Origin of the sequence: Planktothrix mougeotii LEGE 06226 (assembly GCF_015207485.1) — a bacterium.
Classification (GTDB): domain Bacteria; phylum Cyanobacteriota; class Cyanobacteriia; order Cyanobacteriales; family Microcoleaceae; genus Planktothrix.
Genome location: NZ_JADEWU010000054.1, coordinates 1 through 40,653, shown reverse-complemented (window position 1 = coordinate 40,653; position 40,653 = coordinate 1). Strand labels below are relative to the sequence as shown.

The 40,653-nt window shown below is 39.0% G+C and carries 39 protein-coding genes; 13 read left to right on the top strand and 26 right to left on the bottom strand.

Annotation, left to right across the window (positions count from 1 at the left end; translation table 11 throughout):
* The 6 genes from IQ236_RS19420 to IQ236_RS19395 all read right to left on the bottom strand — a co-directional run.
* Positions 1–1,779, bottom strand: a 1,779-nt coding sequence (locus IQ236_RS19420; RefSeq protein ID WP_193870821.1) for a DUF1565 domain-containing protein, incomplete at its 3' end; no start/stop codon positions are given.
* A 205-nt stretch (positions 1,780–1,984) separates the two neighbouring features.
* Entirely contained in the window at positions 1,985–3,046 is a 1,062-nt protein-coding gene (locus tag IQ236_RS19415; RefSeq protein WP_193870820.1) for a ribbon-helix-helix protein, CopG family, read from the bottom strand.
* Between the two features lie 593 nt (positions 3,047–3,639).
* Positions 3,640–4,044, bottom strand: a complete 405-nt coding sequence (locus IQ236_RS19410; RefSeq protein WP_228041747.1) for a type II toxin-antitoxin system VapC family toxin — start codon at positions 4,042–4,044, stop codon at positions 3,640–3,642.
* The gene (locus IQ236_RS19405) at positions 4,032–4,289 is read right to left on the bottom strand and encodes an AbrB/MazE/SpoVT family DNA-binding domain-containing protein (RefSeq protein ID WP_190523530.1); all 258 of its coding nucleotides are present in this window, start codon (positions 4,287–4,289) and stop codon (positions 4,032–4,034) included. Before IQ236_RS19405 ends, IQ236_RS19410 begins: the two co-directional genes overlap by 13 nt.
* A gap of 149 nt (positions 4,290–4,438) precedes the next feature.
* Positions 4,439–4,840 (bottom strand): type II toxin-antitoxin system VapC family toxin, encoded by a 402-nt coding sequence (locus tag IQ236_RS19400; protein ID WP_083624424.1) that lies wholly within the window; start codon positions 4,838–4,840, stop codon positions 4,439–4,441.
* A gap of 6 nt (positions 4,841–4,846) precedes the next feature.
* Positions 4,847–5,143, bottom strand: a complete 297-nt coding sequence (locus IQ236_RS19395; protein ID WP_193870819.1) for a hypothetical protein — start codon at positions 5,141–5,143, stop codon at positions 4,847–4,849.
* A 125-nt stretch (positions 5,144–5,268) separates the two neighbouring features.
* Here IQ236_RS19395 and IQ236_RS19390 point away from each other — a divergent pair, with 125 nt between their 5' ends.
* Both IQ236_RS19390 and IQ236_RS19385 read left to right on the top strand, forming a co-directional pair.
* Positions 5,269–5,505, top strand: a complete 237-nt coding sequence (locus tag IQ236_RS19390; RefSeq protein WP_193870818.1) for a hypothetical protein — start codon at positions 5,269–5,271, stop codon at positions 5,503–5,505.
* Positions 5,506–5,721: 216 nt separating this feature from the next.
* On the top strand, positions 5,722–6,126 hold the full coding sequence (locus IQ236_RS19385) for a hypothetical protein (protein WP_193870817.1): 405 nt from the start codon (positions 5,722–5,724) through the stop codon (positions 6,124–6,126).
* Between the two features lie 33 nt (positions 6,127–6,159).
* Here the strand turns inward: IQ236_RS19385 and IQ236_RS19380 are convergent, their stop codons facing one another.
* Both IQ236_RS19380 and IQ236_RS19375 read right to left on the bottom strand, forming a co-directional pair.
* Complete coding sequence (locus tag IQ236_RS19380; protein WP_193870816.1) at positions 6,160–7,212, bottom strand: glycosyltransferase family 2 protein; 1,053 nt, start codon at positions 7,210–7,212, stop codon at positions 6,160–6,162.
* 355 nt (positions 7,213–7,567) lie between these two features.
* Positions 7,568–9,196 (bottom strand): glycosyltransferase family 39 protein, encoded by a 1,629-nt coding sequence (locus IQ236_RS19375; RefSeq protein WP_193870815.1) that lies wholly within the window; start codon positions 9,194–9,196, stop codon positions 7,568–7,570.
* Positions 9,197–9,636: 440 nt separating this feature from the next.
* Here IQ236_RS19375 and IQ236_RS19370 point away from each other — a divergent pair, with 440 nt between their 5' ends.
* Together IQ236_RS19370 and IQ236_RS19365 are read left to right on the top strand one after the other, a co-directional pair.
* Positions 9,637–11,718 (top strand): GDSL-type esterase/lipase family protein, encoded by a 2,082-nt coding sequence (locus IQ236_RS19370; protein ID WP_193870814.1) that lies wholly within the window; start codon positions 9,637–9,639, stop codon positions 11,716–11,718.
* Positions 11,719–11,910: 192 nt separating this feature from the next.
* A complete protein-coding gene (locus IQ236_RS19365) occupies positions 11,911–12,501 on the top strand; it encodes a PRC-barrel domain-containing protein (protein ID WP_193870813.1) in 591 nt (196 codons plus the stop codon).
* An 83-nt stretch (positions 12,502–12,584) separates the two neighbouring features.
* Here IQ236_RS19365 and IQ236_RS19360 read toward each other — a convergent pair whose 3' ends face one another.
* From IQ236_RS19360 to mtnA, 5 genes are all read right to left on the bottom strand, one after another.
* Positions 12,585–13,484, bottom strand: coding sequence for a S66 peptidase family protein (locus tag IQ236_RS19360; RefSeq protein ID WP_193870812.1), 900 nt, complete (start codon positions 13,482–13,484; stop codon positions 12,585–12,587).
* Positions 13,485–13,523: 39 nt separating this feature from the next.
* Positions 13,524–14,594 carry a glycosyltransferase family 4 protein gene (locus tag IQ236_RS19355; protein ID WP_193870811.1) on the bottom strand — a complete coding sequence of 357 codons (1,071 nt, stop codon included), beginning with the start codon at positions 14,592–14,594 and terminating at the stop codon, positions 13,524–13,526.
* A 65-nt stretch (positions 14,595–14,659) separates the two neighbouring features.
* Positions 14,660–15,004 (bottom strand): carbon dioxide-concentrating mechanism protein CcmK, encoded by a 345-nt coding sequence (locus tag IQ236_RS19350; protein WP_193870810.1) that lies wholly within the window; start codon positions 15,002–15,004, stop codon positions 14,660–14,662.
* A gap of 72 nt (positions 15,005–15,076) precedes the next feature.
* Complete coding sequence (locus tag IQ236_RS19345) at positions 15,077–15,385, bottom strand: BMC domain-containing protein (protein WP_072720429.1); 309 nt, start codon at positions 15,383–15,385, stop codon at positions 15,077–15,079.
* Between the two features lie 193 nt (positions 15,386–15,578).
* Positions 15,579–16,634, bottom strand: coding sequence for an S-methyl-5-thioribose-1-phosphate isomerase (gene mtnA / locus IQ236_RS19340; RefSeq protein WP_193870809.1), 1,056 nt, complete (start codon positions 16,632–16,634; stop codon positions 15,579–15,581).
* A 230-nt stretch (positions 16,635–16,864) separates the two neighbouring features.
* On the opposite strand from mtnA, the gene IQ236_RS28075 reads away from it, so the two are divergent.
* A complete protein-coding gene (locus tag IQ236_RS28075; protein ID WP_255528407.1) occupies positions 16,865–16,990 on the top strand; it encodes a hypothetical protein in 126 nt (41 codons plus the stop codon).
* Between the two features lie 499 nt (positions 16,991–17,489).
* Positions 17,490–17,714 carry a hypothetical protein gene (locus IQ236_RS19335; RefSeq protein WP_193870808.1) on the top strand — a complete coding sequence of 75 codons (225 nt, stop codon included), beginning with the start codon at positions 17,490–17,492 and terminating at the stop codon, positions 17,712–17,714.
* 171 nt (positions 17,715–17,885) lie between these two features.
* Here IQ236_RS19335 and IQ236_RS19330 read toward each other — a convergent pair whose 3' ends face one another.
* From IQ236_RS19330 to IQ236_RS19295, 8 genes are all read right to left on the bottom strand, one after another.
* Complete coding sequence (locus IQ236_RS19330; RefSeq protein ID WP_193870807.1) at positions 17,886–18,608, bottom strand: hypothetical protein; 723 nt, start codon at positions 18,606–18,608, stop codon at positions 17,886–17,888.
* Positions 18,609–18,646: 38 nt separating this feature from the next.
* Positions 18,647–19,909: an AAA family ATPase gene (locus IQ236_RS19325; RefSeq protein WP_193870806.1), complete on the bottom strand. Its 1,263-nt coding sequence runs from the start codon at positions 19,907–19,909 to the stop codon at positions 18,647–18,649.
* An 84-nt stretch (positions 19,910–19,993) separates the two neighbouring features.
* Positions 19,994–20,179: a chlorophyll a/b-binding protein gene (locus IQ236_RS19320; protein ID WP_193870805.1), complete on the bottom strand. Its 186-nt coding sequence runs from the start codon at positions 20,177–20,179 to the stop codon at positions 19,994–19,996.
* Positions 20,176–21,189, bottom strand: a complete 1,014-nt coding sequence (locus tag IQ236_RS19315; RefSeq protein ID WP_193870804.1) for a succinate dehydrogenase/fumarate reductase iron-sulfur subunit — start codon at positions 21,187–21,189, stop codon at positions 20,176–20,178. Before IQ236_RS19315 ends, IQ236_RS19320 begins: the two co-directional genes overlap by 4 nt.
* An 89-nt stretch (positions 21,190–21,278) precedes the next feature.
* Positions 21,279–21,842: a hypothetical protein gene (locus IQ236_RS19310; protein ID WP_193870803.1), complete on the bottom strand. Its 564-nt coding sequence runs from the start codon at positions 21,840–21,842 to the stop codon at positions 21,279–21,281.
* Between the two features lie 43 nt (positions 21,843–21,885).
* On the bottom strand, positions 21,886–23,409 hold the full coding sequence (locus IQ236_RS19305) for a hypothetical protein (protein WP_193870802.1): 1,524 nt from the start codon (positions 23,407–23,409) through the stop codon (positions 21,886–21,888).
* Positions 23,410–23,561: 152 nt separating this feature from the next.
* On the bottom strand, positions 23,562–24,347 hold the full coding sequence (locus IQ236_RS19300) for a TIGR03943 family putative permease subunit (RefSeq protein ID WP_193870801.1): 786 nt from the start codon (positions 24,345–24,347) through the stop codon (positions 23,562–23,564).
* Between the two features lie 24 nt (positions 24,348–24,371).
* Entirely contained in the window at positions 24,372–25,469 is a 1,098-nt protein-coding gene (locus tag IQ236_RS19295) for a permease (RefSeq protein WP_190524275.1), read from the bottom strand.
* Between the two features lie 284 nt (positions 25,470–25,753).
* Here IQ236_RS19295 and IQ236_RS19290 point away from each other — a divergent pair, with 284 nt between their 5' ends.
* Positions 25,754–27,859: a RecQ family ATP-dependent DNA helicase gene (locus tag IQ236_RS19290; RefSeq protein WP_193870800.1), complete on the top strand. Its 2,106-nt coding sequence runs from the start codon at positions 25,754–25,756 to the stop codon at positions 27,857–27,859.
* Between the two features lie 18 nt (positions 27,860–27,877).
* A complete protein-coding gene (locus IQ236_RS19285; protein ID WP_228041746.1) occupies positions 27,878–29,164 on the top strand; it encodes a DNA-processing protein DprA in 1,287 nt (428 codons plus the stop codon).
* 12 nt (positions 29,165–29,176) lie between these two features.
* Here the strand turns inward: IQ236_RS19285 and IQ236_RS19280 are convergent, their stop codons facing one another.
* Positions 29,177–30,052, bottom strand: coding sequence for an SDR family oxidoreductase (locus IQ236_RS19280; protein WP_193870799.1), 876 nt, complete (start codon positions 30,050–30,052; stop codon positions 29,177–29,179).
* A 51-nt stretch (positions 30,053–30,103) separates the two neighbouring features.
* On the bottom strand, positions 30,104–30,586 hold the full coding sequence (locus IQ236_RS19275) for a TM2 domain-containing protein (RefSeq protein WP_193870798.1): 483 nt from the start codon (positions 30,584–30,586) through the stop codon (positions 30,104–30,106).
* A 548-nt stretch (positions 30,587–31,134) separates the two neighbouring features.
* Between IQ236_RS19275 and acsF the strand changes: the two genes are divergently transcribed.
* The 3 genes from acsF to IQ236_RS19260 all read left to right on the top strand — a co-directional run bounded on the left by acsF (position 31,135) and on the right by IQ236_RS19260 (position 35,295).
* Positions 31,135–32,211: a magnesium-protoporphyrin IX monomethyl ester (oxidative) cyclase gene (gene acsF / locus IQ236_RS19270; RefSeq protein WP_190524311.1), complete on the top strand. Its 1,077-nt coding sequence runs from the start codon at positions 31,135–31,137 to the stop codon at positions 32,209–32,211.
* A 154-nt stretch (positions 32,212–32,365) separates the two neighbouring features.
* Entirely contained in the window at positions 32,366–34,198 is a 1,833-nt protein-coding gene (locus IQ236_RS19265) for a PAS domain-containing sensor histidine kinase (RefSeq protein ID WP_193870797.1), read from the top strand.
* A complete protein-coding gene (locus IQ236_RS19260; protein ID WP_193870796.1) occupies positions 34,195–35,295 on the top strand; it encodes a hybrid sensor histidine kinase/response regulator in 1,101 nt (366 codons plus the stop codon). The genes IQ236_RS19265 and IQ236_RS19260 overlap by 4 nt, the downstream gene beginning before the upstream one ends.
* Here IQ236_RS19260 and IQ236_RS19255 read toward each other — a convergent pair.
* On the bottom strand, positions 35,270–35,584 hold the full coding sequence (locus IQ236_RS19255) for a hypothetical protein (protein ID WP_193870795.1): 315 nt from the start codon (positions 35,582–35,584) through the stop codon (positions 35,270–35,272). The two genes, IQ236_RS19260 and IQ236_RS19255, sit on opposite strands and share 26 nt — an antisense overlap.
* 395 nt (positions 35,585–35,979) lie before the next feature.
* On the opposite strand from IQ236_RS19255, the gene IQ236_RS19250 reads away from it, so the two are divergent.
* Positions 35,980–37,026 (top strand): SIS domain-containing protein, encoded by a 1,047-nt coding sequence (locus tag IQ236_RS19250; protein WP_193870794.1) that lies wholly within the window; start codon positions 35,980–35,982, stop codon positions 37,024–37,026.
* 207 nt (positions 37,027–37,233) lie between these two features.
* A complete protein-coding gene (locus IQ236_RS19245) occupies positions 37,234–38,160 on the top strand; it encodes a DUF1517 domain-containing protein (protein ID WP_193870793.1) in 927 nt (308 codons plus the stop codon).
* A 252-nt stretch (positions 38,161–38,412) separates the two neighbouring features.
* Here the strand turns inward: IQ236_RS19245 and groL are convergent, their stop codons facing one another.
* Both groL and groES read right to left on the bottom strand, forming a co-directional pair.
* A complete protein-coding gene (gene groL / locus IQ236_RS19240; protein WP_193870792.1) occupies positions 38,413–40,050 on the bottom strand; it encodes a chaperonin GroEL in 1,638 nt (545 codons plus the stop codon).
* A 125-nt stretch (positions 40,051–40,175) separates the two neighbouring features.
* Positions 40,176–40,487: a co-chaperone GroES gene (gene groES, locus IQ236_RS19235; RefSeq protein ID WP_072720402.1), complete on the bottom strand. Its 312-nt coding sequence runs from the start codon at positions 40,485–40,487 to the stop codon at positions 40,176–40,178.
* Between the last annotated feature and the right edge of the window lie 166 nt (positions 40,488–40,653).

Sequence of the window (40,653 nt, the reverse complement as noted above, 5' to 3'; positions counted from 1 at the left end):
GGGTGCTGGGGTGGGAGAAGGCGTTGGACTTTGATTAGCACTAAATTCAATATTTCCTAATGTCCGAGTGGGGTTAATTTGATTTCCCACCGAAATTAAGGTGAATTTACTGGCATTTTGCACATCATATTTGCCATTATCAACAAAGACATTACCACCATTATCTTGAGGGTTGCCCAAATCTGGAGCAGAATCAGCAATCACCGTTAACCCATCTTGAAGATTTTTCTTAACTTGGTTTTTCCGTAATACGGGTTTCGATTGTCCTGATAATACCAGCCCAGAGCGGTTTTCCAGAATTTCATTTTCAATAATTAATGGGGCCGCAGAAGCTTGCACAGCGATCGCATATCCGGTATTTTGGAATTTATTCCCCCGAATTTCTCCTTTAGCATTTCCCGCTAAAGCGATCCCATTTCCCACATTTTGAATAAAATCACTATTGAGTACCGTAGGAATGGCTGTTCCCGTTGCAAATAACCCTTCTCGTTTGGATTTTGATAAAGTACAACTGGCAACGGTACAATAAACGGATTCAGCCCAGATTCCAGTTCCTCGCGTTTGCTCATTGGTGACACTGACACCCTTAACCGTCGAGTTATTTTGCATCAAAATCGTAATATTCTGAGCCGCTGCACTGGGACTGGTAAACGTACCACTCCCGACAATCACTACATCTTGGCCTTTTGTAGCTTCATTCCCCAGAATTGTGACTCCCGATGGCACAATTAAGGGAAAGACTTCCCCACTAGCAGCGTTATAGCTTCCTGGGGCGACTTGAATCACGGTTCCTGATTGGGCACGACTCAGGGCTTTAGCAATGGTTTTTAAGGGGTCAGATTGCCCACCTGTGGCAGAATCATTGCCTGTGGCAGAATTAACAAATAAGGTGGCAGATGCAGCCATCGGTACAGTTTGAGTCACGACTTGTAGAGTTCCTTTAACGCGAGTAGGACTAATAATATTTCCAAAAGAAGTTAAGCTGGCAGTTCCAGCATTTTGAACATCAAAACCGCCATTATTGCGAATGGTATTTCCCCCTGGAGTTTGCACGGTTCCCAAATCGGGTGTGGCTTGATTTAGGATAACAACGCCATCGCCACTATTGCGTTCAATTAGGTTTTGACGCAGAATCGGTTTAGCGTGATCTGCAATTAATAATCCAGAGCGATTTTCTACAATAGCATTATCTCGAATTAAGGGAGCAGCTTGATCTTTAATGGAAAGACCATATCCGGTATTTTGAAAGGTATTTCCTTGAATTTCTCCCTTGATTTCCCCTTCAATAGATACGCCATACCCTTCATTTTGAGTAAAAATACTATTGAGAATTTGAGGATTTCCTGAACCCACTGCATAAATCCCTTCCCGTTTACAGCGAGTCAAGGTACAATTGGCAATCATAGGAGATTGAGATTCAATCCAAACCCCAGTTCCACGAGTTTGAATATTGGTGACGGTTACGCCTCGCAATTGGGCGTTATTTTCCATCAAAATTGTAATATTTTGACTCGCCGCACTGGGACTGGTATAGAGTCCATTTCCTTCGATTAAAATGCCACTGCCTTTACCTGATTCATTCCCCATAACAATGACTCCAGAAGGCACAATTAGGGGGAAAGTTTCACCACTGAAACTATTATAAGTGCCAGCTTCTAGGTAAATCGTAGTTCCAGACGTGGCTTGAGACAGGGCTTTTTTTAAGGTTTTCAAGGGGGAATTGGAGTCCCCAGAACTGAAATCGTTTCCAGTGGCGGGGTTAACGTACAGAGTTACCATAATTGTGTTTTTGATTAAACCGTCTGCGCTTTATCCTAGGTTCTGTTACACCTCTGGTGTTAGGGATTCGGTCAAAAAACCGGAAAAACTTAATTTATTTTAATATTGTTCTGTTGGTTATACCTTTAGGGGGTTTCAGCCCTGATCTCAAGTTAATGCTCTGTTTTTGGGAATTCAAGATGGGCATAGCCCATCCTTCTTTTGCTTAACTGTTATAGGTGCGATAACGCCATTTAGACAGTTGAGATTCTCCAAAGCAAGCTAATCCTTGCAATTCTAAAACCCGTTTTTGCAAAGTGTCAATTAAGTTATCTTGTTCTTGCAAATAGGTTTTCAACGCATCATAATTAACTGTTGTATTCGTCGTTCCCGGCTGTTGTGTTTTACTAGAAACTAAACTCGCTAATTTTTGTTCCATTGTCGCTATTTGAGCTTTTTGGGTCGCACAAATATGCTCTAGCTGGGAATAACTTTCTGTAGAAATACTGTCAGCTAATTTTACTTCTAATTCAGTAATTTTCTCTTGTTTCATTTGCAGTTGCGCTAGAGACCCATTACTGGCATTAAGTTCTTTTTCCAGAGCTTGAATTTGCTGAGTTAATTGTGCTTCAATGGTGCGTTGTTGTTCTAATTCGTTTTGCAAGGTTTGGTGGGTTTCTGCCGAAATTTTTCCGGCCAATTCCTGTTCTAATTCAGGAATTCGATTTAATTGAGTTTGTAATTGAGCAATCGTTGATTTTTGTTGTTCTGAGGCTTTTTGTAAAGCTTGATACACTTCTACATCAACGGTTTGTGTTACTTTTTGTTCTAGTTGATGGTGTAGATTAGTAATGGTTTGTTTTTGCTGTTCTGCTTCTTGTTTTAAGGCTTCATGGGTTGCAGAATCAACGGTTTGCGCCAGTTGAGTTTCTAATTCTGATATCCTAGTTAGTTGCTGCTGTAACTGTTGAATGGTATTAGCTTGTTCTTCAACTTGCTGTTTTAAGGCTACAGTCTCAGAGGAAAGAGCAGAAGATTCTACATTAGCAGTTTCTACCGTTTCAGAGGAAGTGGAAGGTGCTGTTTCTGGAGTTTTAGGAGATAGATTTAACTCCCCTTTTCCTAGGCGTTCAAATAACTCCGATTTGGAGACTCCTAATTCTTTAGCCAAGGATTCTATCTGTTGTGCTGAATCAGCCGTTAATGAAACCGTAACTTTTACTTTGTCACTAATGGCAGAAGCAGGACGGGAAGTAGAAGGAGTGCGTTTTTTTCTATTGGTGGACATGAGACTATATTCCTTAAAAATTTCACTTAGGAGACAAGAATTTTAGATTGTGGATGTTATCACAACAATTCAACCCAAAATCTAAAAGGGTTTATCCCAAATTCATCGATTGGATGGCGGTAGACTTTCAATCGTGAGGTGTGCATCTCACTGTTGACATTTTGAATTCCTGTTCAACATTATCCTGCAATAGCCTACATTTAGAAGTATAGGGCGGTGCAGAGACAAAAAAGTGTAAATTTTGTGAAGAACAAGAGGGCGGCTCTGTGGAGCAGGCGTCCCGCCTGCTAAAGGTCTATGGAAAAAAGGAGGGTAGCTTATCTGGGAGAGCAGGAGGACAGAGGAAGTCCAACGAATTAAATTTGATCAGACTTCATTGACAACCTCCGTGCTAATAACTAGGTTTTCTTGACTGGTAATACTTGTAGCTATTTGTTGTTTTGCTCTAGCATCTGAATCATTAGGATTAACGATATTAGGTGATTATTTAACTCTTTTCTATTTTAACCTATTTTATTGTAGGAGTGTTGAGGGTGCGATCGCTTTTTGGGGTCTAAGGGAGTTAGGAGTGCGATCGCTTTAACTACACTAATTTACAAGTCAGGATGTTTTACTGTTGAAATAGATAAACTTTGAGACTTTTTAATAAATTTTTCATCAAAAGTATAAAATTCTAAACAATGATTACTTGAAGCTAAATGAAAAGCATCGGCAAAATCTACACCATTTTCATGCCATTCGATAATTTGTAAAATCAACTTTTCATTTGTTAAATAAACATTCGGTAAACCCAAAACCTTTCTAAAAGCTTGGCAAATTTCTAATGGTTTAAACTTGTAAGCAAACCGCAACACCCATTCAGTTTCTAAGATTACAGTATCAGGAATAAAAATATTTTTATTTTTGAACAATTCTAAACTTTGTTGATACTGTACTTCATCATCTCTAGTAATAAATCTAACAATAATATTAGTATCAATAGCAATTATTGATTCCATAATTCTTCTATTCCCTGAGCAATTGCTTGATCCATTTCTTCAATTGTTTTGGCTTTTCCTTGATACTTCAAACACCCAGCAACTTCATCTAATGTTGTTTCTGGGAAAGTTTTTTTAGGTTTTAATAAAATTCCATCACCCAGATTAATTATGATTAATTCTTGACCCACTTCCCAATGATACTGATCTCTTAAGATTTGAGGAATAGTAACTTGACCTTGACTTGACAATTTAGTAATTTCCATTGAACTAATAGTTATATATTTTTTCCTATTGTAATTTTAACATAGATTGCTGTTTGTAGGTAACTAATGATGATGCGATCGCTTCTTGGGGTGTAAGGGAGTTAAAAGTGCGATCGCTAATATAACACCTTCAACAAAACTTTAACTTATCACTCTACCCAATTCTCTAAACTTAAACCATCAACTCTCAATAAATCACTATCATTAGAAACCAGAATTAAACCTTTAACAATAGCAGTAGCAGCAATTAAAATATCTTCGGTTTGGATCGGTAATCCTCTTAACCTTAAATTAGCATGAATTTCGGCTGCTTTCTCTAAAATTGCTAAATCATCTAATAAAATAATTTGATAATCTTGGCAAAATTCATTAAATCTCTCTAGTTGTTTAGTGGCTTTTACTGCAAATAATCCTCTTTTAATTTCAAAATAAGTAATGCAACTGATACAGAGTAATTCTTTTTGAGATTCTAATTGTTTGAGCTTTTCCTTAACTTTAAGATTATTTTTCAGGGATAAGGAAACAATATTAGTATCTAATAAATAACTCATACTCATTTATTTTCGTTTAATTACTTCATCAAAAATAGCCATTTGTTCATGTGTTAATTCATTCAAAGTTCCCGCCACTGCTTCTGTCACCATAATCAGACTACAATGTTTCTTTAATTCCTGATCTGACATCGTGTTAAATTTTTCAAAAGGTAGGTTTTCTTGAAAGAGTTTAAATAATTCTTCAATCATTTCTGACTGATTCAGTTCTTCTTTAAATAAAGGACGTTCTTCCATTAAAATCGAAACAACTTGCTCAATTCTTTTCATCATGAACTCTTGTCTAACATCAGTTGATAACATATTGATTGCCTCCGTTCAAATACAATTATATAACCATTCTAATTTTAGCATATTACAGAAATCTTGCCCGATGATGTCCAAAGATATACTTTTGTTGGTGTAAGGGGTTTAGGAGAATTTGGGATATGGGATGTAAGGGAGTTAGGAGTGCGATCGCTTTTTATTTTAGGGCTGTTTATGATGATTATTATGAAATAATAGAAAATATGAGGAATTTAGGGTTGACTGGTGGAGTAATTTATGATAACTTAATCGCTCATGCAGCCCTAAAAGGGGAAATTGATAAAATATTAACCCTTAATCCTAAACATTTTATTCGTCTGGGCGATCGCATTGCTGAATTAGTAGAAATTGCTTCATAGTGTGATCGCTTTTTATTTTAGGGTTGTTGATGATGCGATCGCTCATTTTGCCTGTTCGGTGTTCGGTGTTCGGTGTTCCCTAACCATCAATGTGAGTAACTTATGACATTACCCCTAGGTTTGCTTATCAATTACATTAAAAATTTCAACCCATTGGATATTAATAAATGTTAAACTAAAAAGTAAAGTACATAACAGGTCAAGTAAGGACTAACCATGTTATCTCAACCTATATTTGATGATCGTGCGCTGAATGAGTCTTTGTACCAAGCGTTGATTGAACGTTTCCGTGAAACTCTACCCTCCTCAAGCCAATCTCAACTGTTAGAATGCAGCTTTGGTTTTGCTCCCAGTCCCACCGGAGTCAAAACCTTTTTTATTGTTACCCCTGCTTTGGGGGTCGCTGAACAGTTGTTATCGGATATAGAGCAGATTGTTGAACGAGTGCAAACCTTAATGGTTGGAGTTGGACAAGTGGCTCTGTGTATTCAACCTCACGACCACCCTGTAGAAACCCCTAACTCATCCTCGGTTTGTCACCCGTCCCAAACCCTTCATCCTCAATATATGATGTGTAAGATCTTCCCGGTTAATAGTGAACCGCCCAATTTAGAAGATTAAACCCGTATATCTATTGGAGGAAACCCGGAACACTTAACGGGTTATTGCGCTATTCCCGTTACCTTCGGATTCAATGACTTCACGGACTCGATAGATAGGTCGATCTTGAGACTCATGATAGGTTCGCATTAACAGTTCAGCTAATAAACCAAAACAAAACAGTTGAATTCCGGTAAGGGTCAGTAATACCGCAAACGTGAGTAAAGGACGATCAGCAATTCCTTCGCCCAAAAACAGTCGAATAAAGGTCAAATAAATACCAACAATAAGTCCAAAGACAAAAGCCAACATTCCTAATAGACCAAAAACGTGCATAGGTCGAGTCAGGAATTTTTTGATAAAGGAAATGGTTAATAAATCCATCACCACCCGGAAGGTCCGATCTAAACCATATTTACTCTGACCAAAACGACGAGCATGATGGTTAACCGGGATTTCAGTAATTCTCGCTCCTTCAATAAAGGCTAAAGCGGGTAAGAATCGGTGAAGTTCTCCATAGAGCTTCATATCGGCGATTAACTCACTGCGGTAAGCCTTAAGAGAACAACCATAGTCATGTAGCTGTACCCCAGTCATCTTACTAATCAGCCAGTTCGCAATGCGAGAGGGAAGTAAACGAGTGATTTTGGCATCTTGTCGATTTTTACGCCAACCACTGACGACATCGAAACCCTTACCCAACTCTGTCAGAAGTAGAGGAATATCTTGGGGATCATTTTGTAAATCACCATCAATGGTAATAATCACCTGACCCTGAGAATATTTGAATCCCGCCGCCATTGCTGCGGTTTGGCCATAATTGCGGCGGAGAATAATGGCTTTGAGATGAGGATTGGTTGTGGCTTCCTGTTTCAGGAGTTCCGTGGAACCATCGGTTGAGCCATCATCGATACAAACCAATTCATAATTTAAACCCAAAGAAGTCATATTACCATCAATCGCTGCTATCAATCGGGGTAAACTTTCGACTTCGTTATAGATAGGAACAACGATAGAAATAGCTAAGGAGTGAGAACCAAAAATTAAATCTCCATACTGTTTCTGAGATTCTGGCGTTTTTAAAATGGGCGGTTGTGAAATATCCATCTTATCCTCTAAGTTCTTACAAAAGGAAATAGTTGTATTAGGAAATTTTAGGAACACATAGACATTAATTAAGTATTGTCTTGTCTAGGATAGAATTAGTAAAAAAAACATACAGTTAGAATTAACGAGAACTCTATCCTTCCTAAAAAAATGAATTCCTGTGGTAAAGATTAATTACAGGGCAGGAAAAACAGTAGATAGAATGTCCTTGGGTTAGCCTATAGATAATTTCTGAGTATAAAATAACTGAGGAAACCAATTATATCAAGTGTCTCTTGAAGATTTATCTTTTCGGCTCAATCCCAATACGAGGACAACATTACCCCAGGAGGCAAAGGCTTGAGATGAGAAAATTTTACTGCGGGGTGGTTGATGTGGTTGTCGGTATAGCCGGAGTCACCTTAAATACTTGAATGGGTTGAAATTCAAGGCTACTAAAGGTTTTTTCCTGTTCAATTTTAAACTGTTTTCCCCCTACTGTGGTAAATACTTGATTCATCCCCTCGGTTTCTTTGCAGAATAGCCAGCAAACAAACCAAAGATTCGATTTTAAAGGTAAGGTTCTATCCAACTGTTGTTGAATATAATCTGGGGTTAACTTGTCCTCAGATCCGGGATGATTCAGTAAATAAACTTGATTGGGGTCGGGATAATAGCGAGACAAAGATAGGGGGAAAAAGTCGGGAGTAGAGTGCATGACAATCAAATCATTGGGTTGTTTATTTTGGTAAATATATTGGGCTGCTCCTTGCCAATCATTGCGATATAATTTCGTGTAGTAATCGAAAAGACTACCTGTAACACCAATACAGTAAGCGATGGCTATGGCGATCGCTAACGGTTTTTTCCAATTCCAAATGACAACAAATCCCGCCGCTAGAAGAATGAGAAAATAAGGAGCAACTAACAAAAGATAACGGGGAAACCAGATAGAATTTTTATAATAAGATACAAACAACATCAAACCAGCCGGAATAATCGCCCAAGTTGCTAACCAAATTAACCGTTCTGAAGGATATTTGCTAAAAATATTTAATAGGGAAATCACCAATAAAACAATCAAAACCGCAGTCAGACCCGCATAGAATAAAAGAGACAAGGTTTTTACACTCAACAATTGACTTAACAGTGTCGCATCTGTTAACTCATTTTTATTCAGAATAATTTGATTAGATTCAAGCAAATTTCTTAAAGGCCAGTATACGCTAAATTGGGTTAACATCCCAATAATTTGAGCTACTCCAGGCTTGGAATAGTCAGCAACTTGCTTCTCCATAAAATCATCTGCTCCCCCTCCTATAGTAAGTACCCAGAAAATGGGGAGGAAAAATAAACCAATGATGGATAAACCTCCAGCAGCAGTCAGTAACCATTGACGCTGTTTGCGGAATTTCCAACCCAATAACACGATATCGGCAACCAAAATTAAAACATTATTCGCATTCGTTAAAATTAAGAATGTTCGTGCTATGACCCAACCCGATAAAGCTTTATAGGAAGGTCGCTCTAAAAAGTAACTGAGGGCTAATGTTCCCGCTACACTCAAGAATGTAATCACGGTGTACATCCGAATTTCTTGAGCGTGATTAATAAATAGAGGGGAAACACTAGCCATAAATGCGGCTATTAATCCGGTAGACTTCCCGACAATGCGATATCCCAACCAATAGGTAAAGTAAATACTCCCTAAACCAAAAATAATCGATAAACCTCTTAACCAAGCATCGCTATCGCCAAACTGCATCCAGCCTTTCAGGATCATGTAGTAGAAGGGGCGGACATAAGGGAGAGTAAACTCAAAGGATTTAGCATCACGAATACTCAGCATTTCATCAATCCACACACTTTCGGTACTGAGTTGATATAACCGCAGTCCCGTAGCCAGTAATAGAATCAATAGAATCGGTATCTGTTCAAATAAAAGTTGTTGAGTATTTTTACCAGAGGAAGACAATGTTAACTTAGGATCAATCTGGGATTCCACTGAGTGTCCCTCCTGTATGAGAAAATTTGGGGAGTTGTTTGACAAAAACAATAATTGGCTTCAAGTGTAATCTAAGATTTTTGGATCACGACTCTCAGCGAGAACACTTAAACTATATACCCAAAGTGTCCCAAAACGGTTAGAATGCTTCCCCTCAAAAGCTGGAATGCTTTGAAGACAACCCCCATTTGTAAAGCTAAGGGAGACTCCCCTTTACAAATGACATCCCTTTGTAAAGTTCTATGAGCAAACCTAAATTTTAATTTTACAGTTACTTTAAAAAAAAGGAATGAAATATAAATTTTCTGTAAACAGAGGGATTTTGATACTGTAGTGCGGTTTGAACAAGAGTTAGACTTAAAGCTCAGAGAATTTACTGAGAATATATAAAAAGCTTTGTGCCTTAAACCGAATTTACACATACATACAGGAGACTAACTATGGCTGCCACTCAAGTTTTTATGACTGAAGCTGAAAAAATGGTATTAACAGGATCAACCCAGAAACTGTCAGGAAGTTATGCTTCAGGGGGTGCATTTATTCGCGTGAAGGGATCGACGGGAGCGACAGGAACACTAACCACAGGATTTACGGGTGAATCGGGTGCTTATGATATTGTCGTAAAATATTTTGATGAAAATGATGGTGTATCTAGCCTTTCTGTAGGAGTTCAAGGGACTACCATTGATAGTTGGCTAGCCGATCAAAATTTGGGAGGAGGTAGTCCTTCGGCTATAACGTTAACAGAAAAAGTGATTAAAAATGTTCAAATTAACACAAGTGACAAGATTGAAATTAAGGGAACTGTTAACGGAGGGGAAAATGCCGGGGTTGACCGGATTGATTTAGTTCCAACTGACAATACTGCTCCGACTCCCAGCTTAACAGCTAATAATATTGATGTCACTTCGGGTGATACTGAGGCTTACACCTTTACGGTTCAATACACTGATAATTGGGGAGTTGATCTTTCCACGATTGATAGTAAGGATATTAAGGTAACAGGCCCCCATGGGTTTAGCCAAGATGCAACTCTAGTGAGTTCAAGTCTGAGTAGTAATGGTAAAGTCGCTACCGCCACCTATGAAATTGCTCCCCCTGGTGGCTATTGGAATATTCAGGAAACCGGAACTTACACCATTGAGATGCAAAGCAATCAAGTGCTTGATCTCGTTAACAATCCTGTGACAGATGGAAACCTAGGAACCTTCGATGTTTCTGTTACTAGCGGTGGTGACGACGTTAACTACAGCCAAGCGCCTAAAGGGGTCTATATTAACTTGGAAACAGAAATGGGTTCCATTCCTGATGCCAGCAAAACCCTGAAAATCATGCCTTTGGGAGACTCGATTACCGCAGGGCGATCAAATGATTATCAACTCGAAGATGACTGGGTAGGATATCGCAAGGATTTATACGAAAACTTTCAATTTTTTAATGTTCCGATTGATCTCGTTGGTAGCGAGGCAAACGGAGCATTCTCAGAGAAGCAAAATGAAGGACATCCAGGATGGAGAACCATCGATATTACAGCTGGGTTAAAGAATAATAATTGGATTCAGACTGCTGATCCTGATGTGATTCTTCTGATGATTGGGACAAACGATACTGGAGGAAGTGTCGATACGATGAAGAAGAATTTAGGGCGTTTAATTGATGCGATTACGGACACGAGCAAAAATCCTAGCTTTGATAACGGCAATTTGTTAGTCAGTACGATTGCACCCATGCATCCCAATAGTTCTTACTATAGTTCTCGAATGAGTAAAGTCATAGAGTACAACCAAAGTATTCCTGATATTGTCGCTCAACAGCCGGCTTCAGAAAAAGTCAGTTTTGTTAATATGTGGCAAGGGTCAAACGCAATTCTGGAAACAGATATTACACCTCCACCTGCTGATAATGGTTTACATCCTACCGAAGCGGGTTATCAGAAGATGGCTTACTATTGGTTTGACTCTATTCTTAATAACACCCAACAAAAGGACATTCTCGCAGATAAAACTAATGTTGAAGGGTCAGCTTATAACGATATGATTTTTGGCAATGCCTCCAGCAATCATCTCGAAGGAGGCGAAGGTGCTGATCAAATTACCGGGGGTGAAGGTGCTGATCAAATCAACGGTGGTGCAGGTGCCGATCAAATCAACGGTGGTGCAGATGCCGATCAAATCACCGGTGGTGCAGATGCTGATACCTTTATTTACAATAACCCCAATCACGGTCAAGACATCCTAACAGATTTTAATCCCAGTCAAGGTGATGTTTTTGCTATTTCCGCTTCCGGGTTTGGGGGTGGATTAGTAGCCGGAACAGCGTTAAGCACCACTGAATCCAGTACGGGTGTTTTTGCCAGTGGTACAACCTTAGATTATTTAGGAAGTATGGCTCATTTCTTCTATGACACCTCTACCGGTGTACTCAGTTTTGATCCTGATGGCAGCAACGCTCAACCTCTTACCCCCTTAGCAACGCTCACCACTAAACCGATTTTAACGGCTGATCAGTTCACGATTGTTTAATCCTAGAGGAACAAACTTTCTCTATCAAAATGAGGATAATTTGATGCAAATAGATGGGTTTTTTATTCTGAAGAAAGAGGATAATTTCTCCTAATTATCAGATAATCTTTCTTCAGAAGGATGAATCCCCTATCTTGATTTGGCTAACGTAGGAAAGATAAGATTTATCTCTTAAAAATAGAGGAATTTAATATGGCTTTCCTGCGAATTGAAGATTTTGATCCCGATTATAAAAATGCGTTTGATGGAGAAGAAATCATTGGCTTAGACGTCTATTCGGATGTCCAAGAAGAAAAAATTGGCAGTATTACCGATATTTTAGTAGATGAATCCGGTCATTTTCGATATTTTGTCGTTGATTTAGGCTTTTGGATTTTTGGAAAAACAATTTTACTCCCGGTCGGTCGTTCCCGAATTGATTATCAATCCCAACGGGTTTATACTAATGGATTAACGAAAGAACAAGCAACACATCTTCCTTCTTATCAGCACTTAGAAACGAAAGGATACGATTACGAAGAACAAGTCAGAACAACCTATCGTCTTCCTTATATGGGTGAAGTTCCCATTCGCAGTGATCAGGAATATATAATGCCCAATACGAGCGAAATTCAGTCCGCGCCTGTGTTAGATTGGAAAACTATCAATCCTGACCATTATAGTTATGATCTTGAACCGAGTTTATATCGATTAAATGAACGGGATCATCAACAATTAAAACGATATGAAGAACGATTAATCGCTCATAATTCCCTCAACAAATCCCATTCTATAATTCGTTAGTAAAGACGCGCCCTGTAGAGACGCGCCATGGCGCGTCTCTACAGAACTGATTACTGTTAAGTTAAATTTTCCTTCTGTCCCGTTTAGGAAAAACTCAATGTTCCTTGCTCTCCATCCAGATAAGCTATCCGACCAACGGGTAAAATAGCATTAGATCCTTCATGACCGAAGGGTAAATTAGACACAATTGGAATTCCTAAATCGCCTAAGCGATCGCGCAATACCTCTTCTAAGGTAAAACTATTAGGATTTCCCTTAGCTTCACAACGACTAAATCGTCCTAACGCAATTCCTTGAACCCCTTTAAATGCACCTACCATCCGCCAGTGAGTTAACATTCGATCTAAACGATAGGGTTCTTCATTAACATCTTCTAAGGCGATAATGGTATTGGTTAAATCTGGTTGATAAGCTGTTCCTAATAAATGAGTCGCAACCGTTAAATTAGCCGGAAATAATCGACCGGAAGCACAACCTTTTACCCAACTTTCCCCTCTTAACGCTTCAAAATATCCCGTTTCAACCCCTTTAAATAAACGTTGAATTGACCAATCTGGTTCACTGGCTAAGGTTGTTAAAACAGGGCCATGAATGCCCATAATGTGTGAATGATTGGAAAAGGCCCATAATAATCCTGTGATATCAGAAAACCCAATTAAAAATTTAGGAATAGTCGCAATTTCAGGAAAATCATCCCCATTCCATCCTTCTAATAATCGAGTTGATCCAAACCCCCCTCTGGCGCACAAAATACCCCGACAGGTTTCATCTGTTAAGGCTTCTAAAAGTTGTTGTCGTCGGTTTTCATCGCTTCCGGCTAAATATCCCCAGGATTGATCAAAACCTGGTGTAAATTCAATTTTATAACCGTGCGATCGCCAAATTTCAACTCCTGTTTCAAAACGTTCCCATTCTTTTAACGCTCCACTGGGCGCAATTACTCGTAATTTATCACCCGGTTTTAATCCTGGAAAATTAGTCATAATTGATGATTTTATTAATAATAAAAAGTTCTAAATAATTTACGATGAAATCACCTGAAATAACCACTGTTCAATGCGATCGCCTAAAGCGTCTAAAGAATATTCTGTTTCCGCCTGTTGACGACAGAGAAAACGGTCAATTTGATCTAGCTTTTGAATAGCCTGAACTAACTGATTAATATTATCAGGTTCTACTAACCAACCGGTTACGCCATCTCGAATAATTTCTGTTGGCCCTCCTCGGCGATAGGAAATCACGGGAACGCCACAAGCTAATGCTTCTATTGCTACATTCCCAAACGCTTCTATCCAGTGATGAGTCATGACTAAAGCTCGACATTGACGAACTTGTTCTTGAAGTTTTTCCGTTGATAAAAAGCCTAAGTATTGAATTGGAGCATCGGAATAATTTTGAACAATGGTTTGCCAGTAAGCTTCATCTTGAATTTTACCCATAATCATTAAGGGAATTCCCGTTTTCTGGGAAGCCGCAACCGCATCTTCTAAACCTTTTTCAGGAGAAATTCTACCCACCCAAGCTAATTGATTTTTCGGTTCTGCACAAAACTGATATTGAGATAAATCAATGGCATTACTTAAACAAAAATAACCTGCTTTTAACCCAAAAGTTTCGGCTTGACTATGGGTATGAAACGCAATGGAACCCGGACACTGTTGAATGGCGTTGTGAACAACTTGATCCATGACATCAGTTAACGAACCCATACTGACTAAATGGATTAATTTACCGTTAAAAAAAGGCGTTAAAAATAAAGGCAACCAATCATAAGCAAAGTTCAAAATAATATCATATTGATCAGCAACTTGTTGAGCATAATTCCACAAATTCGTTAACACGGAATTATCGGGCAAAATCACCGGATCATGACGGTTTTGGGTTTGGGCTAAAGTTTGTAATTCCCCTGGAATTCCCACTACTGAAAAAGACTCTAATTGAGACGTTTCAGGAGCTACAATGGTAACTTCATGATCTCGTTGACGCAGAACCGTTGCCAGATTTAAGACTGTTAATTCTACACCTCCTCCCAATCCCGATCCCAACGGCCCAACGGGAGTCGATACTAATAATAGTTTTAAGCGTTGATTCATTGTATTTGAGATAGTTATTGTTGGATTGAATTGAGACTCAACCCAACCTATAATTCCTCAGTTAATTAACGACCTCTGGGTAACGTTAACCCTTCCGCCGCTACCCGATATTCTTCAACATCATCACTAAAATCAATGGGTAAAACGGCTACCACATTTTCATGGGGACGGGGAATAATCACCCAAGTTTCTAATGCTGCACCATAGGCTTTTTCAACCGCCGCAATTCCAGCATCCATGGCGGTTTTAACTTCGGAAACATCTCCCCGAATCATAATTGTAAATCGCGCACTTCCGGCTCGAATATAGCCCACCAACGTTACCCGACCCGCTTTTACCATGGCATCGGCGGCGGCTAAAACACCGGGAAATCCTTTGGTTTCTAAAGCTCCAACGGCTTGCTGTGACATTTAATTTCTCCTGAATTAATTAGACTTTAAAGGTGCTGCAATTGAATAGTTTTCGCAAAATTAGAAGTTAGGTTAAGTGCGGAAACGTTCACTCAGTTCTGTGTAGCCAATTGACATAACATCTACAATGTTCTCAGGGGGGTTGGGAACGACGTAGTAAGTAATTAGTGAACAGCCAAACGTCTTTTCTGCTGCTTCAACACCAGCTTGGACAGCAGGAACCACTTCCGATGTTGGGCCACGAACTGCGACGATAAACTCACCCCGTTCTGCTAAATCATAGTAAACAAGGGTGACTCGCGCAGCCTTGACCATCGCATCTGCTGCGGCTAAAACCCCTGGAAAACCCAGGGTTTGTATGACACCAACTGCCTCTGGCATTGAAGTCTCCTAGTAAGAACGGAACGCATCAAAACCATTGTACGACTGAATGGTACCGTCAAGATTAAGATAGGTTTCAGGTTTCAGGTCAGGGAGGGCTGAGGTTCACGATATAGAGTAGGAGTAAGGGATATCAATATCAATTTATCGATTATCACCCACCCAAAAACTCGGCAAAAAATCAGATTTTATATTAAAATCTAACGGAAAATTGCTTTAATTCTGAGGGAATAACTGCCCCTTTTTCTGTTATAATAGCGGTAATTAATTCAGCAGGAGTTACATCAAAAGCTGGGTTGAAAAATTCCACGCCTTCAGGACAAATTCGAGTTGAACCCACTTGATAAACTTCTGTTGCATCTCGTTCTTCAATTGGAATTTCATCTCCGGTTGCTAATTTAAAATCAACTGTTGATAACGGTGCAGCCACAAAGAAGGGAACGTTATGGGCTTTTGCCACAATGGCTAAACTATAGGTTCCGATTTTATTAGCCGCATCGCCATTCGCAGTAATTCGATCTGCTCCCACAATAACGGCATCAATTAACCCCTGTTTCATACAATGAGCCGCCATATTATCGGAAATTAAAGTAACAGGAATTCGCTCTTGTACACATTCCCAAGTTGTTAATTTTGCCCCTTGTAAACGAGGACGGGTTTCATCCGCATACACTCGATTTAACCGTCCAGAATTCCAAGCCGAACGAATCACCCCTAATGCAGTTCCATAGCCTCCTGTTGCTAACGCGCCTGCATTACAATGGGTAAGAATGGTTAGTTTTTCGGGGGTTTTAGGTAATACCGTTAATCCAGCTTCTCCAATTGCAAAGCAGGTTTGAATATCGTCTTCTCTAATCGTATTTGCTTTTTGCAATAAAGCTATTTTAATATCATTAATTGTTCCAGAGGTTTCGATTGCCGTTTTCAACATTTGATCAATCGCCCAGAATAAATTAACCGCCGTTGGACGAGTGGCGCGTAAAACTTGGGCAATCTCTTCTAATTGGGTTAAAAATACTTGATGGTCTGAAGTTTTAATCTCTTTTGCACCTAAATATAACCCATAAGCAGCGGCAATTCCAATGGCAGGTGCACCCCGAACAATCATTGTTTTAATGGCTTCTGCCATTTGTTGATAGGTTGTAACTTCTATTCGGGTATATTCATCGGGGAGACGGGTTTGGTCGATGAGTGAAGCGCGATCGCTTTCCCAAACAATGGGATCAACTTGAGTTAGATTTGAAGTCATTTTGACAGTTAAATTTAAGCGTAGAATATTGTTACCAGTTATTTAATTATAAACCTAAAATAGATATTGTCATCTAAAATCACTATGAGGCAAATCACTGATTAATTGTGTCTGTTATCACTCAAAACCCCTGATCTATTTCACGATCAGATGACGATAATATCACGGTAAACCTCAAGGATGAATGGCACAATTTTAAAAATAAGGCTAAGTCTTTGGAGTGCTTACTTATGGCTACTCAATCTTCCAACAAAGAACTGCGCCCCAACCCTTTCATGGCCTACCGTGATCCCGAAACGGGAAAATGGATTGTTGTGAAACCCGAAACCAGGGATGTTGAGGTAGCCGCAGCATAAAGGATAACACGGTTATTGAGAGTGGTTTTTTCCCCTCATGGGTAACTGGGTGATGGTGATAAAGGTTGCATCCGATAACACAACCCAACCCACAGTTAACTGTATATTCCTATTTTCCCTGTTTGTGATGAGTCTTTTGTCCTGATTGCGGATTGGGTAATCAGAAACAACTAAAACCGCAGACAGTTTTTCCCAACACGAACGAGATAACTGTGCCATTTCTCGAACTGTCTACTGCACCCGATGCACTTTAAGCTTAATTCTCTGATATCGGCTTTGTCAATAGGATCACCCAAAACTGTAGGGGTTCAAATAGTGTCACATTCCCTCAGCCAGAATCTTGTTGATCTCGGTAGAGTATAAACATCGAATCAAGTTTATCCCCATGAAATCCAACCTCAATTTTACGGATACTTTTACATCTGAGTCTACTACCCGTTGTTCTCATTCTGGTGACGTTTCTTTAACTGTTTCAGGTTTACAACACATTATAGAAAACATGAACACATTTACCGGGGATGAGTGGCTGTCATTAGCACCTGATATTGATCAAGGAGAACTCTATCGAGATTGGTTTATTTGGTATGATGCTGAAGTCACTCAAGTATGGGAAGCTTACGATCATTTAATGAATTGCTGGTTTGAAGCGGAAGATTTAGAAACCCTGAAAGCCACCATTGATTTGATTGAAAATTCCAGAACGGTTGTTCCTCTTGCTGCTTGATTTTGCTAAATTTAAGTCATAAAAATTTATGATCATTTCCAAAAGGGGCGAATTTGCCCCTATATTTTTGAGAATTTAACCCACATTCCGCAGATGGGGGCTAAATTTTTCCTCTTTTAAAAAGAGTGACAGAGTACGGGGAAGCTCAATCTACAGGTTTTCATACTAATCCTATAAACAACAGGATACTTTATAACCGGATAAGGTTTGAATAAAATGTCGTGATTCAGGAATATTATTGTATATATTTTTTATCCCTTTCAGGGTAATATAATCAAGAGCTTTTGTTCTCAACTCTTCGTCGCTAAGTGATCGAGGCTCAGGAACACCGTAAATCTTCTTTTTTAACTCTAAAGGTTCTTGATTATAGTAGTCGGCTATTTTTAATCCCTTAGCGGCTGCAATTAAAATTTCTGTGGATGGAAAAGTAATAATTGGCAAAACTAAGGGAATATTATCCTGGGGATAACCCTGTGCCAAAACTGCGCCATAAAACTTAATTGCAGCTTCTGATAAAATATGAAATAATTCAATCCCATAGTTGAAGTAATCATCAGGATTGCTTAATTTCTTTTCTGAATCAGTTGTTAAAATAATAATATCGCAATTGCAGATGTCAACTTGGTTGATCAACTCTGTAAATCCACCATTAAGCACACCAGTTACCGATTTGACTAAATCTTGGCGATTTTGGGGTACATTTTTTTCCTCTGCGTTAATATATTTTTGTATAAAGTCACAGATCTTTTGCCTTGGTAATTCTATGATATTACAGTCAATAAATTCCTTGGATGGATCTTCTTCTGTTAAAATACATTCTACAATTTTAGTAAAAATTATTAGATCAGTGATGCCATCTCCAATAATCCCAATATTGCGTTTGATAGGTGCCATTACTCAATATTCCTTGAATTCACTTTGATTAGTTTTTATTAGCCAATAGTCCCTGAGTACCACAATTCCGCTAATTGATATTGGGGAATTTCAACTAAGCGTTTTCCAGTAGCTTCATCTTCAATAATTTCTCCGTCTACAGCACCAATTCCAATCAAAGTATCCAAGGCTTGATTCAAGTTTCTTACATCACTTTGATAGGTACGTTTATTTAATCGAAAGGTATAAACTGAATCCAAATTTTTATAAAATTCTCTGAGAACAGAAGGACTATGAGACGTTAAAATAAATTGGGGACTAATATCTTTTTGATTAGGAGCAGTTGCTTGCCAAATCCATCGCATTAATTCCTGAATATTGCCAGGATTAATGCCATTTTCGATTTCTTCCATTAACATTAAAGCAGGAGGATTTTTAATAGAAAGTAATAAGGCGATCGCTGCTGCTTTTAGTAATCCATCAGAAATAACCTCTGGGGGAAACTCATCTACTAACCGATCTGTTGTTGTTCTTCCTAAATCAAATTCCCACAACAATTTATAATTTCTTTGATCATAACGAATGCCTTGAAAGTTTTTATTATCTGCAAAACGTCTCATTAACGTTAAAAATCGAGTAAAAACTCTTTCTTCTTTAGTTTTTACATAATAAATAAGCTTTTGTAAATTTTTTCCCTCATAACCCAAAAATGAAGGGATTTTTATTTCTTGATTTATCCAATTATCAAAATTTGCATTATCAAAGTTTGCATTATCATTAATAATACCTTTCAAAAAAGAAGGTTGCAAATGGTAACTAAAAGTATAAGCACAATCTCTAAAAAATAAATTCAATAATTCTTTTTCTTCATCTTTTGGATATTTTTCAATATTTAGTCTAAGCTCAATTAAATCAGTTTCTTTTTCATAACCATTGGTAAATGTTTGCAGATTTTGTGAATTATTAATACTCAACTCTATTTTTTCTCGACAACCAACCTTTCCGGCAAAATTTTCATTTTGATAAAGCTCCATCTGATACTTGAGAAAATTGTTATTTTTACTCCATTCAATTTCAATAGACATAGTATCATCATCCTTCGCTAAACGATAGCGATGAGGAAAATAATCTTTGACTTGAACCCTTCGATCCTGTTCTTTAAAAGGATTGCCCTGTCTAATTAACCCAGAAAAATGCTGTATTCCTGATAAAAAGTTAGTTTTACCCGAACTATTATTACCGATTAGTAGGGTAATTGGCTGAAGTTCAAGGGTAGTTGACTTATGAGTTCTGTAGTTTTTTAAGGTGATTTTTTTAAACATTCTTTTGTTTTAAGATAAAAAAATTGCTACAAATATAGGGAAGTGATTCGTGTAGAGACGTTTTATACAACGTCCCTACAAAACCTAACGTAAACCCAACCAAGTGAATAAATCTTGATGGGTAAAAAATTCTAATAGAATTAATAGAACAAATCCCAGCATGGCAAAACGGCCATTAATTTGTTCAGCATAGCGAGTCCAACCCATAGCAGGTTCGGGTTGGGGGTTGGGTTCGTCGGGGGTGGAAGTCGAGGGTGTTGGAGAAGTCATGGTTGTTTTTCTAACTCTTGAATTGATTCAATTAGCGATCGCACGGTTTCTGTCCCTTCAGAAGGTTCAAAGGTAAGGGGGAATTTACCCCGCATCACGACCCGTATTCCCACGGGCCCTAAGCTGAGTAACCCCTTGAGATCGCGGAAATAATTCCCTACTACCATTACAGCAAATTTGCGCTCATCGACCCAACCGCCCTGTTTTACCAGTTCCACTAATACTTTACGGTGACGAATGGGACGACTAGCACTGGCGTCTTTGCGTTCTAGGATTTCATGCTTAATTTTAGTAATCTGATCCAAGGGAGCCACTTCCATCGGACAAACGGAATTACAGTTAAAACAACGGGTACAGCCCCAAACCCCATTTGTGCCTTCGTTATAATGTTCCAGGCGTTGTTCGGTTTTAGCATCCCGCGAGTCCGCCACCATCCGTTGCGCTTTGGCTAAGGCGTGGGGGCCAACAAAATTGGGGTTGACTTCGACGGCGTTACAGTCGGAATAACAAGCGCCACAGAGGATACAGTTGCCCATTTGGTCAAGTTTAGCCCGTTCTTCTGGGGTTTGGAGAAATTCTCGTTCAGGAATAGCCCGTCCGGCGGTACTGATGTAGGGTTCAACGGCTTCTAGGTTGTCCCAAAAGCGGTTCATCTCCACCACTAAGTCTTTAATAACAGGTAAATTCCCCATGGGGGCTATCGTCATTTCTGGAATATCATTGACCTGGGATGGCTCAGAATTCGCCTCCGCAATTTTTTGTAAACGGGCGACTTCACTGCCAATATTTTCTTTACAAGCTAAGGCAGAACGGCCATTAATTCGCATCGAACAACTACCACAAATCGTATTGCGACAGTTTTTTCTAAAGGCTAAGGTTCCATCCTGTTCCCATTTTATGCGGTTAAGACAGTCCAGAATGGTATTTCCCGGTTCAACATCGAGGAGATAACTTTGGACTTGGGGAAAAGAATTAGGACTTTGCCTAACAATATTAAACTTAATTTCCATGTTGTTACACTGATGCAGGTTTATCGAGTATTGATCACACTCGTAGTGAGGGACACAAAGGACTCTCTAAGCCCTAAAGGGCTTACTACTTATTCTACTTCTGACCATAACCGTTCTAATTGATAGCGCCAAGCGGTTAGGGTTCGTTCTCGATCTTCTGCACTATTGGTTAAATCTCCCATCACCCCTTCTGCATAAAACCGTTCTAAATTTTGTAAGGTGGTTTCCATTGATTGTCCTTGCTGTTTCGCCACTAAAATAATTTCTTGAATTCGATTTTCAATCAGTCGATTATAATAATCTGAAAATCCGGCTTCTTGAAGAGAAATTAAATTAGAAACCCCTCGGTTAAAATCAGTTTCTGTTAAGGTTTCTCGGTTATGTTGAAACACAGCCCAAACCACATTTTGATGAATTCCATAGCGAGTTTCTTGAGTTTGATCAAAATTAGCTTCTAAGAGTTGTTCTAAAATCAGTTGAACTTCTTGAACTGGAGCAATGGGCAGTAACATCCTCAACCAACTTTGATTTTCTGATAATAAAACTAACAAACGAAATTGCTCGGTTTCAACTTGCCATAAACTCGCTTCAATTTGACTTACGGCTGTTCCAAATCTAGCGGTTAAAATTTGAGTAATATCTGTAATTTCCATAACATTTCCTACAAAAAGAACGTTAACACAGTAGAAGTTGAGTTTAGGGAAGCCATTGGGGATGGAACCCTAAAAAGGGTAATTCTTCCGGTTTAACTTGAGGTTTAGAACCATCGGTGGGTGTATCAATGACGAGAGGTAAAATCCAAATTCGACTGGTTTTAATAGTATCTCCTCCTTGGGTTTTTGTGGATTGTTCTAAATCATCGGGTTCCCCAGTTTTGGTAACGGTCTGATCAAACAGTAAGGCTAATCCATCAGGGGATAAACTGATGTTAATTTCTTGTTGATTGGGTAAAATCACAAAGGGAACAACTTGTTTAGTTTTGATATCGATCGCCACAATATAAGGCTGTTCTTGATAGGTTTCGGGATTATCCAAAACTTCAGTAATTAAACAGTATAAAACACTATTACTGGGATCAAATTCAGCACTGATAATATTGCCAAAGGGGGGAGTGCGATACAATTCTTGTTCTTGTCCTTGGTTATTCACCACAAATAGCGATCGCGTTCCATCGGGATTAAATTTAACCATTGCGGCGGCACTTCCATCCCGTGCAAAGCCTAAAACTTGACCGAATTTGGGTAAAAATTCTAAGGGTTTAGCATCGGGTTTTAAAGGTAAAATTGTTGTTAAATCTGGCCCTTGAGCAATCACAACGGATTGACTATCGGGTGCAATTAAAAAGTCTCCACCCTGAGCATTTAAAGGTTTAGGAGATTTACCCTTTTCAATAAACCAAGGACTCGCATCATTAGGATTAGTTTTACTCACCCGTTGGATCACAATGATATTACCATCGGGAGATAAATCAAATTTTAAATTCCGATAATATTTGTTATCTAAAAGTTTTTCAATTTCCCCTGGAGGTTGGACGGGTTTAGAATTATCTTCGGGAGATTGAGGATTAATTCCCGTTGTCACCGTATATAATTCCGGTTCAATTAATCCTTGTTTTTGTCCGGTTTTAGTAATGGCTGAAAACAGAATTCTATCACCTTTGGGATAGGGTTCAAAATCTAAAACCACTAAATCTTCAGGCGTTAATGGAATGGGTTTAGGTTCTTTATTACTAAGATTAACTAAGATTAATCGTCCTTCTTCCTTTCCCTGAACTCCAATATAAACAAATGCCCGATCTCGACTACGAAAAAATCCTGTAAACGGTGCAATTAATGTTCCTTGGTTCTCTCCATATAAATGATCTCTAGCCCCTTTTAACTGCACGCTAAAGGGTGTTCCATAGGGAACGGGTTCGGATAAGGTATAAGCCATGCGTCGTCCTGCCCAACTCATTTTACCTGCAAGAGGCGGATCAATTTGCAAATTCTTCTCAACACTTTCTCGATTCATCGGTCGATTAAAAACCATTATAAAACCCATATCTTCGGCCCCAATTTGTTTATTTTGCCAAGTAAATTCTTTAACTTTCGGGGTGGTGCGATCGCCTGTTAATAAAACAATGCCGATCAAAATAGTTAAAACGATTATTAAGATTAATGCCACTTGATCTAACGGCTGAACCCATTTTAAATTCTTGAACTTGGTTGTAAAACTATTCATGTATCAGTGATCAGTTATCAGTGATCAGTTATCAGTTATCAGTTTTTAATGATCAGTTGTCAGTTATCGATTATTAGTTATCATATTATAGTATATAGTTTATCAACTATTCCTCTTCACTGATAACTGTTAACTGATAACTGACAACTGATTTAGTAGTCGTAGGGATTTTTGGGGGGAAGAATGGCTTTAATGTTTTGAGCTTTAAGGGTTAATTTGCGTTGATTATTGAAGGTTTCTGTATACATTTCTCCTTCTATTTCTAACCAAGTATCTTGAGCATATAATTGTCGAGATTTGCCTTCAGGAAGTAAAACCGGAAGTCCGACGGGGTAAGCATCCGCCGCACAACAGGTTAAAATAAATCGTCCTAACCAAATATAATTTTGAGGTAAATCAGGAGGATAAATAACAAACCCAGTAACTTTGGCTTTTTGACCTTTATAAGCATCGGGTTCAGGATTAACATTCAGTAATCTCACCCATTCAATTAAAGAACGATTTTCCGGTTTAATCGCAGTTCTAAATTCCTGGGGTTGAGCACGAGTCACGGGTAAAGATTCCGTTAAACCCCGTTGTAATGCAGTTTGAGCCCCGAACATTTGGGGAGTGATGAATAATCCCAAACAAGCCGTAAAGATTAATAATACACTACTCCAGCCTTTAGGAAATAAGGTGATATGTTGTACCGTTGGGGATGAAGTTTCTTGAATCATTTGTTTAGCTTTTAATCCCCCTAACACGAACAACGTCACACCCGCAGCAATGGTTAATCCAAAATAATTGGGATGAATGAGAATATAGAGTTTTCCAGTCAGCCAATATTTTAATAATACCAGTGCCCAGAGGAATAGGGCGACAACATCTAACCAAGGGTTGTCTAATTTCGAGGAAAATTGCTGATAGAAATGGGTGATTTTTTGTGTCAGATGGGTCATGGTGTGGAGAACTCCCAAGCTCAATTAACTAAAATTTAAGTTAACCGCTAGGGTCAATAAGAAGGTTAACTGAAAAGCCAGAATAACGAGATAAAAAACCGCTCTGGCTTTAAAAACCGATAACATTAAACCGACGGTTTTAATATCAATCATCGGCCCAAATACTAAAAAAGCTAACAGTGCGCCACTGGTAAATGCAGAGGAAAAAGACAGGGCAAAAAATGAATCAACCGTTGAACAAATCGATACAACTCCCGCCAATAATAACATCGCTAAAATTGACGTCACCGGACTTTGACCTAAATTGAGAATCAATTCACGGGGAACTGCCACTTGAATGAGTGCAGCAATAAAACTTCCTAAGACTAATACTCCTCCTAATTCTCGAAATTCCTGCACCATATTTTCTAACATTGAACCCCAACGTTCTTTTGTGGGAGTAAAAAATATTGTTTTCCAAGGAGGAAGGACAGGTTTAACAGTGACAGGTGCTTTTTTTACGGGTTTTTTCAGGAGTTTTTGAGTTTTCCAAGCCGGAAGGGACTCTAGGCGCAGACGTTCTTCGGACTCCCCTAAAAAATAGGTTCCTGACTGAAGCAAGGAAGCACCTTTAACCTCAGAGTCAGAGGGTTGAGGAAGGTCAACGATGGGTAACGCACGGGCGATGGCGGGTTGAACAATGGGCCTTAAGTCCTTCTGAACACTAAAAACCCAGCCTAAAATGGTGGCGATGGTTAGGGAAAATAAAACCCGTAAAATGACGATTTCTGGTTGATCTCGAAACGCTGTCCAGGTTGACCAGATGACAATGGGGTTAATAGTGGGGGCGGCGAATAAAAAACCAATGGCCACCGATGAAGGAACCCCTTGCAATAGTAACCGACGGGCGACGGGAACGTTCCCACATTCGCACACAGGAAACAGAAACCCGACTAAACTTCCCACAAATGCCCCTAGAAGGGGATGAGGGGGAATATAGGATAAAAGTTTCTGTTCATCGACAAACCACAACAGCAAACTGGAAAATAACACCCCCAAGAGTAAAAAGGGGATCGCTTCAACCAGTAAGCTGAGGAATAGCGTAAAACCGCTATTAAATTGATGGATGAATGTTGCTTGCATCCGTTACCTATTCGGGGAATAACACACTGTTGTGATCCAGGGGATCATGTAAACAAGGGGAATTGAGCTATTTTACCCCGACAGTGCCTTATCCAACTTAACAGATCCGATGGCGGGATTGTTCAATGTGGGATTTTGGCTGTCTATTGTTGAATTATATGAAATCCTGAAATCGGTGCTATAGATGCTCTATAAACCATGTGTAGAGACGTTGCATACAACGTCTCTACACAATACGGATATGTAGCAAACATTTCAAGATTTACTATTAGAGGGTGATTAATATGACCCATGAACTTAAACAAGAAGCGTTAGAACTTCTCAAAACTGCTCTTAATAATAAAACTGCTGAATTTAGAGAGGGACAATGGGAAGCCATTCAAACTTTAATTGAAAACCGTTCCCGTCTTCTTGTTGTTCAACGCACAGGTTGGGGTAAAAGTTTAGTTTATTTTCTCCCCACTCGCTTATTAAGAAATAGAGGAAACGGCCCAACTTTGATTATTTCACCGTTACTGGCTTTAATGCGAAACCAAATTTCAGCAGCAGAAAGAATTAAGCTTAAAGCAGCAACAATTAACTCCACAAATACAGAAGATTGGGAACAAGTTAAAAATCAGTTACTCGCCGATGAAATTGATCTTTTATTAATTTCACCCGAACGACTTGCTAACGAAGAATTTCGGGAAACAATACTCTTACCAATGTCTGAAAAAATCGGCTTATTTGTTGTTGATGAAGCCCATTGTATTTCTGATTGGGGGCATGACTTTCGCCCAGATTATCGTCGCATTGTTAGAATTTTACAAGCTTTACCTGCCAATATTCCTGCTATAGCAACAACGGCTACAGCAAACAATCGAGTCGTTAAGGATATTATAACTCAATTAGGAACAAATTTGCAAGTTTCCAGAGGAACTTTAACTCGCCAAAGTTTACAACTGCAAAATATTTATATTGCCAGTCCAGCCGCTAGAATGGCATGGTTAGCCCAACATCTGCCGAACTTACCCGGAAGCGGAATTATCTACACATTAACCGTTAAGGATAGTGAAAGAGTTGCGGACTGGTTAAACAGACAAGGAATTGCTGCGAAAGCTTATAATAGTCAGCTAAAAAACGAAGATCGATTAATTTTAGAAGACCAACTACTCAATAATGAAATTAAAGCGTTAGTCGCTACAACCGCTTTAGGTATGGGTTTTGATAAACCGGATTTAGGATTTGTGATTCATTATCAACGTCCGGGTTCTGTTGTGCATTATTATCAGCAAGTCGGACGAGCCGGACGAGCCGTAGAAGAGGCGTATGGAATTCTTTTAAATGGGGATGAAGACGAGGACATTACGAACTATTTTATTAGAACGGCTTTTCCCCCCCAAGCTCATACTCAGGAAGTTTTAAATGCTCTTAATCAAGCGGATAATGGCTTGTCTGTTGTTCAACTTGAGCAAAAATTGAATCTTTCTAGGGGACAAATTGAGAAAGTGTTAAAATTACTCTCTTTGGAATTTCCCTCACCTGTAACTAAGATAGAATCTAAATGGAATGCTACCGCTACAGCAGTTAATTATCAACTGAATACAGAGAAAATTGAACAGTTGACCCAAATTCGTTTTAATGAACAATCTCAAATGCGAGAATACATGAAAAGTCAACAGTGTTTAATGGCTTTTCTCGCCCAAGCTTTAGATGATTCTAATCCAACTCCCTGCGGTAAATGTGCAGTGTGTTTAGGTAAACCTTTAATTCCAGAAACTTATTCACTAGAATTAGTTAATCAAGCCATTCAATATTTACGTCGCAGCGACCAAATTATTGAACCTCGCAAACAATGGGCATTACAAGCTTTATTAACATACAACTTTTCTGGTAATATTAAAAATAATTTAAAAGCTGAACCAGGAAAGGCATTATCTCTTTGGGGCGATGCAGGTTGGGGAGAATTAGTTAAAAAAGGGAAATACCAAGATAATTATTTTGATGATAACTTAGTGCAAGGTGCTTTTGAGATGATTCAACGATGGCAACCTCAACCTTTTCCCAGTTGGGTCACTTGTGTTCCTTCTTTAAATCGTCCAGAACTTGTACCTAATTTCGCTCAAAGATTGGCTAATCAATTAAATTTACCTTTTATTCCAGTGGTGCGGAAAATTAAACCCAATCAACAACAAAAAGAGATGAGTAACAGTTACCAACAAGCGCATAATTTAGATGGAGTGTTTGAAGTAGATACTGAGAAGGTAATGAATGGCGCTGTTTTCTTAATAGATGATATGGTCGATTCTCGCTGGACATTGACGGTCATTGCAGCCCTATTAAAACAGGCGGGTAGCGGTGCTGTTTTTCCCCTTGCTTTAGCGTTAAATTCTTTGGAAAAAGCTGATTAAAAAAGTTATAATAAAATTATGAATCATCCTATCTTATCACCCGATACTCAAGGGATTTTGTTGTTATGTGCCAGCTTTGGACAAAATCGACTTTCTCAACCCCAACCTCTGACCTTGACTGAGTATAATCTCTTAGTAGGTTGGCTTCAGGACAATCAAATGCGACCTGGGGATTTATTAAGTTCAAATATTAACAATAAATTACAAAATCTTGCAATTGAAAAATTGGATATTCAGCGCATCCAAGCTTTACTAGAACGAGGTGTAATGCTGAGTTTAGCGGTGGAAAAATGGACAACTCAAGGGCTCTGGATAATGGGACGAGGTGACAGTCAATATCCTAAACGTTTGAAGCAGAGATTAAAACAAAAAGCTCCTGCAATTATTTATGGCATTGGTAATATAGAATTACTTTCTAGTGGAGGGTTAGCGATTGTTGGTTCTCGTGATGTTACTGAACAGGAAATTGACTATACTCAGACCATCGCAAAAACTTGCGCTGAAGAGGGAATACAGGTCATTTCCGGTGGGGCGCGTGGGGTCGATCAAATTTCAATGTTAGGGATATTAGAAGCGGGTGGAACGGCTGTTGGGGTGTTAGCTGATAGTTTAATTAAAACCTCTGTCAATGGTAAATATCGTAATAGTATTGCTGAAGGTAGATTGACTTTAATTTCTCCTTATGATCCCAATGCGGGTTTTAATACGGGTAATGCAATGGGTCGAAATAAATATATTTATGCTTTAGCAGATTATGGTTTAGTGGTTAGTTCGGGTTATCAAACAGGGGGAACTTGGGCGGGCGCAAAAGAAGCACTCTCAAAAATTAAAGATGTACCTGTTTTTGTGCGGATGCAAGATACTGTACCCGAAGGAAATCAACAATTAATTAAACAAGGAGCTAAACCTTTTCCTATCATACCTGCATCTTCGTTAAAAGGACTATTGAGAACGGTATTAGAGGCTGTTAATTCAGAAGTTGAAGCAATAGAAGTTGAACCTAATCAAGAACTTGAGGAAAAAACACAAGGATCTGAGCATCAAGTTACAGAAACTATTCCGAAAGTTTTTCCCATGAGTCCAAAGGATATTTATGAAGCAGTTTTACCCTTCATCCTGGCTCATTTACATCAACCTTTAGATACAAAATCCATTGCTGAACGTTTGGAAGTCCGACAAGCGCAAATGCAAGATTGGTTAAATAGAGCCGTGGCTGAAGGGAAAGTTAAAAAAACCAAGAAACCCGTTGCTTATGTTATTAATCAACAACTCACTCAATTGTCTCTACTTCCTGAAATGGAATAATTCAGACAATTATTAACCGCCTAAATACCGACGAATATAACTTTCTAAACTTTCCATTTTAATCGAAAAAAGTTGCTCTAAGTTTTGAATTTCCTCCGTTGTACAGAAAAATTCATTGCTTAATAAAACTCGTAATGTTCCTAATTTTTGATATAAATCAGCATTAATTAATCCTAAACTTCCCCGAAGTCCATCAAATAAAAATAAAGGCGGATTAATTACAATTGGTTCTCGATTAAAAACGCGGCTAAAAATTTGATAAATATCTTCTCTGGCGATAATTTCTGGCCCCCCTACGGGAAAAATTTTCTGGTTTGCGGCTTCGATAAAGACTGAATCAATGGCAATTCGAGCCACATCATCGGTACTAACAACAGAAGTCCGATTTTTAGCATCCCCAATTAATAAATAAATCCCCGTTTGTTTAAAGCGTTCGGCTAAGGGTAATAAACTAGACGCTAAAGCCGAAGGTCTTAAAATGGTATAATTTAACCCACTAGATTCTAAATATTTCTCAACTTCTCGTTTAGCTTTAAAAATGGGCGAATCTTCATAACCTCGGTCAGTTCCCAACACAGAAATAAACACAAAATGTTGAACATTATTGGCTTTTGCTGCATCAATTAAATCAATATTAGACCGATAATCAACCCCTAATGGATCATTGGGGTTACTATGGGTACTAATAATATATTGGATACCTTGACAGGCTTTTTCAATATCTCGCTTTTCCGTTAAATCTCCAATAAAAATTTGAGCCCCTCGGTGTTCCAATCGAGCATATCGAGAGGTTAAACGCGCAAAAGCCCGCACCAGAATTTCCTGATCACATAATTGTTGAACAATCGAACGACCTAAATCTCCAGTTGCACCTGTGACTAAGAACATCGTTAATTTTCCTCAAACTTAAGATACAATAAATTAATCTAACAAAAAAAGCTAGGAAAGTTCATAAAAATCATAAATGACCACTCCGGTTTTCCGATCATTGTCAATCCCAACATAGCCACTTTTTAACATTTGATTCAGGATGTTCTCAACCTGTTCAAAACTTGCACCCGTCGCCATCACTCCCTGAGTAACTGACAGTTTACCCCCGCGACTGGCGGCGGCTTTTAATAATTGAACTTGTAAAGATTGTGAGTTGCTTCTGGAAACCGTTCGTGTAACTTGATTCTGATGGGAATAAAGGAGAATACCTTGAGACGACATTCCTAATTTTGCCCGAAGTTTATCATTGTGTTCCTCTACCATACCCGGAATCAGAAATAAATCTAAAAATTGCCCAAATCCAAATAAACCAAAGGTACACAACCATAATAAACCTGTCCCGATTTTACCATTATAAAAACGGTGTAATCCGTGAAAAGGGCTAATCAAACAAGCCGCCCACAACAAATAGCTCATCCCAACTTTATTCATGGACTTGGTTCCCGAAACTATTTCGCCCAATATTAGTCATCTGGGGTTGGAAATCCCCAAGAGGCTACCTTACTATTTTAGGATGACATATTTTTTGATATTCGGGGTTTGGCAGAAGAGGAGAAGACAGGAAATCGGTTTTTTTAAGGATTTTTGTGACAATGCTTCCTCTAAATCCTATGACTGAAAAAAAAGCTAATTTGGGGTTATGATTTCTGCAATTTCAGGAAAAGGGATTTTGAGTAGAAGTGATTTTTTGATCATGCTCCCAGATTAACCCAAACCCAACTCAATACCCTATTGCCCATTGCCCATTGCCTATTTCCTGTCTCAACTCGGTAATTGATTTTGCACCAGCACTTAAATTTTTGTTGCAATTCTTAACGCAAATCCTGTCCCCTTTGGGTGTAGACGTTGGTAGACTATATTGCATGGCAATTTTAAGCTGATTCATAAATAAGCATAGCCTTAAGCGGGGTGACGGGCTGAATGTCCCGTGAACTCCTGACTTTAGAACACACTGTGATAAGAATAGAGATCCAACAGACATGGTAGATTCCCTGAAAAGACCCGCTTTTGACGAAATCAGACCTGGGGTGAAAGTCCCAGCCAAAGAAACCATCCTCACTCCCCGTTTCTACACAACGGATTTTGAGGAAATGGAGAAAATGGACATCTCCGTCAATGAAGAGGAACTCTTAGCCATTCTGGAAGAGTTTCGGGTAGACTACAATCGTAATCACTTTGTCCGGGATAAAGAATTTGAACAATCCTGGGATCATATTGATGGCGAAACTCGTCGTTTATTCATTGAATTTTTAGAGCGTTCCTGCACGGCTGAATTTTCAGGTTTCTTGCTCTATAAAGAACTCAGCCGTCGTCTCAAGGATAAAAGCCCTGTTTTAGCGGAGTGTTTTCAATTGATGTCTCGGGATGAAGCTCGTCATGCGGGTTTTCTGAATAAAGCGATGTCGGATTTTAATCTTTCCTTAGATTTAGGATTTCTGACCAAAAGCCGTCAGTACACTTTCTTTAAACCTAAATTCATCTTTTACGCCACCTATTTATCAGAAAAAATTGGTTATTGGCGCTATATCACGATTTATCGGCATTTAGAAGCCCATCCCGAAAACCGCATTTATCCGATTTTCCGCTTCTTTGAAAATTGGTGTCAGGATGAGAATCGTCACGGCGATTTCTTCGATGCGGTGATGCAATCTCAACCCCAAATGCTGAATGATTGGAAAGCGAAACTTTGGTGTCGTTTCTTCCTGTTGTCAGTATTTGCCACCATGTATTTAAACGATTTACAACGGGCGGATTTTTATGCGGCCATTGGTTTAAATGCACGGGATTATGATATTCATGTCATTGAAAAAACCAACGAAAATGCAGGTCGCGTTTTCCCGGTGATGTTGGATGTGAATAATCCTGAATTCTATAACCGATTGGATGTCTGCCTCAAGAACAACGAACAGTTAACGGCGATTGTTAATTCTGATAGCCCTAAATTTGTTCAGTTCTTCCAAAAACTGCCCTACTATCTGTCTAACGGATGGCAGTTGCTCAAACTGTACTTAATGAAACCGATTGATGTTACCGCCTCTCAAGGTGCTGTTTATTAATCAATCCTGGATTTACATCTAAAATTAAACCCAAAGAGGTTCTGTGTTTTACAGGGCCTCTTTTTTGGGGATATCATTTTGACTAAACTCGTTTATACTAAATTCACAATATCTTTTCTGCTTCCCCTTGTTTTCCGCCATCTCTGATTAATCTATGTTAGAAATGCTTAGGAATCAACTAACGCATTTACGGATTGTTCAACGTCTTTTTAACTATTTAAAATCTGTGAATGTAGTTCCTGAATATAATAACACACTCAACCATTTATCTTATGAACTGTGGCGGCATCATTTTTTGTCGGTGCGATTAAATCTGGCATTTTATATTGGGATTTGTATTTATTTTAGTGCTATTTTAATTAATTTATTGCAATTTATTCTTTGGAAGCAAAAATTTTTAGATCAAACCTTATATTTACAAATCTGTGCATCTTTGGGACTACTAATTTGTTTAAAATTATTAAAAACACATTGGGGAAATCAACATTTAGGTTATTTATTTTTAGGATTATCAATTTCCCTTGAATTAACGAAACAAATTATTCAAACGGTCAATGGAAATGTTAGCCCGAATTTATTTGGTTGGGTGTTAACCTTTGTGAGTCAAGCAACATTAATTCCTGTGCGATTAATCTTGCATTTAACCTCCCAATTGATTATCTTAGGCTATTATTTTGGAATCAATAAATTACTCGGTCATAAAATTATTCCTGATAGCTATGATTCCTTAATGTTATTATTATTTTTATTTTGGACTTGTTTAATTTGTAATCTGTCCGTTTACCTGTATGAAAACTTACAACGAACTTGGTTTAATTCGCGACAAAAATTAGAACAAGCTTATGAGCAACTAACCCTAACAGAAGCCAAATATCGCAGCATTTTTGAAAATTCCCTAGAAGGGTTATTCCAATCCACTCCTGACGGACATTTTATTAGTGCTAATCCCGCACTCGCCAGAATTTATGGCTATTCATCCCCGGAAGATTTAATCCAAAATCTTTCCCATATCCCCGATCAAATTTATGTTAATCCGCAACGACGAGAAGAATTTGTCCGTCTAATTAATGAACAAGGAACAGTTTTAGGGTTTGAATCTGAAGTTTACCGTTCTGATGGGAGTATTATTTGGATTTCTGAAAATGCTAGAGTTATTCGAGATTCACTGGGAAAAATTATTGCTTATGAGGGAGACGTAAAAGATATTACTCAGCGCAAATATTCTGAAGCGGAAATCCACAAAGCGTTACACCAAGAAAAAGAATTAAATCAACTTAAATCTCGATTTGTCTCCATGATTTCCCATGAATTTCGTACCCCCTTAACAACAATTTTAGCATCCGCCGAAGCTTTAGAACATTATAGCCATAAATGGGATGAAGAGAAGAATTTAACTTATTTACGACGAATTCAAACAACGGTTCACCATCTGACAGAACTCTTAAATGAGGTCTTATTAATTGGTCAAGGAGAAGCCCACAAAATCCCCTTTCATCCCAGTTTAATTAACTTAGAATATTTTTGTTTTACTTTAATTCAAGAGATGCAAGTTGGCTTAGATGATCAAAAACATTTACATTTTATTCCTCCTAAATCTGACTTGCTCTCTTCCTCAACTTTACCCATTCTAGTGTATTTAGATGAAAAACTCTTACGACACATTTTATATAACTTAATTACCAATGCGATTAAATACTCTCCCCAAGGGGGAAACATCGAATTAAAATTAAATTATAATCTTAATCAAGCTATTTTAACACTAAAAGATCAAGGGATTGGGATTCCGATAGAAGACCAACAGCATTTATTTGAACCCTTTCATCGGGCAAAAAATGTCGGGGTAATTCCCGGTACAGGCTTAGGGTTAACTATCGTTAAAAAATCCGTTGAAATTCAGGCAGGTATGATTTATATTGAAAGTCAAATCAATTTGGGAACAACAGTAACTCTCATTTTTCCCTTATCAAATCAAGAGCATAACCCATGAAAAAAGTATTAGTCATAGAAGATGATCTCAACGTTCGTTCTATTATTTTAGATATCTTGGAAGCTGAAGAATTTTTAGGAATTGGTGCAGAGAATGGAGAAAGGGGGATAAAATTAGCCAGAGAAATTTTACCAGATTTAATTATTTGTGATGTCATGATGCCGGGATTAGATGGACATCAAGTTTTAGAAGAATTAAGACAGTCTAAATCTACAGCAACCATTCCTTTTATTTTTTTAACGGCTAAATCAACAACGGCTGATTTTCGCTATGGGATGAATTTAGGGGCTGATGATTATCTTAGTAAACCTTTTACACACCAAGATTTATTAGAAGCTATCCATAGCCGGATTCAAAAATACCAAGTTTTTGAACAAAAAGTACAAGAACAATTGGATGAGTTATGTAATAAGATTACCCTGTCTCTTCCCCATGAGTTAAGAACTCCCTTGAATGGAATTATCGGAACTACACAACTGTTAATCGCAGATTTTGAGGAAATGGCACCGGATGAAATTCAAGAGATGTTAGAAAATATTAGTCTGTCTGCGACTCGTTTATATCGACTGACCTGTAATTTTCTCCTCTATGCTGATTTAGAATTATTAGAACGAGATCCGCAAAGATCTCAATATTTTCCTAAAGGGTTTATTTCAAATCCTGAACGTTTAATTAGAAGCATTATTGAAAGTAAAATTCAAGGAATTAAAGGAAATTCCCTAAATTTAGGTTTAGAAATCGAGAAATGTGACGTTAATATTCCTGAAGAAATTTTTAATAAAATAACAGAAGAATTAATTGACAATATGATTAAATTTTCTGCTAATAATACTCAGATTGTTGTTAAAGGATATCAAATTTTTAATTATTATTATCTGGAATTTATTAATATAGGACGGGGAATGACCGCCGAACAAATTGCTAAAGTTGGAGCTTATCAGCAATTTGAACGTCGGATTTATGAACAACAAGGATCTGGATTAGGATTGATTCTCGTAAAACGTTTAGTTCAGTTTTATCAAGGCAAACTAGAAATTGAAAGCACCCTCGGAAAAACAACAATTGTGCGAGTTATTTTATCAACGGTTTCCAGTTAATTTGATCCGTTTTATCCGTGAACAATTCTAATAAACCAACTGTACCCACAAAAAATGTATAAATTCCATATTGAAGGGGATGTTTATTTTTTGAACGGGCATAATAACTGACAATTAAGGCTTCAGCCCCATGAATGGTAATCGCTAAACGTTCAATAATAACAATCCAATTTAACCAATTGAGACTGACGGTTTCAATGAATCCGGTTATAAGATTCCAGACCTCTAAACCTAATGCACTGGTGATTAAAAGAGTTGATATCAGTTTAATAAATCGGAAAATGGGCATCACTTTTTGCTCAAATTAATAATTTTCCTCGTCGTTCTCTGATCATCTTATATTGCTACATTACTCATCCCATTCCTGAACGTTAAAACACTGATCTAAAATTTCACCGAGTTGTTGAGCTTCCTGGGGATGGTTAACAGGGGTAACGTATTGTAGGGAGGGTTGAACGTTTCTGCCCACAGAAATACCACAGTCGCCAGATTATAGCAACTGTGGCTAGATCAGTTATCAGTTATCAGTTATCTCTAATTGTAGCAGCAATCGCAAAATTTTTCTATACTGTTTTAATCAATATTCTGAATCGACGGCAGAAGCCTGCTAGGAGTCTGTTGTGGCTGATGGCAGACTTTTCTTATACAATAGCAAGGGCATAACCTGATCACAACGTTGATTGAATGGCAATTTCGTCTAATCTCGAACAAGAAATTGAGCAACAACCCCAGGTTTTACAAAGGCTGTTAACCTCGGAACGTCCAATTATCCAACAGCTAGTTACAGAATTACATCGCCGCCAGATTTCTCAAGTTGTGATTGCGGCACGAGGAAGTAGTGATAATGCAGCCCGATATGCTCAATATGTGTTCGGTTCCCTGAATGGATTTTTAGTGAGTTTAGCGACACCGAGTTTATATAGTATTTATCAGCAAACGCCACAATTAAAAAATACATTAGTATTAGGAATTAGCCAAAGTGGTCAAAGTCCTGATTTAGTAGCCGTATTAGCAGAAGCCCGTCTTCAAAAGGTTTTAACCGCCGCAATTACTAATTTTTCCGACTCCCCCTTAGCCCAACAAGCAGATTATGTGATTAACTTAAATGCAGGAGTAGAAAAATCTATTGCAGCGACTAAAACCTATACCACTGAATTATTAGCGATCGCTCTTTTAAGTGCAGAACTCTCTCAACAATCAACAATCTTAAAAACCGTTCAAACTGTTCCTGAATTAGTCCAAACAACCTTAACCTTAAATCCAGAAATTAATCGTTTAGTAGAACGCTATCGCTATATGAAACATTGCGTTGTCATTGGTCGAGGCTATAACTATGCAACGGCTTTTGAACTGGCTTTAAAACTTAAGGAATTAACCTATACTCTCGTGGAACCCTATAGCAGTGCTGACTTTTTGCATGGGCCTTTAGCCATTGTGGAACCTGGATTTCCTGTTTTTGTCATTGCACCATCGGGGAAAGTTTTACCCGAACTCCAAGCCTTAATGCAAACTTTAAAACAACGGGAAGCCGAGTTAATTGTTATTAGCAATGATCAAGAAACCTTAAAATTTGCTCAAACTTCGTTAATTTTACCGCCTGATATTCCTGAATGGATTTCTCCTCTGGTTGCGATTATTCCCGGTCAATTATTTGCCTTAAATTTAGCATTAACCCGCAATTATAATGTTGATCACCCTCGCGGACTGCAAAAAGTAACGGAAACCCGCTAGGACAACCAGGAGAAAATTCCCCCCTTTGAATCGTAAATCCCGTACCTAAGTCTGAATGAACCAAAATTAAAAAAACGTTACATTATAGATAAAAGAACTGAAAAACTCCCACAATCAAGGAAGTAAGGGAATCCGTAAACAGATTATCTGTTTCCTTCTGAAAGGGGATTTTCCAGTTTCCAGTCCTCAGAAAATGAGATGTGATTTATGTTCAAAAAACTTTTAAAACCTTTAGCTGTTTTCAGTTTGGTTGCTGTTTTATTTTTTAGTCAAGCCGATGGAGCCTTAGCAGCCCGAAGTGGGGGACGCATTGGTGGAGGTTCCTTTAGAGCTCCGAGTCGTAGCTATAATCCTGGCCCTAGCCGTACTCCAGGGGGATATTATGGTGGGGGCGGGTTTGGATTTCCGTTTATTATTCCCTTCTTTGGGTTTGGCGGAGGCGGGTTATTTTCCCTACTGATTTTTATGGCCATTGCGGGGTTCATCTTCAGAAGTTTCCGGTCAACAATGGAACAAGATGAACTGGGATACAGCAGCAACCCAACGGTTTCCGTCGCCCGTTTACAAGTGGGGTTACTGGCTCAAGCGAGAACGTTACAAGCCGATTTAGACCGCATCGCCCAAACCGCCGATACAGGTTCCGCAGCCGGTCGCGCCCAAGTCTTACAGGAAACCACTTTAGCGTTGTTACGCCATCCCGAATATTGGGCCTATGGTTCTTCCCAGTCCGAACAAGCGGGAATGAATTCCGCCGAAGCTAAATTTAATCAATGGGCCTTAGCAGAACGTAGTAAATTTACGGAAGAAACGCTGTCTAATGTTAACAATCAGTTAATCGGTGGGGTAGCTCCGAGTCTGACTGGAAATAACGCGAATTTAGTTAATCAGACTGGCGATTTAACCCCAACGGAAAACGAATATATTGTGGTAACGTTAGTTGTCGGAACATTAGGACAAATTCAACTTCCTAAAGTTAATAGTCCTGACACCTTACGTCAAGCCTTAAGTCGGTTAGGTTCCGTTGGAAGTGAGCAATTATTAGCTGTAGAAATTCTCTGGACACCTCAAGCTAGTGGGGATACTCTCAGCACCGATGATATGTTGGCTTACTATCCCAATTTAACCTTAGTTTAATCTTAGTTAGTTTAATCTTAGGGTGGGCTATGCCCACCTTATTATTTTTTAAAATTATATGAAATCCCATTAGCCCCCCTGTAGAGACGCGCCATGGCGCGTCTCTACAGGGGGGATTTGTAGCCAACATTTAGGGATTTCATATTAGGGATAAACAGAAAACGCTTTTCTTGGCTGTTCCCTTTACCCCGATTTAAAACAAAAGGAGGTGACATCAGCCACCTCCTTTAAGATTATAAATTAATCATCGAATTAGTAATCGAAATCGCCACCCATACCAGCGCCAGCACCCGCCGGAGCATTATCTTTGGGTTCGGGTTTGTCAACAACAATACACTCGGTTGTTAACACCATTCCCGCGATCGAAGCTGCGTTTTGCAGAGCAGAACGGGTGACTTTCGCTGGGTCAACAATACCCGCTTCAAACATATCCACAAATTCGTTAGAAGAGGCATTGTAACCGACGTTAAAGTCTTTTTCTTTAACTCGTTCAGCCACAACAGCACCATTAACGCCAGCGTTTTCAGCGATCCGTTTCAGAGGCGCAGCCAACGCACGGGACACGATCAACGCTCCAGTTAAAGCTTCATGGGTGAGGTTAGCATTCGCCCACTCTTCTAACTGAGGTGCTAAGTGAGCCAGAGTTGTACCACCACCGGGAACGATCCCTTCTTCAACCGCCGCTTTGGTGGCGTTGATGGCATCTTCCAGACGCAGTTTGCGGTCTTTCATTTCGGTTTCAGTTGCAGCACCGACTTTGATCACCGCAACACCACCCGCTAATTTAGCCAAGCGTTCTTGGAGTTTTTCACGGTCGTAGGAAGATTCGGTTTCATCCATTTGACGACGAATTTGCTCACAACGAGCTTTTACTGAAGCTTCATTGCCTTCGGCAACGATGGTGGTATTATCTTTGGTCAGGGTGACTCGACGAGCTTTACCCAGCATATCCAGCTTGGCGTTTTCCAGTTTCAGACCCGCATCTTCGGTGATCAGTTGGCCACCTGTTAACACGGCGATGTCTTCTAACATGGCTTTACGGCGATCGCCAAACCCAGGCGCTTTAACCGCAGCGACATTCAGAACACCCCGCAGACGGTTAACAACCAAAGTGGCTAAGGCTTCTTTTTCAATATCTTCAGCAATAATCACCAAAGGACGGCCAGAACGAGCCACTTGCTCCAGAACAGGTACTAAGTCCTGAACTAAGGTGATTTTTTTATCGGTAATTAACAGATAGGGTTCTTCCAGAATGGCTTCCATCCGTTCCGTATCGGTGGCAAAGTAGGGGGAAATATAGCCTTTATCAAAGCGCATCCCTTCGGTGATTTCTAACTCAGTTGTCATAGATTTCCCTTCTTCTAAGGAAATCACGCCTTCTTTACCGACTTTATCCATCGCGGAAGCAATCATTTTACCGACTTCTTCATCGTTTCCGGCAGAGATGGAACCGACTTGAGCGATCGCTTTGGAATCTTCTACTTGGCGAGCGTGTTCAGCGATTTTTTCGACTAAAAAGTTAGTAGCTTTATCAATACCGCGTTTCAGTTCAATGGGGTTGGCGCCCGCAGCCACGTTCCGCAGACCTTCTTTCACCATCGCGTGAGCTAGAACCGTTGCAGTGGTGGTTCCATCTCCAGCAGCATCGTTGGTTTTAGAGGCAGCTTGACGAATCAGGGCAACACCAGTATTCTCAATGTTATCTTCTAGTTCAATTTCTTTAGCAATGGTGACGCCATCATTCACGATTTGGGGCGCACCAAATTTTTTTTCTAATACAACGTTACGACCTTTGGGGCCAAGAGTAACGGCAACGGACTCTGCCAGGATGTCCATACCGCGTTCTAATGCACGACGAGCATTTTCGTTGTAGATGATACGTTTAGCCATAGGTGTTGTGTTCAGGTTTTAGGTTAATAGTAAAAACGAATTCGGAAAAAGATGGGTTGAGGGTTTAACGAGTCAGATCGCAGAACACCAGTGTGGTGTACGATCTAAAAGGTTGAAAACGCGACTTAGCTGACGATGGCTAAGATATCTTTTTCAGCTAACAGAACAAATTCGTCGCTGCCGAGTTTGACGTCAGTGCCAGCGTATTTAGAATAAAGAACTTTGTCACCGACTTTAACTTCTAATTCGGAGCGAGAACCATCATCATTCCGTTTGCCAGGGCCAACTGCCACGACTTCGCCCACTTGGGGTTTTTCTTTGGCGGTGTCAGGCAATAAAATTCCACCTGCGGTTTTTTCTTCAGACGCACTTACTTTGACGAAAACGCGCTCACCTAATGGTTTAACGGTTGATACGCTTAGAGATACAGCAGCCATTCATTAGCCTCCAGTTCACAGCAATAATTGGGAACGAGAGTTGTGTTACTTCCTTTAAGAAATTTCACATTAGCACTCTCAACTCCTGAGTGCTAATTTAGCGAAAATACCCCACCCATTGCAACAACCTAATTTGTACGGGTTTCCGAACAGAGGGGATGAGGGG

Coding starts and splice junctions, on each gene's coding strand:
- groES (WP_072720402.1), bottom strand. CDS start 40,487: ATGGCTGCTGTATCTCTAAGCGTATCAACCGTTAAACCATTAGGTGAG.
- IQ236_RS19355 (WP_193870811.1), bottom strand. CDS start 14,594: ATGAATCAACGCTTAAAACTATTATTAGTATCGACTCCCGTTGGGCCG.
- IQ236_RS19365 (WP_193870813.1), top strand. CDS start 11,911: ATGGCTTTCCTGCGAATTGAAGATTTTGATCCCGATTATAAAAATGCG.
- IQ236_RS19410 (WP_228041747.1), bottom strand. CDS start 4,044: ATGGAATCAATAATTGCTATTGATACTAATATTATTGTTAGATTTATT.
- IQ236_RS19345 (WP_072720429.1), bottom strand. CDS start 15,385: ATGCCAGAGGCAGTTGGTGTCATACAAACCCTGGGTTTTCCAGGGGTT.
- IQ236_RS19335 (WP_193870808.1), top strand. CDS start 17,490: ATGAACACATTTACCGGGGATGAGTGGCTGTCATTAGCACCTGATATT.
- IQ236_RS19310 (WP_193870803.1), bottom strand. CDS start 21,842: ATGGAAATTACAGATATTACTCAAATTTTAACCGCTAGATTTGGAACA.
- mtnA (WP_193870809.1), bottom strand. CDS start 16,634: ATGACTTCAAATCTAACTCAAGTTGATCCCATTGTTTGGGAAAGCGAT.
- IQ236_RS19300 (WP_193870801.1), bottom strand. CDS start 24,347: ATGACCCATCTGACACAAAAAATCACCCATTTCTATCAGCAATTTTCC.
- IQ236_RS19380 (WP_193870816.1), bottom strand. CDS start 7,212: ATGGATATTTCACAACCGCCCATTTTAAAAACGCCAGAATCTCAGAAA.
- IQ236_RS19405 (WP_190523530.1), bottom strand. CDS start 4,289: ATGGAAATTACTAAATTGTCAAGTCAAGGTCAAGTTACTATTCCTCAA.
- acsF (WP_190524311.1), top strand. CDS start 31,135: ATGGTAGATTCCCTGAAAAGACCCGCTTTTGACGAAATCAGACCTGGG.
- IQ236_RS19255 (WP_193870795.1), bottom strand. CDS start 35,584: ATGCCCATTTTCCGATTTATTAAACTGATATCAACTCTTTTAATCACC.
- IQ236_RS19275 (WP_193870798.1), bottom strand. CDS start 30,586: ATGAATAAAGTTGGGATGAGCTATTTGTTGTGGGCGGCTTGTTTGATT.
- IQ236_RS19370 (WP_193870814.1), top strand. CDS start 9,637: ATGGCTGCCACTCAAGTTTTTATGACTGAAGCTGAAAAAATGGTATTA.
- groL (WP_193870792.1), bottom strand. CDS start 40,050: ATGGCTAAACGTATCATCTACAACGAAAATGCTCGTCGTGCATTAGAA.
- IQ236_RS19315 (WP_193870804.1), bottom strand. CDS start 21,189: ATGGAAATTAAGTTTAATATTGTTAGGCAAAGTCCTAATTCTTTTCCC.
- IQ236_RS19295 (WP_190524275.1), bottom strand. CDS start 25,469: ATGCAAGCAACATTCATCCATCAATTTAATAGCGGTTTTACGCTATTC.
- IQ236_RS19350 (WP_193870810.1), bottom strand. CDS start 15,004: ATGTCACAGCAAGCCGTTGGAGCTTTAGAAACCAAAGGATTTCCCGGT.
- IQ236_RS19245 (WP_193870793.1), top strand. CDS start 37,234: ATGTTCAAAAAACTTTTAAAACCTTTAGCTGTTTTCAGTTTGGTTGCT.
- IQ236_RS19360 (WP_193870812.1), bottom strand. CDS start 13,484: ATGACTAATTTTCCAGGATTAAAACCGGGTGATAAATTACGAGTAATT.
- IQ236_RS19320 (WP_193870805.1), bottom strand. CDS start 20,179: ATGACTTCTCCAACACCCTCGACTTCCACCCCCGACGAACCCAACCCC.
- IQ236_RS19385 (WP_193870817.1), top strand. CDS start 5,722: ATGTTATCTCAACCTATATTTGATGATCGTGCGCTGAATGAGTCTTTG.
- IQ236_RS19285 (WP_228041746.1), top strand. CDS start 27,878: ATGAATCATCCTATCTTATCACCCGATACTCAAGGGATTTTGTTGTTA.
- IQ236_RS19305 (WP_193870802.1), bottom strand. CDS start 23,409: ATGAATAGTTTTACAACCAAGTTCAAGAATTTAAAATGGGTTCAGCCG.
- IQ236_RS19415 (WP_193870820.1), bottom strand. CDS start 3,046: ATGTCCACCAATAGAAAAAAACGCACTCCTTCTACTTCCCGTCCTGCT.
- IQ236_RS19260 (WP_193870796.1), top strand. CDS start 34,195: ATGAAAAAAGTATTAGTCATAGAAGATGATCTCAACGTTCGTTCTATT.
- IQ236_RS19325 (WP_193870806.1), bottom strand. CDS start 19,909: ATGTTTAAAAAAATCACCTTAAAAAACTACAGAACTCATAAGTCAACT.
- IQ236_RS19265 (WP_193870797.1), top strand. CDS start 32,366: ATGTTAGAAATGCTTAGGAATCAACTAACGCATTTACGGATTGTTCAA.
- IQ236_RS19330 (WP_193870807.1), bottom strand. CDS start 18,608: ATGGCACCTATCAAACGCAATATTGGGATTATTGGAGATGGCATCACT.
- IQ236_RS28075 (WP_255528407.1), top strand. CDS start 16,865: ATGGCTACTCAATCTTCCAACAAAGAACTGCGCCCCAACCCTTTCATG.
- IQ236_RS19250 (WP_193870794.1), top strand. CDS start 35,980: ATGGCAATTTCGTCTAATCTCGAACAAGAAATTGAGCAACAACCCCAG.
- IQ236_RS19390 (WP_193870818.1), top strand. CDS start 5,269: ATGGGATGTAAGGGAGTTAGGAGTGCGATCGCTTTTTATTTTAGGGCT.
- IQ236_RS19280 (WP_193870799.1), bottom strand. CDS start 30,052: ATGTTCTTAGTCACAGGTGCAACTGGAGATTTAGGTCGTTCGATTGTT.
- IQ236_RS19395 (WP_193870819.1), bottom strand. CDS start 5,143: ATGTTATCAACTGATGTTAGACAAGAGTTCATGATGAAAAGAATTGAG.
- IQ236_RS19400 (WP_083624424.1), bottom strand. CDS start 4,840: ATGAGTTATTTATTAGATACTAATATTGTTTCCTTATCCCTGAAAAAT.
- IQ236_RS19290 (WP_193870800.1), top strand. CDS start 25,754: ATGACCCATGAACTTAAACAAGAAGCGTTAGAACTTCTCAAAACTGCT.